Genomic DNA, 57,427 nt, shown 5'->3' on the forward strand with positions numbered 1-57,427 from the left:
CCGGGCGATAGACCAAAGGGACTCATTATGAGACAATACGAAACGATGGTGATCATCGACGCTATGATCTCTGACGACGCTATCAAGGCTGAAGTCGAGACTATCGCCGCCAACATCACCAGCGGCAACGGCGAAATTCTCCGCCGTGACGACTGGGGCAAGCGCAAGCTCGCATACACAATCAACAAGCGCCAGCACGGCTACTATGTCATCTTCTACTACAAGGCAGAAGCTGCAACGGTCGCTGCTATGGAAGCCGCTCTCAAGCTGAACGAAAACGTTCTCCGTTGGATGACCCTCGCTGATTATCCGATGAGCGAAATCGTCTACGATCAGACTCAGACACAGTCCACCGAAGAAATTGTTCCGGTTGACGCAGAAGAAGGGGAGGCTGAATAATGGCTTTTGAAGATAAGAAGCAGGCTACTCGCATCCGCCGCAAGAAGACTTGCTGGTTCACCGAGAACAACGTCAAGTTCATTGACTACAAGGACGAAAAGACTCTTCGTCGCTTTATCTCTGAACGTGGCAAGATCATCCCGCGCCGCATTTCTGGCACTTCCGCTAAGTATCAGCGTATGCTGAACGAAGCTATCAAGCGTGCCCGTCAGATGGCTATTCTCCCGTTCGTTTCGGACAGCATGCGCTAATAGGAGGAACTAGACTATGGAAATTATTCTTAAGGCTAACGTCCCCCACTTGGGCAAGATGCTCGACGTCGTGAAGGTTAAGGATGGTTACGCTCGTAACTACCTCTTCCCGCGCAAGCTCGCTGTTCGCGCAACTAAGGAAGCCAAGCTCGAAATCGAAAACAACCGCGCTGCTGTTGAAGCTCAGTTCCAGAAGGAACTCGCTGCTGCCGGTGATGTTGCTGCAAAGCTTTCTCAGATTTCTGTCAACCTCGAACGCCGCGTTGTTGAAGGCGAACGTCTCTACGGTTCTGTGACCGCAGGTGACATCGCTGAAGCAATCACCAAGGCTGGTGTCAAGGTTTCTCGTGCTCAGATCGACCTTGCTGAACCGATCAAGCAGCTCGGTGTTTACACCGTGACTGTCAAGGTCTTCAGCGACGTTGAAGCACAGGTCAAGGTTTGGGTGGTTGCAGAGAAGTAATTCTCTTCAGCTCCACTGAAAATCTTACGGACCGCTCCCGATCGGGGGCGGTTTTTTGCGTTCAAGCCCCTATTTTACAACGATTTATCGTGATTGCAGTTGAAAACGTAAGTAAAAAATTATATTTTTCAATGGGTTTGATTAAAAAGAGAGTGGTTTATGTTTAAAAAGATTGCTATGTTCGCTCTTGCCGTATCGGCAGCGTTTTCAAATGCGGTTGCCCAGGACGATTGTTCAGTTACATTGTCTGGTGCCACTGTATTCACGGGTTATCAGATTCAGCCTTCGGTAACAAAGGTCATATGCGGCGACAATGAATATACCGCAGACCAGTTGACATCGGTTTCTTATGGTGCAAATATCAATGCTGGCACAGATGCCGGTTCTGTTACGGTAAAGCTGCCCAATGGGGATCGAATTACAAAGAACTTCACTATTAAGTCGAAAGGTATCCTTGTAAAGATTGAAGATTGCGAAAAGGAGCTGGGTGGTGAAAATCCGGAGTTCTCCTGGTATATCGAAGAACGTACGAACATGAGCACTCTTCAGGCGGATACGGCTAAGAAATTTCAGGCTGAACTGGCCAAGAAGTTCAAAACGACTTTGGCTACGGGTGTCGAAGAGGTCGGCTTCAAATTTGAAATTTCCAACGACAAGTCTGTTGATTTAAAAAAGCTCTTCCCTAACTACGATATTATGGTGACTAGTGGTTACATGACCATTACGAAAACCAAGATTAAAGTTACTGCGAAAAATGCTGGCAAGACTTATGGCGCTGCTGATCCGAAATTAGAATATACGATTACTGGTAATATTAAAGAAGCTGATTACAAAAAGCTGGGAACGATCACTCTTTCTCGAGCCGAAGGCGAAAATGCCGGCACCTACGATATTTCGGTCTCTGTAGTCGAAGAAACTGAAGATTACATTGTTACGGCAGTTCCTGGTAAGTTTACCATTTCCCCTGTAGCCGCATCCTTGACTGTCGATAGCTTTACAAAAGTTTATGGCGAGACTACTCCTGAATTTACATACAAGGTCTCTGGACTTATTGGCAAGGACGTGCTGAAAGATGTCACGCTCTCGTGTGCGAAGTGCCTTTCGACGAATCTTGAAAATGTGGACGAATACACAATTACGGCTAACGTAAAGGCCGGCTCCAATCCGAACTACACGGTGAAGGTAACGAATGGTACGCTTACTGTTACTCCGAAGGATGCAAAGGTCTATGTTGGTACTTTCGAAAAGCTTTATGGCGATAAAGATCCGACATTTACGTTTGAGACTGAAGGTCTTGCCCGTGAAGGCGAAGAACTGGAACTGCCGAAGGTTACCCGCGCCAAGGGTGAAAATGTCGGTACTTACAAGGTCAGTGTTTCTTTTGCAGAAGGTTCGAACACTAATTACACATTGACTATTGTTCCTGGTTCTTTGACCATCAATCCGAGACCGGTTGTCTTGACGGTAACAGATGTTGTGAAGAAATTTGGCGAAAAGGACCCCGAACTGGGATACACTGTTGACGCCTTAGCTACCTTCGATGGTGTTAAAGACGTGCTGAAGGGCGTTGCCTTGCAGCGTGAACCCGGTGAAGACGCTGGTGACTATGCGATTACCGCAACGGTCGATGACGAAGCCAATCCGAATTACATTGTGAGCACGGTTGATGGCAAGTTGACCATTGTTGCAAACAACGACAAGATTGTTGTTACGGTTGTTGGTCACGACCTTACTGCGGAATACAATGGCAAGGAACAGGTTGTAAAGGGCTTTGATATCTCTTGCAGCAGTGAGGCTTATTCCTTGGACTATGTGGAATACACTGGCGATTCTGTTGTGACGGGACTCGACGCTGGCAAGTATGTTATGGGTCTTTCCGCAAAGAATTTCAAGAATACATCGCTTAACTATCCTAACGTGACTTTCAATATTACGGATGGCGTCTTGACGATCACCCCGAGAAAGCTGATTGTCTCGGCAAAGGCTGATACGATTACGTATGGCGATGAAATCCCGACAGAATTCAAATGGACTGCAGATAGTCTTCTGGAAGGCGATGAACTGACTGGAATCCATGTGTCGCTTTATGATGGCATGCAGGTGGATGAAAATGGCGCGCTGAATGTTGACGCCAATGGTCGCCTTGCCGCTGGTAAGTATTTGCTGGATTTCGATCAGCGTAATCCTTCAAATAAGAATTATGTTGTAAGCAAATATGAAACGAGCTTCCTTACTGTGCTTAGAAAAGAGGCTGTGCTGGCCATTGCCGATACATTTAAGGTCTATAGCGAAGCTGATCCGGATACGTTTGCTTATGAGATTACGGGCCTTCTTGAAGGCGACAAGCTTACCGGAATTTATGTTGCCCGTGAATTGGGTGATACAGTGCGTCCTGCTGATAATTTGTATCGAATTTCAGCATTGGTTGACGATAATCCCAATTACACCGTGGTCGTTAAACAGGGTTACTTTACGGTTAAACCCTATACGGGAAGAATTACAGTTGCCATTTATGGCGATGTCATCAAAGCTCTTTATACTGGTGAAGAAATTACGGTGTCAAAGAGTTTCGATGTAAGCCCGATGCGAATTCCTGGTGAAGAATGGCTTGCTGATAGTATTGCCTATAAGAAAGAATTTGTGGCTTACAAGGGCGATCTGAATATGTCTGGCGTGGATATGGGAACCTACGCGATGGGCCTCCAGGCTTCCGATTTTGTCAATATTTCGCCGAACTTTGAGCGAGTCAACTTCATCGTTGCCTATGATGGCAAGTTGGTGATTACGGACGAGCCGATTTCGATTGCTGCTGTTAAGGGAGTAAAGGCTTTTGAGGTTTCTTCCATGAATCGCCGTATTCAGATTAGCGGTTCCACGGTGGGTAAAGCTTATGCCGTTCTTGATATGCAGGGAAAGGTTATCAGCAAGGGCTTTGTCAAGACCCCGAATTTCGGAATTACAGTCCAGAATTCTGGTGTCTACATGGTGCGAATCGGTTCTTCGGTACAGCGTGTTCGCGTGAAGTAGCCTTTGTTTTAAGAATTTATTGAAGAAAGCCTCGGATTTGTGTCCGAGGTTTTTTGTTTTGACAACATTTTTTGCTATTTTAGAATCATATGCGCAAGTATGTCCTTTTACCCTTGTTTTTAGGTCTGTCTCTCGCCCAGGTTTCTTTTGCTCAGGTGCGAGATCTTTTCGCTGAATTTGAAGAAGAGGCTAAGGCCCCGGCTTCTGTTCCGGCAAGTTCTGCTTCTGTTGCTCCTGCGGCTACTGCAGCACCTGCGACTCCGGCGGTCGCTCCGTCTAGCTCTGCAGCTAAGGCTCCGGCAAGCTCCGCTTCCAAAAAGTCTAAGGCGAAGTCTTCAAGTAGCAAGGCTGTTTCGAGTTCTTCAGCGATTCCGTCCAGTTCTTCGGAAGTCGTTGTGAGTTCGTCCGCTGTAGAGGTTAGCGTTTCTAGTTCATCGATGGCTGTCGTGGAGTCCAGTTCATCTGCGGTCGATGTTGCACCAGTTGTTGCTGTAACGGACACCTCGGTACTGGATTCTGCGGCCCGTGATTCCTTGATGCGGGAAGCCGCCATTGCTGAAGCCGAAAAGATTCGTGCCAGTGCAGATTCTTCAAGGCGCGCTGATTCTATTGCCCAGGCTTTGGCCGCTGGTCTTACGAATATGAGCAGCAGTTCCGTTGCCGCTTCTTCAAACAGCATGAGCCGTCGCGATCTTTTGGGACCGGTAAAGGTTTCCAAGGTTCATGGGATTGATGAAATGAAGGGTCGTTACAAGAACCCGCGTAAGGCTTTGTTCCTTTCGCTCTTGGTTCCTGGCGTTGGACAGATGTATGTTGGCGGTTCTACGGCGACTTATGTTCGTGGTGGCGTTTACATGGCCTTGGAAGCGTTCTTGTGGACCGGCTGGGGATACTTCTCCGTCCATAAGTACAATCAGCAAGTTGATAAGTACAAGAAGTTTGCAAAGGAACATTATTCCATTGGTCGTTACGAAGCCGTAATGCGCAATCTCTATAGTGCAGAGGGTGGTGATGTGTATCGCCAGGAATTCAATAACCGTTACATGGGAACGCGTAAGTCGTTCTGTGAAGCCTTGTACGGTAATGCAAGCTACGGTGGCTGCTATCACGAAAATGTCCTTTTTGATAACGATTCCAAGCACTTGAGCAATTTCCCCAACCCAGATGCCAGCTCCGATAAGAAAAAAGCCAACTTGGGCACGGAAATGAAAAATTTCAAGGGAAATTTCGACAAGGAATCTGAAGTGTTCCAGTTGATTTCTGAAGGTGCATATGTCCGTGGCTGGGATGATGTTAAGAATGGCGGAACTTTGGCTATCAACCTTAATCTTGAAGATCCGAATTCCGAAACGGTTTCGCTCGGTGAATCGGACAACTTGAAAAAGTATCGCTCCATGCGTAACAAGGCGAACGATTATGCCGACATGCAGGCGTGGTTCATTGGCGGCTTGATTTTGAACCATATTGCTTCTGCGGTGGATGCTGCCTTTACTGCTAATGCGCATAATAAGGTCCTCTACGAAGAAAAGGTTTCTTGGTATGATCGTCTGCGTTTCGATAGTGGTTTTTCGTTTGCGGATTCCTTCAGCTGGGAAGTTCGTGCAAATTGGGGATTCTAATGCGCTTCATTCTTGCCATACTGCTTGCGTCAGTCGCCGCTTTTTCGCAGATTGTAGTGAGTGTCGATGCAGATGTCTATAGGAACCGCGATAAGAACGTGTTCCTTGCTGTAGGTGCTTCGGCGCTTTTGCCTGGCATGGGCGAGTCTTATCTGGGTGAACAGAAAATGGTTCGTCCGTTTTTGTGGACAGACCTTGCTCTGTGGGTGGCTACAATTGGTTCTTATGTGGTGGGCGACCGCTATTTGTCGTCTGCTCATAATTATGCTGTCCGCCATGCAGGATTCAATGGCAACAAAAGTGTGTCCTTGTTGAACACTGTAAGCGCTTACCGCAGCCGTTCCGGCGTGTTTGGTCAGAATTCTTCGCCAGATATGAATGAAGATTATAATCAGGCGATGATCCGTTCGGGCAAAAAAGTGGATGAAGAATTCTCGAACGATGTCCAATGGGACTGGGGCAGTTCTGACAATCCAGAATCGTCCAGGCATATTGATGAATTTAAAAGTCGCATGCGTCATTATCGCGTGAGCCGTATTGTGTTCCAGGCTTCTGTGGGAGCGCTGATTTTGAACCGTGTGGTTTCCATGCTCGATGCAATACGCATTTACCGTGCAACCTCGGCCAAGTCGTTCTCTAGCAGGGTGCAGTTTGAACCTGAATTCTATGATGATGGCGCTGCACTTTACATGAACGTGAAGTTCTAAGGCAGTTCGGAATTAGGAAGTCGGAATTCGGAATGTCCGCTAGTTTTATTCATGCAACTTTTTAAGCTCGTCATGCATCTAAAGGGTGCAAAATCAAAATGTCAGTTCCTAATTCATCATTCCGAAAACCGAATTAATCAAACTACTTCCTACTTCTAACTAAAATATGAAACACCTTCTTCTAATAGCTCTCTCTTCTCTCCTTCTTGTTGCTTGTGGTAGTAAAGGCGATTCTGCTAAGGGTGCTCCTGGCGGCAAAGGCAATGGCGGCAAAAAGGGTGGCGCCCAGCGTGTGCTGAATGTCGAAGGTTATGTGGCAGAGCTTGGGCAGCAGGGCAAGAACTTCCAGACAATGGCGACTCTCGTGCCGAAGAACTGCGTCTCGCTTTCGGCGGCGACTTCTGGCCGCCTGGTAAGCCTCAAGGCAAAAGACGGCGCGATTGTCAAGAAGGGTGCGCTCCTTGCAAAGATTGACGATTCTGAACTCCGTGCGCAGCTCAAGCAAGCCGAATCGAATAAGATGCTTGCCGAGCAGAAGGAACAACGCGTTCGCAGCCTCTTTGAAAAGAACGGTGCAACTAAGCAAGATCTGGAATCGGCTGAAGCCTCGCTCAAGTCTGCTCAGGCAAGTGTAGAACTCATCCAGGCGCAACTTGCAAAGACCGAAGTCCGTGCGCCATTCAGCGGCAAGCTTGGCTTTGTCGATGTGTCCGTGGGCGCCTGGCTCAACTCTGGAACGCCGATTGCAGAACTCAGTGAAGTGGACCGCCTCAAGGCAAAGTTCTCGCTCCCGCAGCGCTATGCGTCTGTCATCAAGGTGGGCGACAAAATTTCCCTCAAGGACTCTGAACGCAACGTAGAAAAATTCGGCGTTGTCTCTGCTCTTGATGCCGTGATTTCTGAAAGCAGCCGCACTCGTCGCGTGATGGTCGATGTTGATAATGCAAAGGGCGAACTCATTGCGGGTAGCTTTGTGAGCGTGAATGTCGCCATGGAAGCTAGCAACGTGCAGAGTTTTACGATCCCGTCCGAAGCGATGATTCTCGACAGGGAAGGCGCTTACGTGTTTGTGAGTCAGGGCGGCAAGGCTAAGATCAAGCATATCACGACGGGACTTCGCACGCCGATGTCTGTGCAGGTGCTTTCGGGCCTTGATGTAGGCGATACGGTGATTGTTTCTGGCATTGTGAGCCTCCGTCCAGGTGTTGATGTCAAGATTAAAGGACTCCGCCATTCGATCAATTACGAGGTAGAGTAATGAGCGTAAGCCAGCTCTCCGTCCGTCGCCCTGTCCTCATGACTGTGATGGCGCTTGTCATCCTGTTGCTTGGATTTTTTGGACTCAGCTCTCTCGGCATTCGTGAATACCCGAACGTCGATTACCCCTTGATTCAGGTGCGTACTTCTTACCCGGGCGCAAATGCTGCCGTGGTCGAAGCGGAAGTCACTGAAATCTTGGAAGCCTCCATCAACAGTGCATCGGGTATCAAGGCTTTGACCTCGACGAGCCGTGATGGATTCTCTTACATCAGCATTGAATTTGAAACGGGCATGGACCTGGAAGCGGCTGCAAATGAAATCCGCGACCGCGTGAGCCGTGTGCGTCGCCGCTTGCCGGATGATGTCGATGAACCGACGGTCTACAAGTCCGATAGCGATAACGATCCGATCTTGATGGTGAGCCTTGTGAGCGACAAGTTCGACCCGATGGAAGTTTCGGAAATTGCGAACAACCATGTGAAGGAACGCTTGCAGACGATTAACGGCGTTTCGGAAGTGGCGATCTGGGGTGAAAAGCGTCCGGTCGTGCGTCTTTGGATTGACCCGGTGCGTATGCAGGCACTTGGCGTCTCGGGGGCGCAAATGGCTGCTGCCTTGAAACAAGGCAACTTGGAACTCCCGTCTGGTTCTATCGAAGGTTCTGAAACGACGCTTTCAATCCGTACGCTTGGCCGAGTTCTCGATCCGAAGTCCTTTGGCAACATTGCGGTGAGAACGGCTGAAGATGGAACCGTGATCCGCATTTCCGATGTGGCAGACATCCATTACGAACCGAAGGATACGCGTACTGGTTTTAGACGTAACGGCAAAAATTCCATTACGCTTGCGCTCATGGCGCAGCCGGGCAGTAACCACGTCGAAATTGCAAACGAATTTTACAAGCGTGTCGAAGACATTCGTCGTGAAATCCCGGAAGGCGTGGAACTGCTTTACGGTCGCGATACTTCAATCAACATTCGCGCTTCCATCAAGGAAGTGGTGGAAACCATCTTTATTGCGTTTATTCTCGTGATTGCGATTATCTTTGCGTTCCTCCGCGAAGGCCGTACAACGTTTATCCCGATGGTCGTCGTGCCGGTATCCGTGATTGGTAGCTTCTTTGTGCTTTACCTCTGCGGGTTCAGTATCAACGTGCTTACGCTTTTGGCGATGGTCCTTGCAATTGGCCTTGTTGTGGACGATGCCATTGTGATTGTGGAAAACATTTACCACAAGATTGAAAGCGGCATGACTCCGAAACAGGCGGCGATTGCAGGGACAAACGAAATCTTTTTTGCGGTGATTGCAACGTCAGTCGTTTTGATGGCTGTGTTCATTCCGGTGCTTGCCTTGGGAGGTACGACGGGGCTTTTGTTCCGCGAATTTGTGGCGGTGATGATTGGAACGGTGTTCCTTTCGACGCTTTGCGCTTTGACACTTTCTCCGATGCTTTGTTCCAAATTCCTGAAGCATCAGAAGAAAGGGCGTTTCTTTAAGCTCACGGAGCCGTTCTTTGACTGGCTGAACGGGATGTATTCCCGCTTGCTGGGCGGATTCCTCAAGTGGCGTTTGCTGTTGTTCCCGATTGTGGCGGTACTCTTGTTTGGGGCATACTTCTGCTTTAACAACATGAGTAGCGAAATGGCGCCGACTGAAGACTCGAACGCCGTGATGGTGAATATGAGCATGCCCGAAGGCGTGAACCTCTCGCGCACCAAGCGCATGGCCGATGAATTTGTCGATGAAGTGACTTCGATTCTTGATTCTAATGAATATACGGAATTCCAGGCGGGTGCTTGGAATGCGGGCAACTCGAGAATGCGCTTGTTCTTGAACGACGATAAGAAATCTCGCCGTCCGCAGAGTGAAATCGCCCGCGTGATTCAGGTGCTCGGTAACGAATACCCGGATTTGCGTGTGATGGTGTTTGAACCACAGAGCATCAGTACGCAGCGCGGTGGACTCCCGGTGCAGTTTGTGCTACAGGCTCCGAACATTGAAGTGCTGCGTGACCTTGTCCCGAAATTCGAGGAAGCGGCAAGCAAGAGTCCTGTGTTTAGCGTGGTGAACAGCAACTTGCGTTTCACGAAGCCGGAACTCCACATCGAAATTTTGCGTGACAAGGCTAACGAAGAAGGCGTGTCGGTGAACGATATTGCTCAGGCGGTGCAACTTGCGATTAGCGACCAGACTTATGGCGATTACTACAAGGACGGCCGTCAGTACGATATCATTGGCGCCGTTGGTTACCAGTACCGCGATACGCCGGAAAACCTCTCGATGCTTACGGTCAAGAACGGTAAGGGCGAGCTGGTAAGCTTGGACAACTTTATCACGTACAAGGAACAGTCCGCTTCTCCGTCGCTGCCGCGTTACAACCGCTTTAGCGCTGCGACTATCCAGGCGGGCCTTGTGCCGGGCAAGACGATTGGCGATGGCGTCGAAGAAATGCGCCGCATTGCAAAGAAGTTGCTGAAGGATTATCCTAGTGTGAGCACGACCTTGAGCGGTTCGTCCAAGGAATTCGAAGAAAGCTCTTCTGGATTGTACGTGGTGTTCTTGCTTGCGCTTGCGCTTGTGTTCCTGGTGCTTGCGGGGCAGTTCGAAAGCTTCCGTGCGCCGTTCGTGATTTTCTTTACGGTGCCGCTTGCACTCTCGGGCGCTTTGGTGAGCTTGTTTGTCACAGGCCAGACGCTCAACATCTTTAGCGAAATTGCCTTGATCTTGTTGATCGCTCTTGTAACGAAGAACGGTATCTTGATTGTGGAATTTGCAAACCAGATTGCCGAGAATACGGGCTGCAGCAAGCTCGAGGCGGCTCGGATGGCGGCGGAACGCCGCTTCCGCCCAATCCTCATGACGAGCCTTTCGACAGTATTGGGCGCGGTGCCGCTCATTTTGACCGGCACCCCGAGCCGCATTGCAATGGGTGTTGCTATTGTAGGCGGTCTCACATTTGCGACGTTCATGACGCTCTTTATTGTGCCTGCCGCATATAGCTTCTTCGCCGGGAAGGTCGAATCCGTCCGCACCGATGCAAGTAAAATGGCGTAGGTTTAGACGAGAGACGAAAGAATTTTATTATACTGCACCAAAGGTGCCTTACTATTACTCTCGTCTTTCGTCTAAAGCGAGTTTACGAGCGTTCTTTCGTCTAAGCAGCGGCTTCGCCGCTACTTCACCAGCTGAAATACTTTCTCGTTTTCGCGGCTCATGCCATAGTGGGTGCGAAGTATTTCTTCCTTGTAGAGGGAATCGGTCTTTAATTTCTGAATGAGCTGTTCTCGATTCTCAAGAACTTTACCTAGAGAATCAATTTGTTTCTGGTAGAGTTCTATTTCCTTCGCAATTCTACGCTGTTCCGGAATGCTGTTCTTGCCGAACAGCAAATGGAAGACCAAGAACGCGAATGTAATCGCGGTGGCAATTCCAATAATAAGTCGTATGTGCAACTAATTATGCTCCGTTAAAATAGAATTGGAAGTTGTCTTTTGATGAAACCAGACCAGATATTTCTAGCTCCGTCAATATAGCTAAAAGTTCTGGTGCCTTAAAGTCAAATTCCTGCTGAAGTTCCGAAAAAGTTTTGCGAAAACCGTTAAAACGCTTAAATACCTTTTGAGCTCCGCTTGAAAGTTCCACTCCGCTTGCGCTCAGTTCTTCGATATGAGCGCCTTCGATGAGCGGTATTCCCGCCACGGACCGTAGACTTTCGGGAATGAATACCGGCTTGGCGCGACCGCTGTCGAGGAGCGCGTTTGTGCCGCTGTAGAGTTCGCAGTCGAAGTTCCCGGGGCAGGCGAGGAGCGGTTTCCCATCGTCTAAACAGAATTGCGCAGTGAGGAGTGCCCCTCCTTTTTTACGGCTTTGCACGACGAGCGTGGATTGGCTGAGTCCGCTGATGATGCGGTTTCGGGCGATGAAGTTTCCTTTGTAGGCTGGCGTGTCGCCTTCGTATTCGCTTATTAGGGCGCCTCCCGCGTCTAAAATTCGTTGGGCAAGTAAGGCTCGTTCCCCCTCGATTTTGGCGTCTAGTCCTTGCGCCAGAACGGCTATCGTTGGAATGCCTGCATCGAGTGCTGCACGGTGGCAAAAGCTGTCTATGCCCTGCGCTAGCCCTGAAACGACGACGGCGTTTGTTCCTTTGAGCGATAAAACGAGACGGCGGCAAAGTTCTTCAGCGTTTGCGGACGGACGGCGTGTGCCGACCATGGCGATGCCGATTTTATCAGCGGTGGGGAGGGTTCCCTTGTAGAAAAGCTGTTTGGGGCAGTACTTGGAAGTTCGTAATGTGTGAGGGTAGTTCTCTAGTGTCAGCTCGTTGTATGTTTTCGTTTCCATAAAAGCTAGTGTTGATATAAGAAACGATAAAATTAAGAATCTAATAACGGTATTACTAATTTACAGAATTTGTCAAGAAAAAACAAGGGGCGCATTTACTTTCTATCTTTGTGTACATGAAATATTCGTTTAATGATCTCGTCGAAATTATGGCTCGCCTTCGTTCGGAGAATGGCTGCCCGTGGGACCGCCAGCAGACCACACATTCACTGCTGCCGTATCTGGTTGAAGAAAGTTGTGAATTTATCGATGCCGCACAGGATGGCGACAAGGAACACATGTGCGAGGAACTTGGCGATGTGCTGTTCCAAGTGATTTTCCATTCGCAGGTGTGCAAGGAACAGGGAGACTTTACGATTGACGATGTCATTCAGGGCTTGTGCGAAAAGATGGTGCGCAGGCATCCGCATGTGTTTGGGGATGCTAAAGTGGATACGGCAAGTGACGTGAGCCGCCGCTGGGAACGCATCAAGGCGCAGGAAAAGAATAACTTAAAACATGCTGGCGAGTCTATTATGGACAAAGTCAGTAAGAGCATGCCGACACTTGCGCGCTCGCAAGACATAATCCGGCGCGTGGCAAAAGTCGGTTTTGACTGGGGCGAGGCTGCACCCGTGTTCGACAAGGCTCAAGAGGAATTTGCGGAATTCCGTGCCGAAATGGAAAAGGTTTCTCCCGAGAATGCGAACGTGGACCGTCTGGAAGATGAATTCGGCGATATCATGTTCAGCCTCGTGAATGTGGCCCGCCATTGCGGTTTCAACGCCAACATAGCATTGCAACGCGCAAACAATAAATTTGAAAGGCGCTTCCGCGAGGTGGAGCGCCGTGTTAAGGAACAGGGTAAAGAAATTAAGGATGTAGGGCTAGAGGGCTTGCAAAAGCTCTGGAAAGAAGCAAAGCTCAGTCGCTAGTGTGGTCTATTGCCTTACAATTTTAATTGAATCTAGCAAATCGATGCGAAGAAGGCCGTCTACAGCAGAAATGTAGAACTTGTCGTAATTACAGCCGTTGTTTTCGGCTTCAGTAGCATCGAATTCCAGTACATCACGGTAAGTTTTCTTGCCGATTTCCAGCGAATCGAGCATACGGACTGTGTAGCCGTCCGCATTTGTCATCTTGTTGCCTTTGAGATTCTTGAAAACGATTTCAGGACCGTATTGCCAGCTTTCATCGCGGAACTGCTCGATGCAGTATATGGTCATGTTTCCGCCGTTGCTGTTGCATTCGATTCTTGCGCCGACATGGATCTCGTTGAGGGACCCTTTTGCTTTGAAATCGAAATTCTCGTTTTTGTGGCTGTATAGACGTTGTTTGTAATTGTCCTCGATCCCGATATTGTCTATGACATCAATCGAGTCGTTCCATTCCTGTTCTTTCTGAACAAGCTTTCCAAAATCTCCGCCGACATAATCATCGTCCAGGCTTAACCCGCATGAAGTTAATAGAAATGAGCCTGCAATAAGAGCTAGTACATTCTGCTGAATCTTATTCATTGTCGCCTCCTTCCTTGATCGTGAAATATTCGTCATCCGAGATTTCAAGTTTCAGGATCCCTTTCTTTTTTGAAAAATAGAGACGTGATTTGTCGTCATTTTTAACGACGAGAACGCTATCGTAAGTTACACCGTTGAATGTAATTGTATCTAGCGTTGCAATATCCTCTTCATCCAGTATATGCCTTTCCTCTAGTTCTACGTAAAAAGAGGTTTCGCTGTTGCGGACCATCATTGGAGTCGTGTATTCGCTTCCGTAAAAATTGATTTCGACGTTTATGATGGGATAGGTTGAAGAAAGGATAACCGAGCGAGTTTCTTCAACACCGTCTACACAAAAATCCCTCAGTTTTTTTGTGTAGAACGAATCTTGCGCAACGGTTAAATCGAATTCGAAACCGTTGGAATGAACGTAATGGGTGGTCTTGCCTTTTTTGAAATTCCCGACTGTTTTCTGGATTTCTGCGAGCTTGTTATCTGGATGAGCAACATCGCTACAGGTGTCTGTACCGCAGCCATATAGCGCGGTAAGTGCAAGGGCGAATAGTGCGAATAAAGATGTTGTTTTTTTCATAAATGAAATCCTTGCTTTCTTGAAGTTTCCGTTATATTGTATGAAGAACTTAATTCTAAGATACAAAAAATAAATTCCATAATCCAATCTGGAATGTTCTTTTTGGGAATTTTATTTTTTTAGAAATTTTATCCGCACTCTCAATTCGTGTACTATATTATTCTTGTGGCACAAGTAAATTCTGGTTCTGAGACGGGATGCCGGATCGAATCGCGGAGTAGAACTTACTAGTGTTACGTTTATACGAGAGTCCCGTGAGAGCATTGCGGGACTCTTCTTTTATGCGAATTACTGTGTGTGTGTAAACCCTAAACAAAAAGACCTGCAACTTTCGTTGCAGGCCTTTTAAACTTTCGAGCCTTTCGCATTTTGCGGTCGAGTTTGTGAGCAAAAAAGAAACCCTCGGTATTAACCGAGGGTTTCTTGCGAGAGGAACGGCTGTGACGTAATTTCTTACTTAAGTCTAGCCGTTCCGGTCGTGTTAGGCTCTTGCCTTGACCTTGTCGCCGTACTTCTTGATGAGTTCTTCCTGGATGTTCTTCGGAACCGGGAGGTACTTGCAGAATTCCATCGTGAATTCTGCCTTACCCTGGGTCATGGAACGGAGGTCCGTAGCATAACCGAACATTTCGGAAAGCGGAACTTCAGCAGTGATCGTGGTCATGCCGAGTTCTTCGGAAGTACCAACGATGCTACCACGACGCTGGGAAACGTTACCCACGACACCGCCCTGGAATTCGGTCGGGGTCTGGATTTCAACCTTCATGATCGGTTCGAGGATCTGAGCGCCAGCCTTAGCGAAAGCTTCGCGGAAGGCCATACGGGCAGCAACCTGGAACGCCATATCAGAGGAGTCGACCGGGTGGAATGCACCATCCTGGACTTCCATTTCGATACCGACAACCGGGAAGCCGATGAGGGAACCTGCTTCCATGCAGCTCTGGAAACCCTTATCGCAAGACGGGATGTATTCCTTCGGAATACGGCCACCGACGACGGAGTTGACGAAGTTGTAGACCTTTTCCTGGTCGCCTTCGACAGCCATCGGACGCATTTCACCGACAACCTTAGCGTACTGACCAGAACCACCGGTCTGCTTCTTGTGGGTGTAGTCGAACTTGGCCGGGCGGGTGATGGTTTCGCGGTAAGCAACTTGCGGAGCACCAGTCGTCACGTCGCACTTGTATTCACGGCGCATACGTTCGATATAAACGTCAAGGTGGAGTTCGCCCATACCCTTGATGATGGTCTGACCAGATTCCTTGTCAACTTCGACCTGGAACGTCGGGTCTTCCTTCGTGAAGCGGTTGAGGGCCTTGGACATGTTGTCGAGGTCGTCACGGTTCTTGGCTTCAATAACAAGTTCGATAACCGGGTTAGGAACGTGCATGGAAGTCATGTTGTAGTGGTTCTTGCCATCCGTGAATGTCGTACCGGATGCGCAGTCGATACCGAACAGAGCAACGATGTCGCCTGCACCGGCTTCGGTGATATCCACCATTTCGTCAGCGTGCATACGGACGAGACGGCCAACGGAAACCTTCTTGCCGGTTGCCATGTTGGTGATCATGTCGCCCTTCTTGAGGGTACCCTGGTAAACGCGGACGTAGGTGAGCTGGCCATAGCGGTCGTTCACGAGCTTGAATGCGTAGCAGACGAGCGGTGCGTTATCTTCGGACTTAAGAACAACTTCAGCTTCGTTGTTGTCGAGGTCGAGAGCCTTGTTTTCAACGTCGGTCGGGCACGGGAGGAAGTCGATAACACCGTCGAGGAGCTTCTGGACACCAATGTTCTTGTGTGCAGAACCCATGAACACCGGAGTGATGTCAAGACGGATGGTGGCTTCGCGGATGACCTTCTTGAGGAGGTTCTTGTCGATCTGATCGACACCGTATTCGCCTTCCATAGCCTTTTCCATGACTTCGTCGCTGTAGTCTGCGCAGCAGTCAACGAGCTTTTCACGGTATTCGTTAGCCTGGTCAACGAGTTCGGCCGGAATTTCCTTTTCGATCATGTCGTCGCCATTGTCGCCTTCGAAGTAGTATGCCTTCATTTCGAGAAGGTCGACCACGCCCTTAAGATTGGATTCCAAACCTATAGGAATCTGCATGACGCACGGCTTGTGGTTGAGCTTTTCCTTGAGCATGACTGCAACGCGGAGCGGATTTGCACCAGAGCGGTCGCACTTGTTCACGAACACGACGCGCGGCACATGGTAACGGCGCATTTGGCGGTCAACGGTAATAGACTGGGACTGGACGCCTTCAACGCCAGTGAGGACGAGGATAGCACCGTCCAACACGCGGAGAGAACGTTCCACTTCGATCGTGAAGTCCACGTGCCCCGGGGTATCGATGATGTTGATGGAGTCGCGTTCACCGGTCTTGGTGTGAGTCCAGTTTGCAAACGTAGCAGCAGACTGAATCGTGATGCCGCGTTCGCGTTCAAGTTCCATGGAGTCCATCGTGGCACCGACGCCGTCTTTACCACGAACTTCGTGGATAGCGTGGATACGCTTTGTGAAGTAGAGGATACGTTCGGTAAGAGTAGTCTTACCGGAGTCGATGTGAGCAGAAATACCAATATTTCTGTGCAGCTGAATGTCTTTCATATTTTTATTCCACTAATGGAGTTGATGTTATTGAATGATGCGCCCAAAAATAGAAAATTTTGGGGGGAACTCAAGGGCGTAATTTCATTTGATAGTATAAATGGTGGCTAAAATGGCTAAAATTTGCGTTTTTGCACAATCTGGTAGATTAAAAATCCCGTTACAAGAGAGATTCCAGTCCATAAGGCGAGTGAGTGGAATGACACCCATGGACCTTGATTCATGAAATAACGTTGGGAAATTCCATAATAATCGTTAATAACAAGGGAATATGCAAATCCTTCGATGTTTAGCGGTATGTAAAAATGACTGAGGGCGATTTGCAGAGCGAGCAATATTGCAACAGTCTTTGCGCTTAGGTCCGTTTTGTCGAGGGTGTCTCCGAGTGGAACGAGAATCAAAGGCAGGAGCGGGATGACATGCCTTGCCTCGCTGTCTATTGCAAATAAAATGAAGGCGAGGAACGCAAGCGCGTAGCCGGGACTCCGGTTGAAAATGTTCTTTGAAAAATCGCGGAACAAAAAAATCACAAGTAGCGGCAAGATACCGAAATAGCAGATGTGTGCGACCGGTGTGATGAACGGGTATTTGAGCGGGCGCAAAAAGACTTGAAGGATAAATGCGACTTCGCTGAAATAGAAATCGTCATTCGCATGGGCGCGGAGGTAAAGGTTAATAGCAATGAAGGGGATGGCGATCAACGCCAGTTTTTTCCACGGGGACTGGCGGATAAATTCGCGGGCGTATGTGGACGGCGTGTAGATGTGGCCGTCGCAGTTTCGAAGGACGATGTAAAGGAAAGCACTCCAGGCAATAGCGCTAGTGAAGAGTAATGGCTTGGATATTTGGATGAATAGCATGCTTTCGAGAAGCTGCTGCTTGTGTAGCAGATATAGGGTGGCTACAGCTCCGACTGAAAGTAACGGAAGCGTTATGGAGAGGAGTTTCCCGGTGTGGAGCTTTAGGTAGGGTGCGTTTTTAGGAAAAGGATCCTTGAAAATGTAAAGGAGCCAAATGATGTAGGCGACTGTTGGCCATGTGAGAATGCCCAAAAATGAAATGGCAATTGCTTGCAAATATTTCTGCCGCAATAAATAATAATAGGATGCAAGGAAAATCGTATTTGCAAAAGCGTCCGTCAGGAATATTTCGTAGCCGCAGTTTTTGAGTACGAAATGATTGAAAAAGAAACACCCGAAGATTAAAGCCGAAGTCGTCGGTTTCCAGGCGCACTGCTTTATGAGCTTGAAGAAGAAAAATAGCAGAATGGCGAGATTGCAAAAATGGAGCACGTACATGGAGTGCATCAGGTTTGCAAGCGTAGGCTCGATGTCAAAGAACGAGAAAAAAAGATTTATCAGGAAAAATGGGAAAATACGGAAAATGCGGAATCGGTCGTAGCCCGTAGTCCAGAAGTCTGTGGTAAAATTTTGTGCGACCTGGTAGTAGAAGGTTCCGTCGTACCCGATGCCGTTGTTCAGCGGCGTTTTTTCGCCCGTAATGGATAGCGTAAAAAGAATCAGTAAAACGAGCACAAGGAGCACTGAGGCTCCTTGTGTTTTGATCAATTTATGGATTTTATGTATGACGCTCACGGTGGAACGCTGACGTTAAAAAGGAAAAAGATCAGTTGTTTTCGTCAGAATTCTGTGCGGTTGAATCGGTGCCGTTTTCTCCGCTTGCGCTTTGATCTGCACCATCATCGCCAGATTCAGATTCCTTGTCGATGGCGTTTTCGACGAGTTCCGGCTTTTCGACACCTTCGAGTGCCTTGAAGTAGGACTTGGCCGTCTTGCCGACTTCGTTTGTGTCGAAGTAGGTGTATGCTCCGTTACCGATGGCGCCAATGGCAGGGATTGCGCGGAGGGCGATTCGACCGAGGAAGTTTGCTGAAATCTTGACTCCGATTTTCTGGAGCAGCTTCTGGAGGGCTGCAAGCGATAGCTTCTGTACGACAATGCGGCTGCCCGTGCGGACGGCGACATCGCGGAGGAGCGAGGCTGCACTGTGGCGGAAAAGGCACCAGACCATTGCTTCACGGGAGAGCATCGCGAATTTGCCATAGGTGCAAGCGATATCGGAAACAAGCTGTGCCTGGATGCGCCAGACTGCTGCTATATCCGGAATGGAGGTGAGGACTCCAGTGAATCCTGCTGGGATAGAGAGCGAGGTGCTGACTGCTGCGGCTTTTAGGGCTGCCTGCTTGATCAAAATGTCTGCGCGCGTATCCGGGTCCCTGTTGGGGCAGAGGAGCGAGTCCGGAATATCCGTAATCAGGTTGAAGACGACCGAATTGAACATTTCCTGAATGGAATTGGATTCGTCTTTTTTGAATTCGTTAAAGTTTAACATGGCAGCCTCCTTCTATTTCAAGAACATTTTAACAATTCCTGCGAGGTTTGGGGGAATCATGTAATTAAAATTACTTTTTTCTAACCACAATTTCACAATTTCATCTATCCAAAGTCTATCTGAAGCGATTTTTGTGATGAAAAATTCGGTTCTTTCGCCATTTTCGACAATTTTGTAGTTTAAATGGAACGAGATGGGTGTCGTTTCGCCATGCGGAATGATTGTAAGGTCCATCGTCTGCTTTTCGGCGTTGACGCTGAAGGAGACGTTGTTCAATGCTTTCTGAAGTTGCTCTTCCATGATTGCTCCATCTGTGGCGGTTAGAACAAAATTTTTGCGAACAAACCCGTGCCCTTAGGGAGTGCTTTCTTGATAGAATGGCCTTTGAACCACCAGGCGGCGATTTCATTGACCAACATTCGTGGGCTGTCTACTTTGTTTATGACAATCATCGTTCCTTGTTCTGTATCTTCAAAACAGTAGTGTGCACAAAGTGTGGTCGGCGTAAATTCTCCGTGCAGAAGGATGGTCACGGTTGCTTGATTTTCTAGCGAATCGATATCGACGTTCTGAATTTCACCAAATCTGTTGATGAAGTCATTGCGCCGGAAAAACATCTCGATGGCTTTGTCTCGTGCGTTGCTGAGAAAGGACATGGTACTTGCTAATTAGGATTTAGGAGTTCGGAATTAGGAATGACTTTGGATGGTTGTAATATATAATTTTTCACGAGAATAACAAAAAAGGTGTGCATCGCTGCACACCTATTAAAATCTTGCGAAATCGCAAATCTTTTTACTTCACGACCTTGTAAGTCTTGTCGCCAACAATGACGAGGAAGTTGCCTCTGCTGTTGATACGGACTTCTTGCAGGGTGGAGCTTGTCTTTGCAGCCTTGAGCACACGGCCGTTCACATCCGTGATTGCGAACTTGGAGCCGATTGCAGCGTTTTCAATGACAATAGCGCTGTTGTTGGACCAGACCTTCACGGAGTTGTTGAGCTTGGGCTTAGAGGCAATAGAAACATTGTCCGGCTTTGCGTTCACCTTGTAAAGCTTGCAAGATTCAAACGAATAGAAAGTCGTGTCCTTTGCAATCTTGACGCCATTGTGTTCGTTGGCGGTGACTTCCTTTTCCGTAACTTCCGGCTTCGGCTTCCAAATCTTGAATGTGCCGCTCAAGTGGAGCATGGCGAGGTAATGAACGAGACCGTCGTAGTAGCGGTATTGACCGGTCATGAGGCTTGCATCCCAAGCCATCTTGAGATTCTTCTTGACAGCGTCGTTATACTTTGAATCGTTCATCAAAGCCATTGCTGCCACGGCGTTTGCGCCGGTTTCGCCAAGCGTATACTGTTCCTGCGGATTGGAGCCGTCCCAGTTGAAACGAGCGTGCTTGTAGTTGTCTCTTTCGAAGAAGTCGATGATGCGGCGGGCCATTTCTTCTTGGCGAGCAGAATCTGCGCCGAAGAGGTAGTAGTCCATGCCGAAGTTCATTGCGCAGCGCATGGCATCGTACATGTACTTTTCTGCATTGCCGTTGTAGCTTACGCCGTGCGGAGTACCGTCGAAGTTGTTGTAATCCGAGAACAAGCCGGACTTCGTGTTGGAGGATTTGTACAAGTGATCGCGCGTTGCCTTTGCTGCCTTGCTCCACTTATCCTGATTGGAGGTGGACCAGCGAGCGAAAAGATCGACATAGGCCGGCAAGTCGTAAGACGGGTCGGAGAAGTTGTTTTCGTTGCCCTGCGGCTGGAACGTGATAACGTAATGCTGCGGGTTGAAAAGGCTATGCTGGCCGTTGTCCCACATCTTCTTCAAGATGTACTGGGCATCGTCCATGTACTTGCTGTCATTCCAGCGGTTCGCTGCAAAGAGGAGCGACATCATAAAATACATTTCGCCGTCCGGTGCGCAGTTGTCGTCACCGCCGGAGCCGCTTTCGTTGCGCTGCCAAGCGAAGTAGCCGTCCCAGCCACCGCTCTTGTGCCACATGTGGTTCTTGGCCCAGTTCCAAAGCTTGTCGAATTCTTCTTTGTGGCCAGTCTGCACGGCAATCATCATACCGTATGACATGCCTTCAGAACGGACGTCTCTGTTGTTCACGTCGAGAATGTAAGCTTCGTTGCCCTTGTCGTAATAGACCTTGGAATTGTTGTCGCCCTTAAAGTAGTGGTCCCACAACTGATCCATTTTTGCCTGGATTTCTTCGTCGGTCTTGCCCAAGACGGTCTTGAACGGGCTTTCGTAATTACCGGTGTAGTATGCGCCGGAATAGTTTTTTTCTTTATCGCAGTCCGGGCCATAGTAAGCGCCGTTTTCGTCAAAGAAATTGCCTACGGTATCGGCTGCAGTGGCCATGGCGGCACTGAACAGCAAGGAGAGAGAGAATGCAGAAAGTTTTGTTGTTTTCATGTCAACAAAATTATTCTTTTTTGATTTTTTTGAAATAGGAGCGTTTAAAATACTATTGTAAAACATTACATCAAAAGATTTTATACGTAAAAACGCCTCGTGCATTGGATTGCGCGAGGCGTTTTATATCTCTTTCGTCTTTAGTCTGTAGGGCGTTGCCCGTTCTCTCGTCTATCTTGGAAGCGTGAGGATGTCGATGCCATCCTTGGTCTTCACGACGGTGTGTTCCCACTGGGCGCTGAGAGAGCCATCGCGGGTCACAGCGGTCCAGCCGTCAGCGAGAGTCTTGGTGCCCGGGCGTCCGACGTTGAGCATCGGTTCGACCGTAAAGACGTTACCGATTTCAATGAACGGGCAACGTTCGTAGTTGCGGAAGTGGTAGACGGTCGGTTCTTCGTGGAAGCCGCGACCGATGCCGTGACCGCAGTAGTCTTCGACAACGCTGAAGCCGTGTTCGTCGGCGATGTCCTGGATGGCGCAGCCGATGTCGTTCCAGTGGGCGCCTCTTTCGCCAGCGGCGCGGATGCCTTCTTCCATGCAGAACTTGGCGGTGTCCACGAGTTCGCGGGCAATGTCAGAGACCTTGCCGACGCAGAACATGGCGGACGTGTCGCCGTGGTAGCCGGAGAGGATCGTCGTGATGTCGATGTTCACGATGTCGCCATCCTTGAGAATCGTGTTTGCGTTCGGGATGCCGTGGCAGACAACTTCGTTGATGCTGATGCAGGCGTAACGCGGGTAACCGTGATAGCCCATGCAGGCGGAAATGCCCTTGTGCTGGCGAGTGTAGTCGCCGATGAATTCATCGATTTCGAGCGTGGAGACGCCGGGCTTGCACATTTCTCCAGCACGGATCAGCGTTTCGGCAGCGAGAGCGCCGGCATCGCGGATCAGTTCGATTTCTTTTGCTGATTTTACTTTGATTTTTGCCATTTCTAGGCCTTCTTGTTTTTATTTAAGTTCTTTTGTGCGCCTACTTTTTCCATGCGAATCTGTCTAACAGGTAGGCAAGTAGCATCTGGTCGTCGGTTGTGCCGTTCGCGAGATCCTTAACGAGCGGGAGCATGCGGCTGATGCGTTCAGTTGCTTTTTGACCGCCGAAGTGCTTGCGGACTTCTTCGAGGCGGACGCGTGTACGTTCACTCACCTTCTTTGCGATTTCTTCGTTCGTGAGCGGATCCATCTTGATGAAGTTGATGCCGAAGTCGACTGCCGTCTGGCGGAGGTCGATTTCTTCGACCGGCGTGATAAGCGAAATGCAGAGGCCACTGCGGCCTGCACGGGCGGTACGTCCGCTGCGGTGCACATAGACTTCGTGGTCGGCGGGGTGGTCGTAGACAATCACGTGCGTCACGTGGTCCACGTCAATACCGCGGGCGGCAACGTCTGTGCAGATGAGGATCTTGAGCTTCTTGTCGCGGAAGGCGTTGAGTGTCTTTTCGCGGAGGCTCTGGGTCACGTCGCCACTGAGTGCGCCGACTTCAAAGCCGTAACCGGAGAGCACCTGTTCGAGGTAGCTCACGTCGCGCTTGTAGTTGCAGAAAATCATGCAGCTTTCGGGATGGTAGTATTCCAGAACCTTGATGGTCATGGAATCCTTTTCCATCACGTCGCAAGTGTAGTAGCGGTGTTCGAGGTTGTTCGCGATGACCTTGTCATAGCTGAGCGAAAGGAAATCGGCACCCGGGCGCTGGAATTCTCGGGCAAGGCTCTTGACCGTCTGCGGGATCGTGGCGCTGTACATTGTGCAGGAGATGGCCTTTGGCAAGTACTTGCGGATCTTCTGCATGTCGGGGTAGAAACCCATCGAGAGCATTTCGTCTGCTTCGTCAAGCACGAGGTCGCGGATGGAAAGTAAGTCTACGTTACCGCGCTGGATGTGGTCCATGAGGCGGCCCGGAGTGGCAACAATGACATGTACGCCGGAGCGGAGCGCCTTGATTTGCGGTTCGTAGCTCACGCCACCAAAAATAGCGACGGACTTGATGCCTGTACCCTTCGAGAGCTTTTCGAATTCTTCTTGCACCTGGATGCAGAGTTCTCGAGTCGGCACGAGGATGAGTGCCTGCGGATACGGATGGTCACGGACAATGACCTGCAAAAGTGGGAGGGCGTATGCGCCCGTCTTGCCCGAACCCGTCTTCGATTGCACGAGCATATCGCGGGCGGCGAGCATGTAAGGGATGGACTTGCGCTGGACTGGCATCAGTTCGGTCCAGCCGTGTTCCCGGAGAATAGCCTTCTGTTCTTCGGGGAGCATATCAAACGTATAATCGGGGAGCTTGTTCTTGGGCTCGATAATTTTGACAGGCGTTAAAAACGGATTTACTCTTTCTTTCGTTTCTTCTTTAATTTCGTCACTCATAGTGAGCGCAAAGATAGAAAAATTGCAAGTGGAAGGTCTTTGTTAAGAGTTACAAGTTACTAGTTACTGAGGTTGCTTTGCTGTAGTTTTGAGTTCTTTTTTTGTCATTCTCCGTTAGGAGGATCCATACAATTCAAAATCTGCAATGTATGGATTCCCTCCTTCGCTACGCTCCGTCGAGAATGACTTTTTTATAGAATCTCTATTAACTAATGACCAATGACTAGTAACTAATAACTAATTAAAGCGTCCAGTGGTATTCAAACCCGAGGCTAACAAAGCAATCGAGGGTGAATCTTCCGATTGTTGTGGGGGCGGCGCCTGCATCGGGTGATGGGGCTTCATAGAGGTCTCTTCCTCGGCTTGAAATCCCTGCACGTAAGTCGAGACCATAATGCTTTTTAAAGATGAACTGACCGCCAACGCCTACTAACGCGCCTTTGTAAACATCTTCGAACTTGATGCGGTATTTGTAAGCCCTGGAGGGTGTCTTGACCCCTTTTTTCAATTCGATGTTTTCAGAATAGAACGAGTATTGGAATCCCAGGAAAAATAGCGGTGTGATGTCTAGCCACGTGGTGATGGGGTAGGTCATGGACAAAAGTGCATTGAGTCCGATGTCATGCTGTCCAAAATTCCAGTGGTCTAGCTCGCGATAGACGGTATCAGCTTTGTCCGTTTTCATATCGCGGTTGGAATAACGGTACAGAAGTTCAATGCCTATAAAACCGTGCCAGGTAACGCCTGTATAAAGTGCAAGGAACGGGTCTGCATCGTCGATAAAGTTCCAAAGGCTTACGGAGTCCTTAGTAATGCGGTAGTTCTTGACTCGGCTTTTGGTGTGGCTTCTGGTCCAGTTGTCGGGGGTAAGCGGGAAATGCGCCCGGGAATAACCGATGCCTGCTCCCGCCCAGATTTTCAAGTTCGGGACTTCCTTGTAAAGGTCGTCAGGTTCGGTCTGCTGCTTGAGACGTTCTTCCTTGGTAAGGCGGCGCTTGGTGCGCTTGTCGAAAAATGTGGCGGCGATATCGTCGCTGAGGGCGACCTTGTCGGTGTTTGCCTTGACGATGCCTGCGGCTTTGGGTTCTTGCGCCGTTTCATCAAAAATGGCGATCTGGATGTTATTCCCTTGCGGCGCGAGGAACAGGACGATGTTGTCTTCAAGAGCCTGGATCTTTGCTGCCATGCCGGGGTGCCTTGTGCGCAAGTAGCTTGAGGGCAATCCTTTTTCAAGATTGTTCGAAAGCCAGGTGCCGTAGCGTGTGGCTATGGTGTCGCGTTCCCATTCGCCGAGTTCGCGGCACTTGGGTTCTCCGATGCCTGTGTTGTTGCGCCGAAGCGAAAGGCAAAATTCATTGGCGTTGATAGGCGAGTTGCCGTCAAGAGTCCAAATGTAGACTGTAGCATCTTTCCAGAGTGTAAAACGAGAATCGAAATACACTTCAGATGCGCTTGCCCAGGCGGCCAAAATCATCAAGATAACGAGGAGCTTTTTCATTTGACAACTCCTTCGTAAAGGTTCTTCCTGATTTTCTGTACCGCAATCTGGACCAGGTTTGTCAAATTGTTGAGCTTGTAAATTGTAATGGGCTGCTGAATTTCGTCAACAGCGCTGAATAACGGGCGCTGCTTTAGGTTGTCCCAAAGTGTATACGAAAAAATGGCGCTGACGTTATCGGGCTTGCGGATGCTGCCACTTTCATTGTGGATAAGTGCATAATCAAAGAATGTTTCGCGTTTCAGATCCGTACCGATAATGAATTCGTGCAGTATCAGGACAACGGGAGGCACATTCCCTGCGGAGTCCTTGAGCGTAACGCCTTGTTCCGGAATGTGGCCCTTGATGAATATGCGTTCATCAAGCTTTAAGCTTTCTTCGGGGAAAATGCGGTTCGAGGAATCCGGGATGACTATGAGGTTTCCGTATGCCTTGCGCATTTCGGTTTCGAAGGTGTTGCGGCAATGGAGCGTTCCCTTGATCTGGATGCTGTCTGTCCCGATTTCGAGGCGCTTTGCAAACCAGTTGGAACGAGTAATGACAAATGCGTTTTCGATGCCTGTCACCGCAATACCGCCATAAGGTGCCTTATGGTATGCGGGGTGGCTTGCTGTCCAATGATAAGAATCTGCACACCCGGTGAGCATGCAGATTGCAAATCCAATGGAAAGTATAGACTTCTTAAATGTCATTTACTCTCGTTTTCTCAGAAGCTTTAGACTGCGCCCCATTTTTCGCGGTAAGCATAGACGCGATCAAGGATTCCTTCGGGGGCGTTAATGGCCTTGCGGTTTTCTTCGCTTTCGAGGAATGCGATGATGTCGTTGATGTTTACGATGGAGTGGGCTTCGATGCCGTATTCATCTTGCACGGTCTGGAGAGCTGACTTGCCGTTCTCGAGCTTTTCTTTGCGGTCCACGGAAATCAAAAGGCCGATGACGTTTGCATTTTCAATCTGGGAAAGCGCCTGCATGGTCTCGTTGACGGAAGTGCCTGCGGTGATCACGTCTTCGATGATGACGACATTTGTCTTTTCGGCATACTTGTAACCGACGAGGGAACCGCCTTCACCGTGGTCCTTGACTTCTTTTCTGTTGTACGTGAATGTGAGATTCTGGGCGTACACGTCAGAGAGTTTCATTGCCGTTGCTGCACAGAGCGGGATGCCCTTGTAGGCTGGTCCGTAAAGGTTCTGTGCCTTGCCATCGAAATGGACCATGTATGCGGCGGCGTAGAATTCAGCAAGCCTGGAAAGCGATGCTCCTGTACGGAACTCGCCAGTGTTGATAAAGTAAGGCGTTTCGCGACCGCTCTTGGTCACGAAGTTGCCGAATTTGAGAGCGCCTGATTCTACGAGAAAGTGTACAAAAGAGTCTGTTTTATTCATTGCAAATACCTAAGCCTTGGCTCCAAGAAGGAGTGCTACAACTTCAGAGATCATGTTGTAATCGGTTATGAACTGGATCGCAACCATTGCGACCAAGCATAATACGCAAAGTACTAAATAGCTGTGGAAGGATTTTTCAAAACCCTTGATTTTTAGCTTGAAAATGAGCCAAACGCCAAAGCTCAGGATCGAACTAAAGACCCAGGCGGCGGATGTGTTCAAGTCTACAAGTCGGCTAACGGCAAACGTGATGGTAATGCCCGGTAAAAAGAAGAATGCGATGCTCAAGACGACGAGCAATGCAAAGCCTACATAGTAAGCAAGTCCGCGGTCTTTCTTGATGATGACTTGAGAACCGATCGAGGTCTGTTCTTCTTCGCCAGTCATCGGGTTTACGTATGTTTCCGGCTTGAACTGCTTGTACGGGGAATTCGAAGATTTTTCCTTCGGCTTTGCCGGAGAAATGACTTCGCCCGTCAGCGGGTTCACAAGTTCTTCGGTAGACTCTTCGATTGGCTTTGTGACTTCGGCCGTAGCTTCGGTCTTGACTTCGCTATCTACAGTTGCGGTCGGCTCTTGATCGGGGACTTCATTCTTGATTTCTTCGGACATTGGGATCTCCTAGAGAATAAATGTTCTGCCGGCGTGAACGAACACACGGTGTTCAAGCCACAGTTTGAGTGCCTGCGACAGCGTACGCTTTTCAATGTCCTTGCCGAGTTCGACGAGTTCATCGATGCTTGCCGTTTCAGGAACGCGCTGGATGTCTTGACAAATGATTGGCCCCTGGTCGAGGTCCTCTGTCGCAAAGTGTGCTGTAGCACCGATGATCTTTACACCCTTGTGCCATGCCTGGTGGTAGGGCTTTGCCCCCTTGAATGCCGGCAGGAATCCGTGGTGGATGTTGATGATGCGGTACTTGAATTCTTCGGTAAACGATTCGCTCAAGATCTGCATGTAGCGGGCGAGTACAACGGTATCGGTGTTTGTTTCGGCAATGATTTCGCGGAAACGGTTCTCGGGAATGGACTTGTCCGGGTTGGACGGCACATAGTAGAACGGTACGCCAAAAGATCCGCCAACAGGACCTAGATCCGGGTGGTTACCCACGATGCAGCTGAATTCGCAGGGGAGGTCGCCGTCGCGATGCTTGAGGAGCAGGTCGTAAAGGCAGTGGTCAGTCTTTGAAACGAATATGGCAACGCGTTCGGTCTTGGAGGTATCGAATAGCTTCCAGTTGAGCTGAAGGTGCGGGGCGATGGTCTCGAGGTGTCTTTTGACTTCGGGAATGTCGTCTGATTCGATGTCGAATACGGCGCGTAAGAAAAAGGTTTCGATATCCTTAGCGGTGTGTTGCTGGAGGTCGATGATGTTTGCTCCGGCTTTGGCAAGGACTTGCGTGGTGCCGGCGATAAGCCCTTTTTGGTCAGGGCAAAGGATCTGAAGAATATAACGAGTCATAGACATATTACAATATTAAAAAATTTAGGCCATATTACCAAATATTTTACGAACAACTAGATGAAAAATAACTAACATTACAATAAGAATATAAAAAGGATTGATAAATGGAGAGAATTAAATTGTTCAAACTTGGAATTTGCTCTGCGCTCATTTTATCCGCGCAGGTATTTGCTGCTCCCCCAAAAACGTGGGATGCCATTTTTAACGCCGAAGGCCAGGGTGACTACACTGCGGCAAAGATTGACGGCAATATCCGTTTTGGCGAATACACGCACTACAAGAATATCCAGCCGGTTTCGTTCCGTATTCTTGATGATAAGTTTGACTTTTCTGTTGCGGGTAACATGACTGTTCCGGCAAAGATGGTCGAAGATCCGAATTTTTACGAAAGCTGCCGTAATACGATGGAGGCTTGGGTTTCATACTTTGACAAGCCGCGGCGTTTTGGTAACGAAGACCTCATCATCAATATCGCCGGTGTGGACTTTGCTTGCGGTAACGACTTGTTCAACGTCCATGATTTGCGTATAAAGTTTACAAATCCGCAGGCCCAGAAGGCTTGGGTCGCAGAACTTGAAGGTCGCCAGAAGTACAAGCGCGAACAGCTCTCTGCATTCCGCGTTGCCGAGCAGGAACACCGCGCCGAAATTCGCGACAAGTCTACTTCGTTTACGGACCCGCGTGACGGACAAGTTTACCGAATCATCAAGGTCGAAGGCCGCGAATGGTTTGCCCAGAACGTGAACTACAATGTTGAAGGCCACTCCTGGTGCTATGAAGACAAGGATTCTTACTGCGCTCGTAGCGGTCGTCTGTACGACCTCGAAGGTGCCCGCAAGGCTTGCCCGGAAGGATGGCACTTGCCGCGTGACCGCGAATGGTCCGACATGCTCAAGGGCCTCACGGGTTGCTACGATGGTGTGGACAAGTGCGGTAACTTTGCTACAAAGATGAAGGCTACGACTGGCTGGCAGGGCGGTGGCGGTACCGACGAATACGGTTTCACCATTTTCTCTTCGGGCTATCGCAAGCTTCTCGGCAAGTCTACGGTTCGCTATGAAGACATGGGCGAATACGCTGGCTTCTGGTCTGCACAGAATGGCCGTAACGAAACGATTTGGCTTTGGGCTATGGGACGCATGAGCGACCAGATGGTTCGCCAGCTCGTTCCGGCAACGGCTAGGAACAACGGCTATTCTGTGAGATGCATTAACGGGAATTAGTTTAGACGAAAGACGAGAGACTAGAGACGAGAGTTTTTTAGTCTAGCATTTATGAAAAAAGCAAGAACATATGTTCTTGCTTTTTTACTTTCGTCTCTCGTCTGTAGCGACGAAGTCGCGTTCTCTCGTCTAGGTTACATCTGGCGGATCGGGAAGAGGCCGAGCAAGTCGAGCACGTTTTCAAGCACAATCTGCGTAGACTGCACGAGGAACAAGCGGGACTTTTCTTCGGCAGATCCGAGCACACGGTCTTCGTGGATGAACTTGTGTGCGGCTTCGGCAATTTCGAGTGCGTATTGCGCGAGTACGCTCGGTTCATCGTCCTTGACGGCGGCGAGAATCTTTTCGCCCTTCTTGGCGAGAATGTTGATGAGGCTGTAGGCGGCGTCATCGGTAAGCTGTGCGTAATCCACGTCGGCCACCGGAACGGTGTAGCCGGCCTTGCGCATAATGCTGCAAAGACGGACGTGTGCGTTCTGCACGTACGGACCAGTATCGCCTTCGAAGCTCATGACGGCATCCCAGTCGAAGCGGACGTCCTTCAAGCGGCTGTTCTTCAAGTCGTTGAAGGTAAGGGCGCTGATACCGATCTGGCGAGCGATGAGTTCCTTGTTTTCGAGGGTCGGATTCTTTTCGTCGATGAATTCGAGAATCTTCTTCTGGGCGGCTTCGATCACATCGCGAAGGAGGCTTGCCGTACCGGTACGGGTCTTGCCCTTTTCCCACTTGCCATCGACCATCTGGAGAATCACGCCGAACGGAATGTGGTACATGTCCTTGTACCATTCGCGGCCCATCTTCTTCAAGACGTGGAACACCTGCTTGAAGTGGAGTGCTTGTCCGAGGTCCACCACATAAAGGCACTTGTCGAAGTTGTATTCCTTCTTGCGGTAGATGGCGGCGGCGAGGTCACGGGTTGCGTACAACGTGGAACCGTCACTCTTGCGGATAAGGCACGGGTTCAGGTCGAATTCGTCGAGCATCACCACGTCGCGTTCCTGGCTGTTTACCAACAAGTTCTTTTCACGGAGTTCGTCGAGCACTGCCGGGATCTTGTCTTCAAAGAAGGATTCACCGGTGTAGTGGTCAAAGCCAACGCCCATCATGTCGTAAATGCGCATGAGTTCCTTGAGCGTTGCGGCACGGAATGCGGTCCACAGCTTGCGGTAGAATTCGTCACCTTGTTCGAGCTTCGTGAATGCGGCGCGTGCTTCGTCTTCGAGACCGGGTTCTTCCTTGGAGGCCTTGGAGAAGCTTGCGTAAAGGATGTTGAGTTCCTTCACAGTGAGTGCGTTCAAAGTGGCGTCATCGGTCGGGAGCTTTTCGCGGAGGTACATCACGATGAGCTTACCGAAAGCGGTGCCCCAGTCGCCCAGGTGGTTGATGCGTTCGACCTTGTAACCGGCAGCCTTGTAGATGCGGGCAAGCGAGTTACCGATCATTGTGGAACGCAAGTGGTGGAAGGCGAGTTCCTTACCGATGTTCGGGGAGCTGTAGTCAATGCAGACAACCTTGCCGTTCGATTCGGCATGGCCGTATGTGAGACCCTTGGCGGCGATTTCGTCGAGGGTGGACTTGGCGAGGAATCCGCGGTCGATGAAGAAGTTGAGGTAGCCGTTCACGGCTTCAACCTTGGAAAGCCCTGCCGGGAGCTGAACCTTGGCGGCTAAATCTTCGGCAATGAGCTTCGGTGCCTTGCGGAGTGTCTTTGCAAGCGAAAAGCACGGAATAGTGTAGTTTCCGTGGCTCGTGTCAGGCGGCACGGAGATAAGTTTCAAAGCCGTATCTTCTGCAAATGCACCCGTTGCGGCGAGGGCTTTTGCAATTTCTACATCAAATGAGTTCATTGTCGTCTCCAGACTTCTTCTTGTCTTCGCGGATGAAGTCTTGTTCGTCGAGGTTCATGAGTTTGCCGTCTGCGTAAAGACGGTCGAAGGAAATTTCGTTTCTCTTTTCTTCTTCGAAGAGGTGAACCATCAGGTCAAGACCAGCATCGAAGATGGCCCAACGCACACCTTCCTTGTATTCAACACCAACGTAGTGGAGCTTGCGAGCCTTGAATTCCTTGGTAAGTTCATTCAGAATGGCCTGCATCTGGGCTTCACTTTCGCAAGTGGCGATGAGGAAGTAATCCGCTTCGTTTTTGACGCCGCGGAGGTCGATGAGCTGCACGTTCTGGGCGCGAAGTTCAAAAAGGATTCCTGCACCAAGCTTAACGGTTTCAGAAAAATCTTGGTTATTTGTTGCTGTCATTTTGTTCTCCCTGATCGGGTTCTATTATTTGTTGAAAATCTCTACCTGTGTGTACGACGGCATCGACTGTGGCGTTTTTGTCGAGTATGACAAGAACGTTCGTTGTCTTTAAGGTGGCTGCGAGAGCCTGCGCACCTTCCCATTCCGGGTTCCTAAGCACGATGATCGTTTCGTCGTAGTTTTGGAGGCGGTCATTGCCGATATGGACTACATCAAATCCATTATTGCGTAAGAAAGCGCGCATCTGGGTGGCTGCGCCTTTCATGCTACAGCTGTTCAGCACTTCGACTTCGCCTTTGATGTTATGAACTTTGCGAACGACCGGCGCTGGCTTTTCTTCTTCGCAGCCACAAAACGCTGTAGCGACAGGCAACAGCGTCAATATCGTCAAGGCTTTGCGAAGCTTTTTGCAAGCTTGGATTGACTGAACATTCATCACCTGCAAAAGATAGAATTTCTCCACGGAGTGCATGGCTCGTAGAGATGATTATAAGGGCCGTAAGCCTTGAATGCGTCTTTTTCGTTGATGAACATGACCCTGAACGTCATTTTATCGTTTGGTTTGTATTCGAGTGAAATATCAGGAATCAGGACATCTACGTTTCCCTGTTTTACATCTTCCCGTGCGATGCCTTTACCAAAGCGGAGACTTGAATAAAGCGGCATCCAAAGACCTACATTGGCATACAAATGAAGCGCTGGCGTAAATTCGTATGCGAAATGTGCCATGAAGCTTTGCTGCGCAAACGATCCAAATGAACCGCCGATGAAGCTCACGGAATAGGTGTAGGCTACTTTCAGTGCGGGATCAAAGGTGTCGTGACGTACAAGGCGTTCTGGGTCAAAGCTTTCGCGATTCCAGGGAATGCCGCTTTCTTGGATAACGTAGATTGTATCGACAACAGTATCCTGTGCTGCAACGAGTGTTTCCGAGAGCGCAGCCGAGTCTGCCTTTGCGGGGGAGGTGGCAAAGGCAAGCGCAGCAAGGAACAACACTGTAAAACACACGAATCGCATATAGTGAATATATAAAAAAGGAGGCTTCGGAATAAAGCGAAGTCTCCTGGTTGAGTTTGATTTTTCAGGAATTATTTTTTGTTGTCGGCTTTGGGATCGTCGTTTTTGGTGACTCCGGCGAGTTTTGCACCGAACATGGAGCCAAGTACCGTGCGGAGGTCGATGCCGAGCGAATCCGTGAGGCCGTTCGTGACCTGCGTAAGCGTCTTGGTGATGTCGCCAGTAAGCTTTGCCGTATTGCCTTCACCGTACATGGTGATGTTGCCAATCTTTTCCATCGGCTTTGCGATGGCGGCTGCGATTTGCGGCATCTGCTCGAAGTACTTTTCAATGGTCTTGAGCTGCATTTCCTGGCGGGCAGCGTCGCCGTAAAGTTTCATGGCTTCGGCCTTCTTGTTGAGCGCTTCGGCTTCTGCAAGACCTTGTGCCTTGATGGCTTCAGCTTCAGCGAGACCCTTTGCCTTTGTGGCTTCAGCTTCAGCGAGAGCCTTTGCCTTTGTGGCTTCAGCTTCGGCAAAAGCCTTTTCCTTTTCGGCGTCTGCGATCTGCTTGATGGCCTTGGCGCGCTGTTCTTCCTTGTAACGGACGGCTTCGGCGTCTTTTTGTTGCTGGAAAAGTTCGGCTTCGGAGCGCTGGATCTGGGCCTGGCGTTCGGCTTCGGCTTTCTTTTCGATTTGAGCCTTAAGTTCCTTTTCGGTCACCATGACCATGCGTTCGCGAATTTCAATTTCCTTTTCTTGCTTGGCGACTTCAGCTTCGGCCTGTGCCACGTTAATTTCCTTCTGCTGAGTCTGCTTCTGGATTTCGTAAGCGGCGTCTGCGATTGCCTTTTCCGTATCGGAAATTTTTTGCAAGTTGGCCTTTTTCACGGCGAGGTCGTTTTGCTTCTGGGCGATTTCGAGTTCTGCGGCAACGGCTGCGTCGTTTGCTTCTTTCTTGGCCTGCGACTGTGCGACGCTGATATCGCGTTCGGCATTAGCCTTGGAAATGGCGGCAGCCTTGCGGATGGCAGACGTCTTATCGACACCGAGATTTTCAATCACGCCGTTCGCGTCTTCGAAGTTCTGGATGTTGAATGTCTGCACCACGATGCCGAGCTTTTCAAGGTCCGGGATCGCGTTTTCGAGCACGAGTTCAGAAACCTGCTTGCGATCCCCCACGAGGTCCACGAGCTGCATGCGGCCGACAATTTCACGCATGTTACCTTCGAGAATGTCAACGATCATCGCGCGGATATCTTCGGGCTTCTTGTTCAAGAAGTTCTGAGCTGAGGATTTGAGACGGTCTGGATTGTCCGAAATCTTGGCGGTCACGACGGCATCCACGGATACATTGATGTAGTCCTTGGTGGGAACGGGGCTGCCTGTCTTTACGTCAATCTGGATCAATTGCAGGGAAAGGTGGTCCGCGCGTTCGAAGAACGGAATTCTGAAACCGGCACGGCCGATGATAACCTTAGGTTCTTTGCGGATACCGGAAACGATGATGGCTTCGTCCGGTGCGGCCTTGATGTAGGACATCGTGAAGATGCAGATGAAAAAAAGTGCTGCGATGCCTACAGCGACATACATTAAGTCTATTTGCATTGAATAACCTCAATATTATAGTTTACAATTAATATACAACATTTGATTTGTTCTAAAAAGCAAAAACGGAAATTTTTTTGCGGTTTGTTATAAAAAGAAAAAGCCCGGCGGAGCCGGGACATTCAAAAGCAGAAATCCGTCTGCTAGATCTTTTCGATGATTTCGTTTTTTCCGTTAACGCGGATGACGGTTGGCTTCCAGGTCTTGGCTTCTTCTGGGGACATCGTTGCGTAAGCCACGATAATCACGAGGTCTCCCGGCTGAACAAGGCGCGCTGCGGCACCGTTCAAGCAAATCACGCCAGAACCGGCTTTGCCTTCGATCACATACGTATCAAGGCGGGAACCATTATTGACGTCAAGGACGCCAACTTTTTCGAAAGGAAGGATGCCTGCTGCATCCATCAGATCGCGGGCTATAGTGATGGAGCCTTCATAGTTGAGGTTCGCATCCGTAACTGTAGCGCGATGAATTTTGCTTTTAAGTAATTCTAGCTGCATTGCTGCTTAGAACTTGACATTGAAGAAACTTGCAACGCCCTGGTCCGGAGTCGGAATGATGCCAAAGCTGAAGCGGTTTGCGTCTGGATTGCTATCCCACTGAGTGGTGATAAAAGCATCTGCAAAGGACCAGAGATGAGCGGCTGCGATTCCGATGAATCCCCACCACCAGTAGCTCTTATCCTGAGAGTAAAGAACAATTGTCGTTGCGATACTGCCAATTTCGAGGACATCCATGAAGGTTGCCTTGGCAGTCTGCTTTGTTTTCCACTGATAGTAAGACGGAATCAGAAGAGAAATATAGGCACTGCTCTGGTCGCCATTACGATAGCGGTAAGAACGGTCGATGTCTGCATCTTCCATGCCTTCGGCACGCTGGCTGAGCCAATCTTCTTCGCTCACGCCGAGACGATTCCATGGCTTCTGCAAATATTCAGTCGGGCGGATACCGAGTTCAACGAGCTTCGTGAGCTTTTCACGAGAAACGCCCTGTTCCTTAGCCTGCTGGTATTCCCACTGAGTAAGGCCCATGTCTTCGTACTTGAAGCCTTCCCACTGACCACCGACGGCCTGAGCGTTACCGATGTTTGCTTGATTTGTTGCTTCGGCGTTTGCCTGTGCAATAGAGTCTGCTGTAGCAGCATCTTGGAAATCGTCAGAAAAGAGGTCGTCAGACTGAGCAAACGCTAGTGAGCCCGCGAAAAGAACAGCAGAAAGCACTTTGAACATGTTACTCATTTTGATCTCTTTCTTAAACGTTTAGTGCCGGGGGAGGGAATCGAACCCTCACACTCTCGCGAGTACTGGATTTTGAGTCCAGCGCGTCTACCAATTTCACCACCCCGGCGGGGGAGCACAACAAATATAGCACTATTTTTGCTTTTTTTGTAGGTATAAAGCGAAAAAACGCAAGTTTTCTGCGTTAAAAACTGTAAAAAATTTTTTCGAGTATAATTTTAATTGCTTAAAGGGATTGCTTGATTAGCATCGGCCTAAATTCCACATTGAGCGGAGCCAGCTTTTTTGCTCCGTAATCTACTGCGCTTTCCTTTGTATCGAATGGGCCTGTGCGCACGATATAGAGGACTTTGCCGCTTTCAAGCGTGTTCTGGCTGATGGTGCAGTTGATGTTGCGCTTTTTAAGATTGTCTACGAGCAGGTCGGCGTTGGACTTGACGCCAAATGCGCCCAGCTGCAGTTGCCATGCGGATTTTGTTTCGGCGGGCTTTGCTTCGGGAGCCTTGGCCTGTGCGGGTTCGGCCGTGGCGGTGTTTGCTGCGGCCTTGGAATCAGCGATTTTAGCAGCGTTATTGTTTGCGGCCTGTTCAGCTTTTGCTTGCTCGGCTTGAGCTTGTTCCTTCTTGGCGGCGGCAAGCTTCTGGGCTTCGGGATTGCCGAGATTCTTGCAGGCTTCGTTCAAATCTTCGCTGTGGGCGCGGTCCTGGACGGCGACGCAGACCTTTTGTAGCACGGTCACCTGATGCGGCTGCGAAGTTTCAATGGCGTGTACGAGGGATTCGGCAGCCTTATTGTAGCGGCCAAGGTACATCTGGAACTGAGCCTTGGTCATCATGAGGTCTGCGTAAATGGCTTGCTGCGGGTTCGTCTTGTCAATGAGGCTGTCGAGGCGCTTGCCGGCCTTGCTGAAATCAGCGGCGATGCCCGTTTGCGAAAGGGCTAGCACGTTCCATAAATAGCATTCGGTACGAGAGGCTTCGGGCTCGTTCGGGCAAACCTGTTCGTATGCGGCGGCGGCGACTTTCCAGTTGCCGTTGACGTAAGCTTTTTGGGCGGTGGCGAGAGTCGGAGCGGCCTCAGCAAAGGAAGCTGTAGCGGCAAACGCGCTCAGTGCGCCTGTAATAACCAAATTGTGAATAAAATATTTAGCCATATTACCCTCTAGTTACCCTCAAGAGTAAAGATATAAATATTTTTACGAAATGGCACGTTTTGAACGCGTAACTCGTTGATATTCCGTAAGTTACGATGTCTGACTGGAACGCACGGTCAGTGGCTTTCGGTCGTGCTACACGAGGGTGCCGCGGAGCGTCCAGCCGCGGATGTCGTCAATTTTCACCTTGACGTAATCGCCCGGCTTGATGATGCGGCCTTCTTCCGGCTTGAAAATGACCTTCTTGAAGTTGTCCGTCTTGCCGACGAGTTCCGTCTTGTCGCGGGTGGAACCGTGTTCGACGAGAATTTCTTCGGTGCGGCCAATCATCATCTGGTTGCGCTTGAGTGTGATGGCGTTCTGGAGTTCTACGAGGCGTGAATGGCGTGCCGACTTTTCTTCGGGCGTGAGGATTTCGGCTTCGTTGAACGATTCGGTGCCTTTGCGCGGGCTGTAGATGAACATGTATGCCGTGTCGAATTGGCAAGCTTCGAACGCCTTGATCGTCTGTTCAAAATCTTCGTCAGTTTCGCCGACAAATCCGCAGATGACATCTGTCGAAATCGCGTAGTACGGGTCACGGCTACGCAACTGCTCGATGACGGTCATGTACTGTTCCATGTTATGCTGACGGCGCATCTTCTTGAGAATGGCGTCGGAGCCGCTCTGGAGCGGAATGTGCGCGTAATGGCAAACTTTCGGGTTGTTCAAGAGAACGTCGATGAGTTCGTTCGTGTAATGGCGCGGGTGCGGGCTTGTAAAGCGGATGCGCTTGATGCCGCCGATTTCAGAAACTTTTGTCAGTAATGTCGTGAAGTCTGCGTTTGGCGTCTTGTATGCATTCACCGTCTGGCCGAGCAGCATCACTTCGGTGATGCCCTTGTCGGCGGCGCGTTTGACTTCAGTCAGCACGTCGTCCATGTCGCGGTATTTCTCGGGACCGCGGAGGTATGGTACAATGCAGTAGCTGCAGCGCTTGTTGCAGCCGCGCTGGATTGCAACGAATGCGCTCACGTCATTCTGGAGCTTGGCGTATTCACCGAGGTAGTTCTCGTCGCGGTCTTCGTCGATGAACATCTTGTGGTGCGTCTTGTGCAGCGGGCTTTGTGCATCCCCGAACAGAAGTTCCGGAATTTTGCGGTACTGGTCCGGGCCTACAATGTAGTTTACGTTCTTGAGGCGCTTGAGCAGTTCTGGTCCGCGATTCTTGGCCATGCAACCGCACACGACGACTTTCACGTCGGGATTCTTCTTGCGCAAGTACTTGAGCTTGCTGATGTTCACGATGGCGGTTTCCTCGGCCTTTTCACGTACGCTGCAGGTGTTCACGATGATGATGTCGGCGTCTTCCTGGTTGTTCGTCTCGACGCAACCGCACATGTCCAGCTCCTGCGCAATCATCGCGGAGTCGTATTCGTTCATCTGGCAGCCGTATGTGGCCAAGTGGTATTTTTTCATGCGCGCAAATTTAGTAAAAGGCGAGCGACGCGCGAGTCAAGCTTGCTTGAACGAGCATGTCCGAGCCGTACTAAATGCACGCGAAGCGTGCCAAGATAGATTTTTAGGCGAGAGACGAGAGATGAAGGGCAAAAATGGTGGGTGTTGGAGTTCGAATGTGCGAAAAATGCAAAAAACTCATAGTCTCAAAGGAATGTTCTGAAAAGCCTTTGATCCAAAACGATGTGAAAAAGAATTGTAAAAGAAATCTTTTTTCATTGATTGTTTGTTCTGAATTTTGTTATTTATGGCTATGGCAAATTTCTTTAGCAAATATTTCAGCGAGTTGGTATTGATGGCTACAGCGATGCTGTGGGCTGGCTGCGGTAATGTCGATAAAGATTCGAAAAATGAAAAGTCGTTAAGCCGCGCTTCGGACCGTTTCGGTGTTGCTGAAATATCCAATCCTGTTGAATCGTCTGATTCTGCGGCGTTGCCGCATGCATCGGAAAAAGACGATTATTTTGCGAATGTGTTTTCTAACGATTCTTTTATGGCTGATATAGAACGCCTTCTTAAACATGCTTGTGATTATGGTGCTTGTGCAAGACGTTATCCTAGTTTTGAAAATAGTTCTGCCATTGAAAATAGTTATTTTCGTACATTGAAAGTTTTTTATAAAAATATTGAATTCGCAAACACGCAAACTCTTAATCAAGCCATGTTTTCTAGAGTTGAACGTGTTTTTCGACAAAAGAGTCTCGTTCTAAGGCAATTATACGGAAAATACTTCAAGAATGATTCTGTTAATGCTTTTGAAGGTGAAATCATTTTGAAGTTAACGATTGCTGCAGATGGAACGGTAGAAGAATCTTCAATAAAGAAATCGACTACGGGTGTTGATAATTTTGATGAAGAGATAAGAACCGTAGTAAGCCGATGGACGTTCTCTAAGGTTAAATCAGGGATGACTGTTGTTTATGTCCCCATTCGTTTTTTTAGAGATGATAAAACTTCGTCGCAGCCTAAATAATCGAAAATTTATATCTTCTAAGCATGAATAATATCGCAAAATCTCATTTGTTCTTGCTAGCATTAGTTCTCCTGACAACGCTTTGGTCTGTTATCGGAGTTGAGGATACTTACCTCACGTGGATTCTTGAAGCGGCACCCGCGATTATCGGGCTAGTGGTTCTTGTATTTACTTACAAAAAGTTCAGGATGCCCACGTATCTTTATGTGGTCATGGCGCTCCACATGGCGGTACTTTTGGTGGGGGCGCATTATTCGTATGCGAAGGTACCGCTTGGATTCTGGATGGAAGACTGGTTCGGCTTTACGCGCAACAATTACGATAAAATCGGGCATTTGATGCAAGGCGTTACACCTGCGCTTGTGATGATTGAACTTTTGCGTCGCACGACTCCTATCAAGACGGCTGGCTGGACGGGATTTTTATCGGTGTGCGTGGCCGAGGCGATTTCTGCGCTTTATGAAATTATCGAGTGGCTGGCATCACTCAGCAATCCGACGGATACGGAGGCGTTCTTGGGAACGCAAGGCTACATTTGGGATACGCAGACGGATATGTTTATGTGCCTTATCGGGGCGACTGTTTCTGTTTTAATTTGTTTGAATGCTAAAAGATTTCGCAAATCAGAAACCTAAAAATATATTTAAATTATGGTTGGATTTTTGATTGATGCTTTAGGTAAAAAGATGACGGCGTTTTACGCGCTAGCCTTTGCGTTGATCTTTGCGGCTTGTGGAGACGAAAATACTAACTATTTCCCCATTGCTCCTGAACGAAATTCTTCATCGGAGACTTTGTCGAGTTCTTCTGCGAATGAACTGGTCTCGGTTTCAACGACTATTGTAGAAGATACGTTTGAAATTTATGCTTTGGGGAGTGTGAGTCTTGATGTTGTTGCGGATTCGTTCCTGGTCAAGTTTGATTATGGCGATGTTGTGACGGTGATGATTGCTGGGTATGACACGATGGATGTTCCTGTGGTTGCAAATTACAGCGATGCGTTCCCGGGAGAGTTCTTTTTGTATGCTTCCAGAGGGTTGAACGCTATCAATCTTGAGGCTCGTTACGGCCAGATGGCGGAGGTTATTGGCCTTGGGCGTGATTCGAAATTCCCGATTGATGTTGTTGTGCAAATGAAGGAAAAGGGTGGCTATGTGGACCATCTCGAAAATTTGAAGTCGCTTTCGTTTGCTTATTCTCCAGAATCGTATCCTGATTTGTCCATTGAGGAGTTTGCAAATTTTAGAATGGTGCGCACAACAGGAATGGGCGAGGGGGTGTTGTACCGTTCGTCAAGCCCGATTGACCCATCGATTCATCGAAGTGCGTTTGCTGATTCCTTGGCTGCACTTGCTGGCATCAAAACTTTCGTGAATCTTGCGGATGATAAGCGGTATGCCGAAGAATACGATGGCTTTGCTGAATCTTATTATGCAAAGCAGAATGTGGTGTATCTTGCTGTTGATCCTACTTTTGCGAATACGCTTTTCAAGAAAGGGCTTGTCAAGGGTTTGCGCTATATGATTGAACATGATGGTCCGTATCTGTTGCATTGTACGTATGGCATGGATCGAACCGGGTTTACGATTGCTGTACTCGAAGCGCTGATGGGGGCGACTGCTGATGAAATCAAGTCGGATTATGCCACGACTCACAAGAATTTCTATAACGTGATTGATGGCAAACATGTTGATTTAACTGCAAAGCAGGTTGAGCTGCTTCAGACGATTATCGTAAGGCTTATGCAGAATGCGTACAAAGTAGAAAATGTTGATGTTTCTGATTTCGAGAATGCAGATTTGGCGGCTGCAGCAGAAAAGTATTTGCTTGCGCTCGGCATGGAAAAGAGCGAAATCGAAGCGCTGAAAGTACGACTGAAGTAGATAAAAGTCTTTGGGGGTATTTATTGGAGTTGTTTGCGTCCCTTAAATTTTGTTATTTATGATGTATGGCAAAAAACTTTAGCAAATTTCTTGGCAAAATCGCTTTGATGACCGCTGCAGCGCTGTGGGCGGCTTGTAATGATTCCGATAAAAAGACGTATCCGATAAAGCCGAAAAAGGGTGAACTCTCTAAAATTTATCGTGACAGTATTCCTGTAAAAACGCTAAAACCCGACTTGGGTGGATTTATACAAAATCAAAATGTGGCTCTTTATGGCGTTCCTTCGGATGTTGTTTGCGAAAATTGTCCTCGTGGGTATGTTCCTCGGTGTCGTATAAAGCCGTTGTCTGGAAAAAATATCGTTATCAAAGGACTTGATATAGATGTTCAATCTTTTTTAAAGGTATATCGCCAGCGCGTTCCTGGTTTACGTTATGTCTGCAACAAGAATATAAGGAATCGTTCGGATTCCGCAAATGAATTTGAAGGGAAAATTGTTTTGACATTGAATATTGCTTCAAGCGGCGAAGTTGGAAAAGTTGAGATTACATCGACTACAATCGCTGAAAACAGTCCCTTTAGTGCCATGAATGAAGAAATAAAAGAATCTGTCAGTCATTGGATGTTCCCAAAAACGCAAACTGGTGGAACTATTACGTTTCCTATTAATCTATACGAAATTATTCCTTTTCCCATCAAGTGATTTTAAACAGCCTTCGCTGCAAGTGGAATAAAAAGTATCCTTTAATTGTATGGATCCTCCTATCGGAGGATGACGTGTTTCGTTAAATAAACTCTGCGAAGTCCTTGATATGGCCTGCGGTGTAACGCGGTTCTAGCGGGAGCAAGTTTTCTGCTTTGCCGAAACCATTGAAAAGCGTGATGCAATCGATGTTAGCGTTCTTTGCCGCAAGAACATCGGGCGTGTCGTCGCCAATCATAATTGCTCTTTCGGGGGCGATTCCTGTCTGGCGGAGAATCTCGTAAATGCCGGCGGGGCTTGGCTTGCGTTCGGGCGTGGTGTCTCCGCAGAGGTATGTGGCGAAAGAATTTTCAAGACCGAATTTTTTGAGAATCTTTTGTGCTGGGGCGACCGGCTTGTTTGTGAGCATGGCCGTGCGTCTTGACCCGGCGCTTGTTGCAATCCGTTGCACGACTTCTACTACACCTTCGTAAGGTTCCGTATTTTCGGTGCAATGCTCCCAATAAAAATCTGAATAAACTTTATGGATTTCCTTGACTTTCTCTTCGCTGTAGTTTTCGCAGGCGAGCGTTTCGGCGACTTTTTCCATATTGCGCGTACTTGTGACGGAAATGAAATTTGCTGCGACTGCTCGGCGGATCAAGTTCATGGAACCGTTCCCGATGAACGTTCGCACGTCATCGTTGCTATGCGTGTGCAGGCCGAATTGAGTCATCGCGTAATTTACGGCTGGCGCCAAATCGCCGAGAGTATTGAAGAGCGTTCCATCCAAGTCAAAGATGAACAGTTCTTTTTGTGCGATGAGAGCCTTGATTTCGTCGAGTGTTGTCATGGCGCCAAAGCTAGAAATTTTGTATATTCACACCATGATGTCTAGAATTTTTAAATCTGTTTTTGTGGCGGCTCTTGCTTTCTCGGCGTCCGTCATGGCTGAAGATATTATCCGCTTTGTGCCGGACCCGTATCCAATTGGTTATGCGGACCAGGGCGATGTGCGCCATATCGTCATCAAGGGCGCCAATATTACGAATAAAGAAATTATCCTTGAAACTGTGATGGGCCAAGGTATTGGCATGTCGAACTTCAAGTATCCGACGAAAATTGCGCCGAACGCTCCGGTGACGATTGAATTCGATATGGATTTTGCAGGCATGGATGGCCAAATCAACCCGGTCGTGGTGATGGTCGATAATCAGGGCAAGTCGTATGCCGCTCAGCTTGACGGCTATGTGAAAAATCCGATTTTCTTTGGCGAAAAGCTTTTCGATACGGGCTATTATGCCGCAAACGAAAAGCGTGAATGGACGTTCTACGTCTGGGGTACGGACAAGAAGACTCGCCCGGACTTGGCGCTTGACGAAAATGCCCAAAAGGAATTTAAGCTCAAGACTAAGAACGTGATGCTCAATGTCGATGACATGGGCAAAATCAAAGAAGGCGGCAAGGTGCCTGGCATCAAGGTGACGCTTTCGACCGCTGGGCTTACGCGCACGGGCTGGGAACTCAAGCAGAAGAGCATCCGCAAGATTGTGGGCTTCAAGAGCAAGAAATTCCCGAAGGCAACGCCCGAAGTGCTGATTGTTGGTTACTGGAAGGACTAGCGCTATTCTAGAAAGGACTGGAACTGCCGGAATGGGCTAATTAATGCTTTTTTCGGGAGTTTGCCTTGAAAAAATACCGTGGTTTAACTAACTTTGGCATACTCTTGTAAGAGACCTCGGGATGTAGCTCAGCCTGGTAGAGCGCTTGAATGGGGTTCAAGAGGTCGCTGATTCGAATTCAGTCATCCCGACTAAAAAGACTCGTCATTGACGAGTCTTTTTTGCGTTATGGCCTGCGGGGCTTTAACGTGGCTTGGTTTCAATTGCCTTTTTTTTCGGCGATTTCTTTGTACAAAGCGAGTTGGCGCTTGAAACAATCGTTCCAGCTGAATTTTTCAGCGTACTTACGGGCTTTGATTTTTTTCTCGGTGAGGTCGGAATGGTAGAGCTCGACGATGGCATCTGCCAGGGCTTCGGGAGTGCGTTCCTTGAGGATTGTGCCTGCACCAGAGGTGGTGACGTGCTCGAATGCAGCTCCGGCGGCGGCTCCGACGAGGGCGTTTCCGCTTGCCATGCTTTCCAGAATCGAAAGCCCAAAGGTTTCCCAGCCAGAAAGTGCAAGCCCCATATCGACGCTTGCGTAATAGCGGGCCATCTCGTCGATGGAATTCACAAAGCCGATATAGCTTACGTGCTTGTATTTGGCTGCGGCTTCTTGTACAAGTGGGAGGCTTGGGCCTGTGCCTGCAAAGACAATCGCGGGTTCGTGCCCGAGCTTTTCCGTTAAAATGTCGTAAGCGCCAAGAACGAGGTCTATACCTTTCTCGTTGCAATGCCTGTGCGGAAAGAATATCGTGAGGCGGTTCGGGTCGCCGTCCTTGAGTTCCTTGACGAGCGCTTCGTCGCGGCGGCTCGGCGAGAACGTGTCAATGTCGCAACCGAGCGGAATCCAGCGCGGGTCGGGGAGTCCGTTCTTCTTGAGGCGCGCCATTGCTTCTTTTGAAGATGCCTGTACGCAATCAAATCCGCTGAATTCTTGATTGGCATACCAGAACGCGAGCTTGCGGAAGAACGTGCCTGCGCCAGCGCCAAGCTTTTTGGCTATCGGGCGCCCGACATAAGTCACTGGGAAATCGGCATGCCAAAAACTGAACAAAGCCGCGTTCGGCACGATTTTCTTTGCAATATGGCGAACGACTGAAGGCAAAATATAGGGCGATCCCACTTCAATCACGTCTGGCTTGTACTTTTCGAGAATCGGGCGAATCTGGTGGGATTTCCACATAAAGCGGTATTCCCAGTTACCCGGAAATCGAAACGCCTCGACATGTTCAATAATTAACCCTTCACTTCTGGTTTCGGTATAAGTGCTTGACGAGGGCATCACGAAAACGGAACGGACATCGTTTTGATGTTCGTAAAACGCCATTTTTTGCAGATGGTAACGGCGGACTCCGCCTCCCGACGGACTCCAGAAATTATTGAAATCGACAATGGTAAACATTAAGCTTCTTTCATGCGGCTAGATTGTGTGTCAATCGAAATATTATTTTCGTAAATGCGGCTTGAGCCTAAACGCCTGGAATCGACGGATAGGTTCAGAACGCCGTCCTTTTCGGTAAGCCAGTAAATGGCGTCGGAATCGCGGAGGTACGCGCGCGGGCCTAAAAGTCCCATGTTGGAATCGATGAGTTCTCCACCGAGGAAAATTGGAATGTCGAGCGCTTTGTACAAGTCGAGCATGATGGACGAACGCTTCTCGTGGATGTCCGGGAGTTCCGGGCGGTCGGTAATCTTCATGTGGTCGATGCCGTCAATCACGAGAATCAAGTCCGGGTGGTCCTTGAGTTCCTGGCTAAGAGTCTTGAGCAAATCGCTAAAATCGAGCGAAGGCATGTCGTCCCAGATTTCGAGACGGTTGTTGCGCACGTAGCCCATCAGGTCGCGAGTCGCTTCCAAAATCTTTTTGTTGATTTCGTTGTCTGTATTTTGCTTGCGGACGGTCAAAATGGATTGCCCGATGAGCATGGAAACAAGGCGGTCAAAAATTTGGCGACGCGGTGTTTCGTAGGCGACGTAAATGACCTTGAGGTTCGGGTTGCTTTCGATGAGGTCTAGCGTAAGGCTTGAAAGCAGGAATGTCTTGAGGCCAAACGGGTGTGACGATACAAAGAAGCATCCCGACTGCACACCGTCAATTTCTTTGGTAAGCTTTGGGAATGTGCTGAGCTTATAGCCTACGCTTTGGTCTGGCGGGCATGCCATTGCTGTATCGAAGTTTTCCTTGATGTCCTGCAACAGCATGGAGCGGCGGTGCGAGTGTATGGTATCGACTTCGGTTTTTGAAATGAGGTCGAGAAGCTTGTCAGCGCCGTTCTTGCGTACAAAAGTATCAACCGTTTCGTCCTTCGGGAGCACAATGGACTTGAGGCTCATGTGCATTTGTTCGGCAAGCTTCAGGTACTTTTGAATTTTAAGTTCCTGGTTTCGTCGATCTTCTTCGCGGCGAAGTATGACGGTAAATGCTTCGGCGCCACAGGCTTTAAGCTTGTAGAGGTGATTGACGTTTAGTTCCTGGTACATTGTGGAGACAACGCCCGGGATGCCGGCGAGGTCTGCGGTGAGCGCATCGAAGAACCCCTGCACGATAATTGGGTTTTCGCTGTCGGGCTGGATGTTGAACGGAATGACGGTTGGTCCCGAAGCATACGTGATATAGGTGTGGCTCTTTTCGTTATCGTCGATGAGCCTTCCATAGACAGAATGGATAAATCCCTTGGAATTGCGGGCCGGAATTGTAATTCGCGGTTCGTGGTACGCTTCGAGGTTGTCGAGGTAAAAACTGATCTGGTGGCGTTCGATGCCGGAGAGCATGCAGTAGCTGATAAACGGTTCGGGGTCGCCACTGTAATAGCCGAGACCGTAAAGTTGGGCTTGTCCAATGCTCCAGCCGCGGGCTTCGAGGAACTTTGCCGAGGACGGGCTTTTGCAGGCGGCCCAGTGGCAGTAACGCACAAAGCATTCGAGCACCTTGGACTTTTCGCCGCCGACTTCCTTGACCCAGGGGTGTTCGCTATCCTGGTTGTTTGCCAGGTCCTTGTCGAGTGTGCCCAGGAATTCAAAGGCTTCAGTACGCGCGGTCTGTTCGTCCATGCCGTTAAAGCGGCTTTTCATGAGAAAGTCGACCAGGTCGCCTTCGGCGCCGCATTGAAGGCAGCGGTACCGCCAGTAGCCTAGAGCATCGTAGAAAAACAGCGATGTCTCTTCTGGAGCGTGGAACGGGCAGCAGGCAATAAGGTTACGGCCCCAGCGGCTCAGAGGAATCCCCAGCTGCCTCGGGTGGGCTTTTGTTCTCATGTAGTCTGCGTGTTCCTGGTCAATTAGCATTGCGGCCTCCTATAGAGAAATCTAATAAAGTACGCTCCCGTAGATGCGTTTTTTTTTGAAAAAAAGGCAATTCTTTAGTCTTTCATGTATTCTTTAATGGGAAAAACAGGTCTTATCAAGGATGGAATATTATTAAAGGTGTAAGTGTGATATTGAATTAAATAGGAAGAGTGTACTTCGTTGAACGAATAAAAGCGTCGGCCACAACCTTAAAAGGCGAGTGCCGCGACCATACTTGTATGGTCATGGTTGAGCCGTAAGGTTGGCGCTTGCGCCAGGATGGGTTAAGAATTCTCCGAGCTGGGGCCCCGCCCGCATGAAGTTCATACTTGAATTTTTTATAAGCTTTTGGCGATAAGCCTATCTTTATCTATTTTTTGAATTATGGTTATTCTTGGTATTGACCCGGGTTCGATTACGACCGGATATGCATTCTTGAAAAAGACTGGCAACCAGATTCAGGTGCTGGAATATGGCACGTTCCATGCGAACGCCGCCAAAAATCTCGAAGACAGGCTTGTGCATATCGTAACGGAACTGGAAAAGCGTTTGGACCATTACCACCCGGTTGCGCTTGCGATGGAAGGCGTGTTCTTTGCTAAAAACGTAAAGAGTGCTTTGGTGCTTGGGCATATCCGAGGGGCGATTCTTGTGGCATGCCACCGTCGTGGAATGACGTATGAGGAATATCCGCCGAAAGTCGTGAAGCAGGCCGTGACAGGCGATGGCGCCGCCTCGAAGGAACATGTGGCGAATATGATTTTTGCGCATCTGGGAATCGTTGGCGGGGATCTCCCGCTTGATGCGTCGGATGCGCTTGCGATTGCATGGACTCATGCGAACCCGGCTCCGTTGGCGCAGTCGCTTTTGGGCAAAAAATCGAAGCCTAAAAAGAAAACAACGGTGCAACAGTGGAAAGACTTGATTGAAAAAATGGGAGGGACGATTCAATGACGGACTTGTCGTCTCAAGATTTGTTGCCCTACGGCCTTGGAACGCCGGACTTGGTGGAATTCCAGCCAGGATACTTTGTAGACCGCGAAATTGTAAGCGATTTGCGGACCTTCTCGGAAGACGCCAAGGCGAACGGTTTTGAACTGCGCATTGAATCGGCGTACCGCTCATTTGAAAAGCAACTCTCGATTTGGAACCGCAAGGCGCGTGGCGAACTGAAGCTTTTGAATGAAAAGGGTGAACCGATGGAACGCCCGAAAGACGAAGAAGAGCTGATGTATGCGATTCTCACATGGTCGGCATTGCCGGGGGCGAGCCGTCACCATCTGGGGACGGACATCGACGTCGTCGATGGAGCTGCGTGTCCGGAGGGCTACGAGGTAGAGCTTACGCCAGCGGAGTGCAGTGGCATGTTTGCGAAGTTCCATGAGTTCTTGACGTCTCGGATGGAATCTGGAACATCGTTTGGCTTTAGCCGTGTGTTCATTCCTGGACGCGGAAAAATCAAGCCTGAAGGTTGGCACATTGCGCACTTGCCGACATCGCGTAAGCGCTTGGAACATTTCTCCCTAGACACGCTGCGGAGCATCTATGAACGTTCGGACATGGAATGCAAACGCGCTGTACTGGCGAACCTCCCGCAGCTCGCGGAGGAATACATTTATCCTTACTTTGTGTAAAATGTATTACATCATACAGAGGAATGCATAACGTCATACTGAGCCCAAAGGGCGAAGTATCCAGTTAAAGTTTCGACTAGTCCTATGAAATTCTCTCCAGATTCTCGCGGTATTATCCGATTGCCTTCTCTTGAATATGGACGCTCTGTGCTGGGCGCTCCGCTGCTGTACTACCCATGCAAGAATAAATGCAAGTTGCTTGTAATGGCGGGAATCCATGGCGAAGAGCCTGAGACGACGTTCCTCCTGAGCCGCGTGCTCCGAGCTTTTGACGAGCCTTTTGATTCCATTGCTTTTGTCCTGTGCGCTAATCCGGACGGAGTCGCTCTTGGAACGCGCGGAAACGCCAATGGCGTAGACTTGAACCGCAATTTCAAGACGCAGAACTTCTCGCCGGAAAAGGTGGGTTCACGCTCGATTCTCGAAGCGCCGCGCGATACGCTTTTGTCGCCGGGATCATTTGCAGGGAGCGAGCCGGAAACGCAAGCGCTTGTCGCGTTAATTGAAAAGCTGAAGCCGGCGGGTGTACTTGCGATGCATGCGCCCATGGGCTGCGTCGATGCACCGCAAAAGACTCCGCTTGTCGAAGGGGTGATGGATGCGTTCAACTTGATGTGGCTGCCGGACATTGGGTACAAGACGCCGGGGAGCTTCGGGACGTGGTGCGGCGAACGTGGCCTGGAATGCGTGACGCTTGAACTCCCGCGCATGTCGCTGGAACATTTGTTCGACCGCTACGGTCGCGCGTTCGCGGAATGGCTGGAGGTCGCGGAGTCTCGCTAATACGCCTCTAGGGAAGCTGTAAAAAAAGAAACCCCGGAAAAAATCCGGGGTGAAAATTCCTAATTCCGATTTCCTAATTCCTAATTACTTCTTCGCTGCTTTAGCTTCTTCGATAATCTGTTTGCGGTAGATGATGCCCACACCGAAGCCGATCACCATGTAGCTTGTACCGAGGACGAGCAGGTATTCGAGGATGTACGGCACTTTTTCGTTGTAGAAAAGGAGACCGGCAACGTAGGTAAGCAAAATCAGCACAATCTGGAAAATGTTGAAAGGCTTGTTCTTGCGCGGCTGGAGCTTCGGGAGGAACAGCGGGCTTACCATCAGGAATCCTGTGATGACAAATACGATGATCGGAAGCCAGAAGATGAATGTGCTCGGATCGTCAAAAGTGCCTTTGCTTTTGAGGAATACGATGAGGGTCGCGTTCACCATGCCTGCAAACGTGGAAGGAAGCCCGGAGAAGTGGTGGTGGTAGGTGTCGCAGTCGCAGGCATTGTACTTGGCAAGGCGCATGGCGGCGCAAAGTACGTAAATCGCGAGTGCGATAACCATCAGCAAGCCGTGGTTCTGGAACCATTCCGGTGCGTAAGTCTTGTAGGCAAAGAAAAAGCCGAAAGCCGGAGCTAATCCGAAGGCGATCAAGTCGGCGAGGCTGTCGAACTGGGCGCCGAATTCTGAACTGGCGTTCACGAGGCGGGCGGCAAAGCCATCGAGCTTATCAAAAAGGGCACTCAAGATGACGAAGTAGGCACCCATGCGGATCGGGTCTGCTGCACTAAACGAACCGAATGCGCCGGTTGTCCAGCATATGGAAAAAACACCCAACAAAAAGTTTAGACTTGTGAAAGTATTTGGCAAAACAAATCGTAATTTTCCCACGATATACTCCTTGAAATGGTCTGCTAAAAATAATTTTTTTAACGGAAAATGAAACTTTTTTATTGATTATCCTGCTGCTTGACAGGCACAATTTCCCATAGTGCGCTCACTCCTGCTGCGACAACGAGGTTATTTGGCGGTGCATATGGGTTTTCTGCGGTAGGGAAGTTAGTCCAGTGCTTAGTCGAAAACTGATAATAGGTGGATGGCCTGTACATGATCGGGAGTACAGGGACCGTCTGCATGAATAAACTGTTTAGTTCACGGTAGGCCTGCACGAGCGTATCTTCGTCCGTAATGGTCGGAATCTGCATCAAAAGGTTGTTTATCTCTGTATTCTGGAACCGCCCCTGGTTGGCAAAGGTCTCTTCGCCAACGGGCCTATACGTGGTGCTGTTGAGCATCTGGTAGAACCTATTCCAGGGGTTTGCTATGGAGTGCTCCGATGGCGGAGTCTTCATGGCGAGGTCGAATGTGCCCCGACGCAAGTTCATGTCCCAGATCCCGTAATCTTCGATTTTGGGAACCGCTGTAATTCCGATTTCTGCAAACGATTCTACAATGACATTGATGGCGTCGATCCAGTCGGTCCAACCCTGCGGGCATTCGATGGTGATGTTTCGAACTGGCTTTTTCTTTTTATCGAGCAGCTTGCCTTCTTCGTTCCAGGAATAGCCGGCATCCTTGAGGATTTCGCGAGCTTTTTCCGTGTTATAGCTGTAGCCGAACGCGTCGGCATCTTCCTTGTTGAAGAACTTCTTTTCCGGGCCGAACGGGAGAATGAAGCCCGGCTGCATGGTGGGGGTGTAGTTTGAAAGTGCCCGTGCCTTTATTTTTTCAAAGTCGATTGCATGGATGAGCGCACGTCTAAAGTTTACGTTGCTGAACGGTTCTTTTTGCGTGGCGACGACCAAGACCGTAATAGTCGAGGGGAGCTGGTAAGGTTCCTCTCTGCTCCAGGCTCGGATGCTGTCCTTTGTTTTTTCCCAAATTCTTGGCAGGTAAATGGATGAAACGTCCAAGTTGCCGCGGACCATGGCACTATTGAAATTGTCATTCCCGTCGTAAATAGAGTGGATGATGTACTTGGGTGCCGGTTTTCTTCCGCTGTAATTGCTGTTCCGCCAGTAGTTCTCGACACGTTCAAGCACGATCTGGTCGGGAGAAAAATTCTTTAAGATGTATGGACCCGAAGCGACCGGCTTGTTCTCGTTTCTGAAAATGAGAATCTTGTCCATGTTGTAGGTTTTTCCGACCTTGGCGGACTTGACCAGGGGTTCAAAAACAGATTTGGGGAGAATGGATGTTTCGGCTATGGCGTTGAGGACCATGAGCGGATTTCTGTTTGCCGCCAGATGGAACGTGATGAGGTTTTCGCTGTCGGCGGAAACCGTCTTGATGTACTTCCAGTTGTTGTGATGCGCGGTCGGGAGAACGGAATCCAGCTTGAAGGTATATACAACATCTTCGGGGGTGATTTTTTCTCCGTTATTCCATTTCGCCCGTGAATCTAGGTGGACCGTAATGGATGAGTCTGTCTGGGTGTATGAATCCGCAAGCATCGGATCGAGCTTGCCGGTAAGCTGGTTATAGGCAAGGAGCGATTCGTACATGAGGCGGATGTTTCCGTCGGCTGGGAAGTTTGGGTCAGGGTCGAGCGGATTGAAGGTTGTGGGCGGAGCCCAGTCAAAGCCTCCGATGTAAAGCGTCTCGTTTCGCGGGTAATCGGAGAGCACCGCCTTGGGCGTCTTGGAAACATCATCTTTACAGCCTGTAGCCATGAACGCAATCGTCATGGAGAGGGTGAACTGGATGAATTTCTTAAAATGATCGCTCATTGGATTCCTGCAAAACTGGATTGGTCAAATGTAGTGAGTTTTTTCAAATCTGACCATTAAAATTTAGTTTACTGATACCTAAAGCTATTTCTATAGGTCGTGCTCATAGCGGAAATCCGTATAGCACTCGTTTCGGGGAGGCACTAAACAGGGTATGGTTCAAAATGAAGGGGGTGCCTGCTCCGCCAGGGGTGTTGAATGTCTTTACGACTTTGCCGGTTTTGATGGATAAGGCTATGAGTTCGCTTCCTTGGTCTATCCATGCTTTCCCGTCATAGATGAACGGTTTTGAGAATATGGATTTTTTTCCTTGATATTTCCAGAGCGGGGTTCCGATGTTGGAATAAAGGAGTATCGATTGGTCTGCTAGCGAAATAATGATTTTATCTTCGTTTTGGTCGCGGAACACTTGCGTAGAAACGATTGGGTATTCCATAAGCACTTGGGTTGGGCTGAAATCCTTGTGCTTTGTGTTTTGCAAAAAGAGCTTGTTGGTGCTTGATACAAGAACGAGCGTGGAATCGATTCCTTCCATTGCGGTGATGTTGACCTGAACTTTATTTGTTGAATTTTCTATAGCGAAGCCGTTGTCGTCATTGAGCCGCATGAGTTCTCCGTCTAGGTTGCACAGTTGCAGGTTGCGGTTTTGCTTCACTACGTGGAACGGCATGGAATAAACTTTGCGAGACCAGATGATGTTGTTGCTTGAACGTGAAATCTTGAGTAGAAAACCGTTCCAGGTCGATGCGTAAACATTGTCGCCACTCATGGTGAAGCTGAAGGCTTTGCCTGGCAATGGCAATGGCTTGTTGAATGCATCCTTGTTCATGTCGTAGATATGCATCTGGTAGCCGGTTGAAATGACAATGGAATTTTCGTCGGATTCAATGACGGGGGCGTTCCCGATCTTTCCGATGTGCTTGCTCCAGCGTTGTTCGCCTGTTTCGGCATTGATGCAGATCAGCTGTTCTGTGGCAGGGTCAACGGTGTAGAGGTTCTTTTTTGAACCCAGAAATTGCGGATACATCGTCTTTGGGGAAATATTTAACGGGCTTGCAAAAATGGCTCCGATGACATCGCTATAATGACTTAGAATCGTACCTGCAATTTGCGGGCTTCCAATAGAAAGCCTTACGGCTTCCGCCCATGCGTTTTGACGGCTCTTTTCAGGAACTTCCTGTCTTTCCAGGTTTAATGCCTTGAGAAAGTGCGCTTCTGCATTACCGGGTTCGTTTTTTATGATTGTGTCCAGTATCGGGATTACATTTTCCCAGAGATTTTGCTTGGCCTGGAACATGGCTTGTGAGGCAAGCTTGCTCGAGTATAATGGCCTTTGTCCGTAATAATGGGCGTCGATTGCGAAAATCTTTTTATCGTTAAAGGGAATGTAAATGAACCGTTTCTTGACGATGGGCCGCATCTTGGGGGGCTTGGCGAAGTTAAAACTCCATAAGGGGCGAAGTAATGTATCGACCGTGATGACGGAACCTTCGTTAGAGAATAGACCCAGTGTTCCTTGCGCCAGAGGGTACATGTTGGATGCGTTTGCGCGGATGCTTGAAAGGACGGCTCCTGTGTAGTGATTGTACAGGCTTATTTTTCCGGACGCTTCTAGAGTGACTATGTTGTTTTCAAAAGCCTGGATGCTCTCGATGTTTCCGACGGTTGCTTTCCACAGAGGCGTTTGCGTATTTTGCAGGGAATAGCAGAAGAGGGTATTTCCCGAAATCAGGTAAATTAAGTTCTTGAATGTGAAAACGTGCTGTATGACATCGTATTGGGCGATGGTAAAATTTTCAGTGGCGGAACTTGCTGAAACGAAGTGGAGCGCGTTATCTGGACAATTGATGATAAAGTTTTCATTGATGATCTGGTCTTTCTGGAGCTGGCATGAATTGTAGTCGGCGCTTCCCTTGATGATAGAGCCTTTGCGGTCAAGGATGTAGAAACTTTTATCGATGACGGCTATGGCGATTCCATTCACTGCGGTGAACTGGTGCACGTCTTTTATATCGTAAGACGTTATTTGGTTGGGTGAGTTATGAGGCTTGTAAAAGAGGGAATCTCGTGCGGGATTCTGGTACCACATCCCATCGGAATCAATATGCAGCAGATGTTCGTTTTCGTTTAATCGAGATGAAATTTCAAGAATCATGCCGCTTTCGATTTTTGCAATACGTCCGTTTTCAAACAGGATGTTTGCGTTCTTGCCGTCAAAAATTTTTCGGACAGGACTTGCAAGGGGGATTGTCTTTTGCAGAAGTCTTTCTGGGGAAAAGCTTGTGGCTGCGTCTCGTCCGGCAAGCCAGTAGGCTTTACTCGTGTTTGCTGTAATAGCTTGGCTGCGGCTGTAAAAGTGGTTGGCCTGTGCTTTGTTATTTGCCAAGTCGTAAATTTTACCGAGGTAGAAAAAGGCGGATTCCTTGTCTTCTTCGTCTCCCTGGCGTGAAATTTTTTCAAGAAGCCTTATGGCGTCATCGACTTCGCCTTTCATTTCGAAGAGGTAGATGGCTTCTTGAAGCTGCGATGCCATCTTGCTTGCATGTACATGAGCCGAAAATAACGAGCAGAGGGCGATGGTTATAAGTAACCACGCCTTGCAGATGTTGTTTTCTCTAGGTCTCAAATTATGCATCAAACTTGTAGCCTGCACCACGGATAGAAAGGATGATTTTGGGATTGGCCTGATCGTCTTCGAGTTTGCGTCTCAAGTTTACAATGTGGTTGTCGATTGTTCGCGTGGACGGCATGTTGTCGGGCGTGTAGCCCCAGAGGTCCTGCAACAAGTCCTCGCGCAGGACAACTTCGCCACGGCGTTGCCAGAAGTATTTGAGGATCTGGAATTCTCTTGTGGAAAGCTCCAGCGGGACCCCGCCCTTTGTGGCGACGAATTTCTTGAAGTCCAGGTGGATGTCGGCAAAATCGACGGCATCGACAGAAGCGAGCTGCTTTGTGGGCCGTGCTTGCGCCTGCAAGTCGATACGGCGAAGGAACGCTTTTACGCGGGCCAGAAGTTCCAAAATCGAGAAAGGTTTTGTCACGTAGTCGTCGGCGCCCATGTCGAGTCCTGCAACCTTGCTCGTCTCTTCGGTCTTGGCGGTAAGCATGATGATGATGCATTCCGGGTGCTTTTTGCGGATGAAACGGCAGACCTCAAAACCGCTCTTCTTGGGGAGCATCACGTCCAGCAAGATGAGGTGTGGCTGGAATGAGTCCGTCTTGGCGATGGCTTCTTCGCCGTCGCATGCCGTTTCAACTTCGTAGTTTTCGAGCTCAAAGTTGTCCTGGAGCCCAAGCCGGATGATTTCTTCGTCTTCTACAATGAGAATTCTGTGTTGTTGCATAATCATTCTGCCTTCTTGAATCGTACGGTAAAAGTAGAACCCTTGCCTGGTTTGCTGGTGAGTGAAATTGTCGCCTTATGGGTCTCGGCCACGCGCTTTACGATGGCAAGCCCAAGACCGGAGCCTTTTGTGCTGCGAGTCATTTCGTCACCAACCCTATAAAAATCATTAAATATATTTTTTTGTTCTGAAGAGGGAATCCCAATTCCGGTATCGGCAACGGAGAAAACGACTCTGTCTTCGTCTGGTGCAACTGTTATAGTGATATCGCCTGGAGCGTTCGTGTATTTAATTGCGTTTTCGATAAGGTTCTGCACTAGACTGTAAAGGGCTGTGTAGTCGCCAATGACAAATAGGCCAGGCTCGATTTTTGTATTGAACATCAGACCTTTTTCAACGCCGATGTCTTCTACGTTGTCGAAGACCTTCTGTACGCAGGCTGAAAAGTCCAGCTTTTCCCAGTGGAACCCGCCCTTGCCGTGCTCCATACGCGTATAGTTCAGAATGGCGCCTATGAGATTTTCGAGACGGGTGGCTTCCTTGCCGATGAGTCCTGAATATTCCTGCACTTTTTCCACTTTCTGCACACGCCCGCGGGCCATCATTTCTGCAAACATCTTGATGGAGGTGAGCGGCGTCTTGAGTTCGTGCGAGACGCTCGAAAGGAAGTTCGCCTTCATCGCCAAAAGCTTGTGTTCTTGCGTGAGGAATCTAAACATCACGATAGAGCCGAGCAGCACTGTAATGAGCGAGAACGATAGAAGCCCGTACATGAGGAACATGCGCTTGCGGGTTTCCTTCTTGATTTCGCTTAAGCCTTTTTCGTATAGAGTCAAGTTCCAGGAAATGACTTTGTCTAAAACAACTTGCGTCAAAACGGCGGAACTGTCGGAGACGTGACCAAGGATGAGAGCCTTGTCTGTACCTTCGGTGATGGAGTAGGGGATGCCTTTCCAGCCCTGTGCCGAGGTCTTGAGCTTGGAGCGCATACGTTCGCGGTATTCATCGATATTCACCTTGGCAAGAACGACCTGGTCACCGGATAGAATCGGGTAGCTCATTTTGATGAACGTCGTCTTGTTGTTGCTCATGATGTCGATGCCGTTCTTGGACGTCGATTCCTTGTTGAGGAGCGCCTGGACAAGATCCTTGTTGTTAAAGAATATGTCCATGTAGCCGAGCTGGCGGTTGAAGTTCTCGCGCAAGTTCCAGAACGCTTCGCGTTTTTCCTGGGTCAGGTTCTCGAATGAAAGAATTTGCGTAAACGTTGTTTCAAAGAAGAACTTTGCCGAGGGCAGATTTTCGATATTTTCGCTTTGCAGGAACTGGTTCAAGACCGAAAGCGTGTAGTCTTCGGCTTCCTTGTGCTTTTTTTGGGCCACAAGGATTTCAAAGTGCAAAAGGTTCACCGAACGGGTCAGGTCAGAATGGAGATAGCCTTGCTGGTGCGGGTGCTCTTCGAGAATGTTTAAAAGACGGAGCGCTTCATCGTAGTCTTTTGTTTTATAAGCGATGCGCACAAGCCCAAGGATGTTCTGGATCTGGTCATCGGGGGAATCGTACGAAAAACGCAGCTGACGGGCCGATCGCGAAAGGTTGGCTGGCTGTGGCATGGCCGAGGTGACCTCTTCGCGGAACAGCATCTTCTCGAATGGGTTTGCAATGCTGTTTGAATAATCCGAAGTCTTCGAAAAATGCTTTGACGAAATATCAGGATATATAAGCGATCCCTTGTTGTAAAGGAACATCGCCTCGATGCCGTTCACGGTCTTGAACTGTGTTGCATTTCCGAAATCAAGCAGGTTGTGGGGCTGTTCGTAAAGGTAAAGAGATGCCGACTTGACTTCCTGGAAGATTTTATTTTGTTCCTTGTTGATTGTCGATACGCATTGTTCCCGGAATGTCGTCGTGCTTTCGCTAAAGTTCTTTTGCGCGAGGAAGGCTTCGTTCTGGATGTTCCTCACACTCAAAACCGAAAGAATCGCCGTCGGTAGGACGATTCCCCCTGCAAAAAAGGATAGAAAGAGAAGATTGCTACGAGATATCTGCATTGGAGAGCACTTCCTTAAAATGGAACATGCGCTGACAATTCAGGATAATTCAGTATAAGAACACTTCCAGCCATCAAGATCGCTAGAATCGAAATCGCAATGCCAATTATTATTAATAAGTTCTTTGTCACTGTGCCAATTTCGCTTGATGGGTTATTGAAACCTTGTGTCCAATTTCAATGCGGCGGCTGTTCGAGTAAACTTCGCGAAC

53 protein-coding genes and 2 tRNA genes (1 of these 55 cut by a window edge) are annotated in these 57,427 nt (G+C 49.1%); 19 read left to right on the forward strand and 36 right to left on the reverse strand.

All coding sequences use genetic code 11. From position 1 onward, the window contains the following. The 8 genes from rpsF to ACJMM9_RS17215 all read left to right on the forward strand — a co-directional run. Positions 1–399 (forward strand): 30S ribosomal protein S6 (gene rpsF, locus ACJMM9_RS17180; RefSeq protein ID WP_405329763.1); only part of this gene is annotated, 399 nt, incomplete at its 5' end. After that, on the forward strand, positions 399–650 hold the full coding sequence (gene rpsR / locus ACJMM9_RS17185) for a 30S ribosomal protein S18 (protein WP_012820327.1): 252 nt from the start codon (positions 399–401) through the stop codon (positions 648–650). The genes rpsF and rpsR, both read left to right, overlap by 1 nt. Positions 651–666: 16 nt before the next feature. Next, positions 667–1,113, forward strand: a complete 447-nt coding sequence (gene rplI / locus ACJMM9_RS17190) for a 50S ribosomal protein L9 (protein WP_173467306.1) — start codon at positions 667–669, stop codon at positions 1,111–1,113. A 159-nt stretch (positions 1,114–1,272) separates the two neighbouring features. Further along, a complete protein-coding gene (locus ACJMM9_RS17195; RefSeq protein ID WP_405329766.1) occupies positions 1,273–4,140 on the forward strand; it encodes an MBG domain-containing protein in 2,868 nt (955 codons plus the stop codon). An 89-nt stretch (positions 4,141–4,229) separates the two neighbouring features. Continuing rightward, positions 4,230–5,759, forward strand: coding sequence for a hypothetical protein (locus ACJMM9_RS17200; RefSeq protein WP_405329767.1), 1,530 nt, complete (start codon positions 4,230–4,232; stop codon positions 5,757–5,759). Further along, complete coding sequence (locus ACJMM9_RS17205) at positions 5,759–6,466, forward strand: hypothetical protein (RefSeq protein ID WP_405329770.1); 708 nt, start codon at positions 5,759–5,761, stop codon at positions 6,464–6,466. Before ACJMM9_RS17200 ends, ACJMM9_RS17205 begins: the two co-directional genes overlap by 1 nt. A 166-nt stretch (positions 6,467–6,632) precedes the next feature. Then, positions 6,633–7,724, forward strand: a complete 1,092-nt coding sequence (locus ACJMM9_RS17210; protein WP_405329773.1) for an efflux RND transporter periplasmic adaptor subunit — start codon at positions 6,633–6,635, stop codon at positions 7,722–7,724. Continuing rightward, entirely contained in the window at positions 7,724–10,780 is a 3,057-nt protein-coding gene (locus ACJMM9_RS17215) for an efflux RND transporter permease subunit (RefSeq protein WP_405329776.1), read from the forward strand. The genes ACJMM9_RS17210 and ACJMM9_RS17215 overlap by 1 nt, the downstream gene beginning before the upstream one ends. A 119-nt stretch (positions 10,781–10,899) precedes the next feature. Here ACJMM9_RS17215 and ACJMM9_RS17220 read toward each other — a convergent pair whose 3' ends face one another. Both ACJMM9_RS17220 and ACJMM9_RS17225 read right to left on the reverse strand, forming a co-directional pair. After that, a complete protein-coding gene (locus ACJMM9_RS17220) occupies positions 10,900–11,178 on the reverse strand; it encodes a septum formation initiator family protein (protein WP_173353935.1) in 279 nt (92 codons plus the stop codon). Positions 11,179–11,182: 4 nt separating this feature from the next. Beyond that, complete coding sequence (locus tag ACJMM9_RS17225) at positions 11,183–12,067, reverse strand: DNA-processing protein DprA (RefSeq protein ID WP_405329779.1); 885 nt, start codon at positions 12,065–12,067, stop codon at positions 11,183–11,185. A gap of 116 nt (positions 12,068–12,183) precedes the next feature. Here ACJMM9_RS17225 and mazG point away from each other — a divergent pair, with 116 nt between their 5' ends. After that, positions 12,184–12,981, forward strand: a complete 798-nt coding sequence (gene mazG / locus ACJMM9_RS17230; protein ID WP_405329782.1) for a nucleoside triphosphate pyrophosphohydrolase — start codon at positions 12,184–12,186, stop codon at positions 12,979–12,981. A 6-nt stretch (positions 12,982–12,987) separates the two neighbouring features. On the opposite strand, the gene ACJMM9_RS17235 is transcribed toward mazG, so the two are convergent. The 15 genes from ACJMM9_RS17235 to purU form a co-directional block, all read right to left on the reverse strand. Continuing rightward, on the reverse strand, positions 12,988–13,563 hold the full coding sequence (locus ACJMM9_RS17235; RefSeq protein WP_405329785.1) for a hypothetical protein: 576 nt from the start codon (positions 13,561–13,563) through the stop codon (positions 12,988–12,990). After that, complete coding sequence (locus tag ACJMM9_RS17240) at positions 13,556–14,137, reverse strand: hypothetical protein (protein ID WP_405329788.1); 582 nt, start codon at positions 14,135–14,137, stop codon at positions 13,556–13,558. Before ACJMM9_RS17240 ends, ACJMM9_RS17235 begins: the two co-directional genes overlap by 8 nt. A gap of 481 nt (positions 14,138–14,618) precedes the next feature. Next, complete coding sequence (gene fusA, locus ACJMM9_RS17245) at positions 14,619–16,748, reverse strand: elongation factor G (RefSeq protein WP_405329791.1); 2,130 nt, start codon at positions 16,746–16,748, stop codon at positions 14,619–14,621. 116 nt (positions 16,749–16,864) lie between these two features. Then, positions 16,865–18,292 carry a hypothetical protein gene (locus ACJMM9_RS17250; protein WP_405329794.1) on the reverse strand — a complete coding sequence of 476 codons (1,428 nt, stop codon included), beginning with the start codon at positions 18,290–18,292 and terminating at the stop codon, positions 16,865–16,867. Between the two features lie 82 nt (positions 18,293–18,374). Then, entirely contained in the window at positions 18,375–19,100 is a 726-nt protein-coding gene (locus ACJMM9_RS17255; RefSeq protein WP_405329797.1) for an EcsC family protein, read from the reverse strand. 12 nt (positions 19,101–19,112) lie between these two features. Continuing rightward, positions 19,113–19,400 (reverse strand): hypothetical protein, encoded by a 288-nt coding sequence (locus ACJMM9_RS17260; RefSeq protein ID WP_405329799.1) that lies wholly within the window; start codon positions 19,398–19,400, stop codon positions 19,113–19,115. 20 nt (positions 19,401–19,420) lie between these two features. Next, positions 19,421–19,756, reverse strand: a complete 336-nt coding sequence (locus ACJMM9_RS17265; RefSeq protein ID WP_405329802.1) for a hypothetical protein — start codon at positions 19,754–19,756, stop codon at positions 19,421–19,423. A gap of 139 nt (positions 19,757–19,895) precedes the next feature. Further along, positions 19,896–21,515: a glycosyl hydrolase family 8 gene (locus tag ACJMM9_RS17270; RefSeq protein ID WP_405329805.1), complete on the reverse strand. Its 1,620-nt coding sequence runs from the start codon at positions 21,513–21,515 to the stop codon at positions 19,896–19,898. Between the two features lie 171 nt (positions 21,516–21,686). After that, positions 21,687–22,448 (reverse strand): type I methionyl aminopeptidase, encoded by a 762-nt coding sequence (gene map / locus ACJMM9_RS17275; protein WP_173831207.1) that lies wholly within the window; start codon positions 22,446–22,448, stop codon positions 21,687–21,689. Between the two features lie 40 nt (positions 22,449–22,488). Next, positions 22,489–23,880 carry a DEAD/DEAH box helicase gene (locus ACJMM9_RS17280; RefSeq protein WP_405329808.1) on the reverse strand — a complete coding sequence of 464 codons (1,392 nt, stop codon included), beginning with the start codon at positions 23,878–23,880 and terminating at the stop codon, positions 22,489–22,491. A 241-nt stretch (positions 23,881–24,121) separates the two neighbouring features. Then, positions 24,122–25,378: a hypothetical protein gene (locus ACJMM9_RS17285; protein ID WP_405329811.1), complete on the reverse strand. Its 1,257-nt coding sequence runs from the start codon at positions 25,376–25,378 to the stop codon at positions 24,122–24,124. Beyond that, on the reverse strand, positions 25,375–26,070 hold the full coding sequence (locus ACJMM9_RS17290; RefSeq protein WP_173467290.1) for a hypothetical protein: 696 nt from the start codon (positions 26,068–26,070) through the stop codon (positions 25,375–25,377). The genes ACJMM9_RS17285 and ACJMM9_RS17290 overlap by 4 nt, the downstream gene beginning before the upstream one ends. A gap of 23 nt (positions 26,071–26,093) precedes the next feature. After that, the gene (pyrE, locus tag ACJMM9_RS17295) at positions 26,094–26,765 is read right to left on the reverse strand and encodes an orotate phosphoribosyltransferase (RefSeq protein WP_405329815.1); all 672 of its coding nucleotides are present in this window, start codon (positions 26,763–26,765) and stop codon (positions 26,094–26,096) included. Between the two features lie 9 nt (positions 26,766–26,774). Next, positions 26,775–27,377, reverse strand: coding sequence for a hypothetical protein (locus tag ACJMM9_RS17300; protein ID WP_405329818.1), 603 nt, complete (start codon positions 27,375–27,377; stop codon positions 26,775–26,777). Positions 27,378–27,386: 9 nt separating this feature from the next. Beyond that, a complete protein-coding gene (gene purU, locus ACJMM9_RS17305) occupies positions 27,387–28,226 on the reverse strand; it encodes a formyltetrahydrofolate deformylase (RefSeq protein ID WP_254917266.1) in 840 nt (279 codons plus the stop codon). 107 nt (positions 28,227–28,333) lie between these two features. Here purU and ACJMM9_RS17310 point away from each other — a divergent pair, with 107 nt between their 5' ends. Then, the gene (locus tag ACJMM9_RS17310; RefSeq protein ID WP_405329821.1) at positions 28,334–29,452 is read left to right on the forward strand and encodes a fibrobacter succinogenes major paralogous domain-containing protein; all 1,119 of its coding nucleotides are present in this window, start codon (positions 28,334–28,336) and stop codon (positions 29,450–29,452) included. A 134-nt stretch (positions 29,453–29,586) separates the two neighbouring features. Here ACJMM9_RS17310 and argS read toward each other — a convergent pair whose 3' ends face one another. The 10 genes from argS to miaB form a co-directional block, all read right to left on the reverse strand. Next, entirely contained in the window at positions 29,587–31,299 is a 1,713-nt protein-coding gene (argS, locus tag ACJMM9_RS17315) for an arginine--tRNA ligase (RefSeq protein WP_405329824.1), read from the reverse strand. Next, the gene (gene rsfS, locus ACJMM9_RS17320) at positions 31,286–31,705 is read right to left on the reverse strand and encodes a ribosome silencing factor (RefSeq protein WP_405329826.1); all 420 of its coding nucleotides are present in this window, start codon (positions 31,703–31,705) and stop codon (positions 31,286–31,288) included. The genes argS and rsfS overlap by 14 nt, the downstream gene beginning before the upstream one ends. After that, on the reverse strand, positions 31,689–32,141 hold the full coding sequence (locus ACJMM9_RS17325; protein WP_405329830.1) for a LytR C-terminal domain-containing protein: 453 nt from the start codon (positions 32,139–32,141) through the stop codon (positions 31,689–31,691). Before ACJMM9_RS17325 ends, rsfS begins: the two co-directional genes overlap by 17 nt. Further along, entirely contained in the window at positions 32,141–32,722 is a 582-nt protein-coding gene (locus ACJMM9_RS17330) for a hypothetical protein (protein WP_405329833.1), read from the reverse strand. The genes ACJMM9_RS17325 and ACJMM9_RS17330 overlap by 1 nt, the downstream gene beginning before the upstream one ends. A gap of 71 nt (positions 32,723–32,793) precedes the next feature. Further along, positions 32,794–34,308 (reverse strand): flotillin family protein, encoded by a 1,515-nt coding sequence (locus ACJMM9_RS17335; protein WP_405329836.1) that lies wholly within the window; start codon positions 34,306–34,308, stop codon positions 32,794–32,796. A 143-nt stretch (positions 34,309–34,451) separates the two neighbouring features. After that, a complete protein-coding gene (gene panD / locus ACJMM9_RS17340; protein WP_072827166.1) occupies positions 34,452–34,808 on the reverse strand; it encodes an aspartate 1-decarboxylase in 357 nt (118 codons plus the stop codon). A 6-nt stretch (positions 34,809–34,814) separates the two neighbouring features. Continuing rightward, positions 34,815–35,546: a hypothetical protein gene (locus ACJMM9_RS17345; protein ID WP_088639284.1), complete on the reverse strand. Its 732-nt coding sequence runs from the start codon at positions 35,544–35,546 to the stop codon at positions 34,815–34,817. Positions 35,547–35,571: 25 nt separating this feature from the next. Continuing rightward, positions 35,572–35,655, reverse strand: a tRNA-Leu gene (locus ACJMM9_RS17350). A gap of 117 nt (positions 35,656–35,772) precedes the next feature. Continuing rightward, complete coding sequence (locus ACJMM9_RS17355) at positions 35,773–36,699, reverse strand: SPOR domain-containing protein (protein ID WP_405329840.1); 927 nt, start codon at positions 36,697–36,699, stop codon at positions 35,773–35,775. 135 nt (positions 36,700–36,834) lie between these two features. After that, positions 36,835–38,157, reverse strand: a complete 1,323-nt coding sequence (gene miaB / locus ACJMM9_RS17360) for a tRNA (N6-isopentenyl adenosine(37)-C2)-methylthiotransferase MiaB (protein ID WP_405329843.1) — start codon at positions 38,155–38,157, stop codon at positions 36,835–36,837. A gap of 286 nt (positions 38,158–38,443) precedes the next feature. On the opposite strand from miaB, the gene ACJMM9_RS17365 reads away from it, so the two are divergent. The 4 genes from ACJMM9_RS17365 (at position 38,444) to ACJMM9_RS17380 (ending at position 41,756) form a co-directional block, all read left to right on the forward strand. Beyond that, entirely contained in the window at positions 38,444–39,169 is a 726-nt protein-coding gene (locus ACJMM9_RS17365; RefSeq protein ID WP_405329846.1) for a TonB family protein, read from the forward strand. A 23-nt stretch (positions 39,170–39,192) separates the two neighbouring features. Further along, entirely contained in the window at positions 39,193–39,804 is a 612-nt protein-coding gene (locus ACJMM9_RS17370; RefSeq protein WP_405329849.1) for a DUF2238 domain-containing protein, read from the forward strand. Between the two features lie 27 nt (positions 39,805–39,831). Beyond that, positions 39,832–41,052, forward strand: coding sequence for a tyrosine-protein phosphatase (locus tag ACJMM9_RS17375; RefSeq protein ID WP_405329851.1), 1,221 nt, complete (start codon positions 39,832–39,834; stop codon positions 41,050–41,052). Positions 41,053–41,117: 65 nt separating this feature from the next. After that, positions 41,118–41,756: a hypothetical protein gene (locus ACJMM9_RS17380; protein ID WP_405329854.1), complete on the forward strand. Its 639-nt coding sequence runs from the start codon at positions 41,118–41,120 to the stop codon at positions 41,754–41,756. Positions 41,757–41,838: 82 nt separating this feature from the next. Here the strand turns inward: ACJMM9_RS17380 and ACJMM9_RS17385 are convergent, their stop codons facing one another. Next, entirely contained in the window at positions 41,839–42,588 is a 750-nt protein-coding gene (locus tag ACJMM9_RS17385; RefSeq protein WP_405329856.1) for an HAD family hydrolase, read from the reverse strand. Positions 42,589–42,682: 94 nt separating this feature from the next. On the opposite strand from ACJMM9_RS17385, the gene ACJMM9_RS17390 reads away from it, so the two are divergent. Both ACJMM9_RS17390 and ACJMM9_RS17395 read left to right on the forward strand, forming a co-directional pair. Next, complete coding sequence (locus ACJMM9_RS17390; RefSeq protein ID WP_405329859.1) at positions 42,683–43,357, forward strand: hypothetical protein; 675 nt, start codon at positions 42,683–42,685, stop codon at positions 43,355–43,357. Between the two features lie 117 nt (positions 43,358–43,474). Further along, a tRNA-Pro gene (locus tag ACJMM9_RS17395) sits at positions 43,475–43,548 on the forward strand. A 68-nt stretch (positions 43,549–43,616) separates the two neighbouring features. Here the strand turns inward: ACJMM9_RS17395 and ACJMM9_RS17400 are convergent. Continuing rightward, positions 43,617–44,801: a glycosyltransferase gene (locus tag ACJMM9_RS17400; protein ID WP_405329862.1), complete on the reverse strand. Its 1,185-nt coding sequence runs from the start codon at positions 44,799–44,801 to the stop codon at positions 43,617–43,619. After that, a complete protein-coding gene (locus ACJMM9_RS17405) occupies positions 44,801–46,684 on the reverse strand; it encodes a CHC2 zinc finger domain-containing protein (protein ID WP_405329865.1) in 1,884 nt (627 codons plus the stop codon). Before ACJMM9_RS17405 ends, ACJMM9_RS17400 begins: the two co-directional genes overlap by 1 nt. A gap of 384 nt (positions 46,685–47,068) precedes the next feature. On the opposite strand from ACJMM9_RS17405, the gene ruvC reads away from it, so the two are divergent. The 3 genes from ruvC to mpaA all read left to right on the forward strand — a co-directional run bounded on the left by ruvC (position 47,069) and on the right by mpaA (position 49,101). Next, positions 47,069–47,638 (forward strand): crossover junction endodeoxyribonuclease RuvC, encoded by a 570-nt coding sequence (ruvC, locus tag ACJMM9_RS17410; RefSeq protein ID WP_405329867.1) that lies wholly within the window; start codon positions 47,069–47,071, stop codon positions 47,636–47,638. Then, positions 47,635–48,318: a M15 family metallopeptidase gene (locus ACJMM9_RS17415; RefSeq protein ID WP_405329870.1), complete on the forward strand. Its 684-nt coding sequence runs from the start codon at positions 47,635–47,637 to the stop codon at positions 48,316–48,318. The genes ruvC and ACJMM9_RS17415 overlap by 4 nt, the downstream gene beginning before the upstream one ends. A gap of 84 nt (positions 48,319–48,402) precedes the next feature. After that, positions 48,403–49,101, forward strand: coding sequence for a murein tripeptide amidase MpaA (gene mpaA, locus ACJMM9_RS17420; protein WP_405329872.1), 699 nt, complete (start codon positions 48,403–48,405; stop codon positions 49,099–49,101). Between the two features lie 84 nt (positions 49,102–49,185). Here the strand turns inward: mpaA and ACJMM9_RS17425 are convergent, their stop codons facing one another. The 6 genes from ACJMM9_RS17425 to ACJMM9_RS17450 all read right to left on the reverse strand — a co-directional run. Further along, positions 49,186–49,983, reverse strand: coding sequence for a CDP-alcohol phosphatidyltransferase family protein (locus ACJMM9_RS17425; protein ID WP_405329875.1), 798 nt, complete (start codon positions 49,981–49,983; stop codon positions 49,186–49,188). Positions 49,984–50,042: 59 nt separating this feature from the next. Continuing rightward, positions 50,043–51,821, reverse strand: coding sequence for an ABC transporter substrate-binding protein (locus tag ACJMM9_RS17430; RefSeq protein ID WP_405329877.1), 1,779 nt, complete (start codon positions 51,819–51,821; stop codon positions 50,043–50,045). A 103-nt stretch (positions 51,822–51,924) separates the two neighbouring features. After that, a complete protein-coding gene (locus ACJMM9_RS17435) occupies positions 51,925–54,456 on the reverse strand; it encodes a hypothetical protein (protein ID WP_405329880.1) in 2,532 nt (843 codons plus the stop codon). Further along, on the reverse strand, positions 54,449–55,171 hold the full coding sequence (locus ACJMM9_RS17440) for a response regulator transcription factor (protein WP_254917271.1): 723 nt from the start codon (positions 55,169–55,171) through the stop codon (positions 54,449–54,451). The genes ACJMM9_RS17435 and ACJMM9_RS17440 overlap by 8 nt, the downstream gene beginning before the upstream one ends. Continuing rightward, positions 55,168–57,216, reverse strand: a complete 2,049-nt coding sequence (locus ACJMM9_RS17445; protein WP_405329883.1) for a sensor histidine kinase — start codon at positions 57,214–57,216, stop codon at positions 55,168–55,170. Before ACJMM9_RS17445 ends, ACJMM9_RS17440 begins: the two co-directional genes overlap by 4 nt. Before the next feature lie 127 nt (positions 57,217–57,343). After that, positions 57,344–57,427, reverse strand: the 3' portion of a protein-coding gene (locus ACJMM9_RS17450) for a LysM peptidoglycan-binding domain-containing protein (protein WP_405329886.1). It continues 1,071 nt past the right edge of the window; only the last 84 of its 1,155 coding nucleotides appear in the window; the start codon falls outside the window, past its right edge; the stop codon is at positions 57,344–57,346.

The sequence above is a fragment of the Fibrobacter sp. genome (genome assembly GCF_045112255.1).
In the GTDB taxonomy this organism is placed as follows: domain Bacteria; phylum Fibrobacterota; class Fibrobacteria; order Fibrobacterales; family Fibrobacteraceae; genus Fibrobacter.

Excerpts from the sequence above, each read along its gene's own strand:
- rpsR (WP_012820327.1), top strand. The coding sequence starts at position 399 with ATGGCTTTTGAAGATAAGAAGCAGGCTACTCGCATCCGCCGCAAGAAG.
- rplI (WP_173467306.1), top strand. The coding sequence starts at position 667 with ATGGAAATTATTCTTAAGGCTAACGTCCCCCACTTGGGCAAGATGCTC.
- ACJMM9_RS17195 (WP_405329766.1), top strand. The coding sequence starts at position 1,273 with ATGTTTAAAAAGATTGCTATGTTCGCTCTTGCCGTATCGGCAGCGTTT.
- ACJMM9_RS17200 (WP_405329767.1), top strand. The coding sequence starts at position 4,230 with ATGCGCAAGTATGTCCTTTTACCCTTGTTTTTAGGTCTGTCTCTCGCC.
- ACJMM9_RS17205 (WP_405329770.1), top strand. The coding sequence starts at position 5,759 with ATGCGCTTCATTCTTGCCATACTGCTTGCGTCAGTCGCCGCTTTTTCG.
- ACJMM9_RS17210 (WP_405329773.1), top strand. The coding sequence starts at position 6,633 with ATGAAACACCTTCTTCTAATAGCTCTCTCTTCTCTCCTTCTTGTTGCT.
- ACJMM9_RS17215 (WP_405329776.1), top strand. The coding sequence starts at position 7,724 with ATGAGCGTAAGCCAGCTCTCCGTCCGTCGCCCTGTCCTCATGACTGTG.
- ACJMM9_RS17225 (WP_405329779.1), bottom strand. The coding sequence starts at position 12,067 with ATGGAAACGAAAACATACAACGAGCTGACACTAGAGAACTACCCTCAC.
- mazG (WP_405329782.1), top strand. The coding sequence starts at position 12,184 with ATGAAATATTCGTTTAATGATCTCGTCGAAATTATGGCTCGCCTTCGT.
- ACJMM9_RS17235 (WP_405329785.1), bottom strand. The coding sequence starts at position 13,563 with ATGAATAAGATTCAGCAGAATGTACTAGCTCTTATTGCAGGCTCATTT.
- ACJMM9_RS17240 (WP_405329788.1), bottom strand. The coding sequence starts at position 14,137 with ATGAAAAAAACAACATCTTTATTCGCACTATTCGCCCTTGCACTTACC.
- fusA (WP_405329791.1), bottom strand. The coding sequence starts at position 16,748 with ATGAAAGACATTCAGCTGCACAGAAATATTGGTATTTCTGCTCACATC.
- ACJMM9_RS17255 (WP_405329797.1), bottom strand. The coding sequence starts at position 19,100 with ATGTTAAACTTTAACGAATTCAAAAAAGACGAATCCAATTCCATTCAG.
- ACJMM9_RS17260 (WP_405329799.1), bottom strand. The coding sequence starts at position 19,400 with ATGGAAGAGCAACTTCAGAAAGCATTGAACAACGTCTCCTTCAGCGTC.
- ACJMM9_RS17265 (WP_405329802.1), bottom strand. The coding sequence starts at position 19,756 with ATGTCCTTTCTCAGCAACGCACGAGACAAAGCCATCGAGATGTTTTTC.
- ACJMM9_RS17270 (WP_405329805.1), bottom strand. The coding sequence starts at position 21,515 with ATGAAAACAACAAAACTTTCTGCATTCTCTCTCTCCTTGCTGTTCAGT.
- map (WP_173831207.1), bottom strand. The coding sequence starts at position 22,448 with ATGGCAAAAATCAAAGTAAAATCAGCAAAAGAAATCGAACTGATCCGC.
- ACJMM9_RS17280 (WP_405329808.1), bottom strand. The coding sequence starts at position 23,880 with ATGAGTGACGAAATTAAAGAAGAAACGAAAGAAAGAGTAAATCCGTTT.
- ACJMM9_RS17285 (WP_405329811.1), bottom strand. The coding sequence starts at position 25,378 with ATGAAAAAGCTCCTCGTTATCTTGATGATTTTGGCCGCCTGGGCAAGC.
- ACJMM9_RS17290 (WP_173467290.1), bottom strand. The coding sequence starts at position 26,070 with ATGACATTTAAGAAGTCTATACTTTCCATTGGATTTGCAATCTGCATG.
- pyrE (WP_405329815.1), bottom strand. The coding sequence starts at position 26,765 with ATGAATAAAACAGACTCTTTTGTACACTTTCTCGTAGAATCAGGCGCT.
- ACJMM9_RS17300 (WP_405329818.1), bottom strand. The coding sequence starts at position 27,377 with ATGTCCGAAGAAATCAAGAATGAAGTCCCCGATCAAGAGCCGACCGCA.
- purU (WP_254917266.1), bottom strand. The coding sequence starts at position 28,226 with ATGACTCGTTATATTCTTCAGATCCTTTGCCCTGACCAAAAAGGGCTT.
- ACJMM9_RS17310 (WP_405329821.1), top strand. The coding sequence starts at position 28,334 with ATGGAGAGAATTAAATTGTTCAAACTTGGAATTTGCTCTGCGCTCATT.
- argS (WP_405329824.1), bottom strand. The coding sequence starts at position 31,299 with ATGAACTCATTTGATGTAGAAATTGCAAAAGCCCTCGCCGCAACGGGT.
- rsfS (WP_405329826.1), bottom strand. The coding sequence starts at position 31,705 with ATGACAGCAACAAATAACCAAGATTTTTCTGAAACCGTTAAGCTTGGT.
- ACJMM9_RS17325 (WP_405329830.1), bottom strand. The coding sequence starts at position 32,141 with ATGAATGTTCAGTCAATCCAAGCTTGCAAAAAGCTTCGCAAAGCCTTG.
- ACJMM9_RS17330 (WP_405329833.1), bottom strand. The coding sequence starts at position 32,722 with ATGCGATTCGTGTGTTTTACAGTGTTGTTCCTTGCTGCGCTTGCCTTT.
- ACJMM9_RS17335 (WP_405329836.1), bottom strand. The coding sequence starts at position 34,308 with ATGCAAATAGACTTAATGTATGTCGCTGTAGGCATCGCAGCACTTTTT.
- panD (WP_072827166.1), bottom strand. The coding sequence starts at position 34,808 with ATGCAGCTAGAATTACTTAAAAGCAAAATTCATCGCGCTACAGTTACG.
- ACJMM9_RS17345 (WP_088639284.1), bottom strand. The coding sequence starts at position 35,546 with ATGAGTAACATGTTCAAAGTGCTTTCTGCTGTTCTTTTCGCGGGCTCA.
- ACJMM9_RS17355 (WP_405329840.1), bottom strand. The coding sequence starts at position 36,699 with ATGGCTAAATATTTTATTCACAATTTGGTTATTACAGGCGCACTGAGC.
- miaB (WP_405329843.1), bottom strand. The coding sequence starts at position 38,157 with ATGAAAAAATACCACTTGGCCACATACGGCTGCCAGATGAACGAATAC.
- ACJMM9_RS17365 (WP_405329846.1), top strand. The coding sequence starts at position 38,444 with ATGGCTATGGCAAATTTCTTTAGCAAATATTTCAGCGAGTTGGTATTG.
- ACJMM9_RS17370 (WP_405329849.1), top strand. The coding sequence starts at position 39,193 with ATGAATAATATCGCAAAATCTCATTTGTTCTTGCTAGCATTAGTTCTC.
- ACJMM9_RS17380 (WP_405329854.1), top strand. The coding sequence starts at position 41,118 with ATGGCAAAAAACTTTAGCAAATTTCTTGGCAAAATCGCTTTGATGACC.
- ACJMM9_RS17385 (WP_405329856.1), bottom strand. The coding sequence starts at position 42,588 with ATGACAACACTCGACGAAATCAAGGCTCTCATCGCACAAAAAGAACTG.
- ACJMM9_RS17390 (WP_405329859.1), top strand. The coding sequence starts at position 42,683 with ATGGCTGAAGATATTATCCGCTTTGTGCCGGACCCGTATCCAATTGGT.
- ACJMM9_RS17400 (WP_405329862.1), bottom strand. The coding sequence starts at position 44,801 with ATGTTTACCATTGTCGATTTCAATAATTTCTGGAGTCCGTCGGGAGGC.
- ACJMM9_RS17405 (WP_405329865.1), bottom strand. The coding sequence starts at position 46,684 with ATGCTAATTGACCAGGAACACGCAGACTACATGAGAACAAAAGCCCAC.
- ruvC (WP_405329867.1), top strand. The coding sequence starts at position 47,069 with ATGGTTATTCTTGGTATTGACCCGGGTTCGATTACGACCGGATATGCA.
- ACJMM9_RS17415 (WP_405329870.1), top strand. The coding sequence starts at position 47,635 with ATGACGGACTTGTCGTCTCAAGATTTGTTGCCCTACGGCCTTGGAACG.
- mpaA (WP_405329872.1), top strand. The coding sequence starts at position 48,403 with ATGAAATTCTCTCCAGATTCTCGCGGTATTATCCGATTGCCTTCTCTT.
- ACJMM9_RS17430 (WP_405329877.1), bottom strand. The coding sequence starts at position 51,821 with ATGAGCGATCATTTTAAGAAATTCATCCAGTTCACCCTCTCCATGACG.
- ACJMM9_RS17435 (WP_405329880.1), bottom strand. The coding sequence starts at position 54,456 with ATGCATAATTTGAGACCTAGAGAAAACAACATCTGCAAGGCGTGGTTA.
- ACJMM9_RS17440 (WP_254917271.1), bottom strand. The coding sequence starts at position 55,171 with ATGATTATGCAACAACACAGAATTCTCATTGTAGAAGACGAAGAAATC.
- ACJMM9_RS17445 (WP_405329883.1), bottom strand. The coding sequence starts at position 57,216 with ATGCAGATATCTCGTAGCAATCTTCTCTTTCTATCCTTTTTTGCAGGG.